General features: G+C 43.7%; 52 protein-coding genes, 7 tRNA genes, 1 rRNA gene and 2 riboswitches (1 of these 62 running past the window's edge). Of the genes, 20 read left to right on the top strand and 40 right to left on the bottom strand.

Translation table 11 applies throughout. The features are described 5' to 3' along the window. Window positions 1-632, top strand: the 3' portion of a protein-coding gene (locus tag C9J12_RS06465; RefSeq protein ID WP_107241973.1) for an AbgT family transporter. The gene continues 967 nt to the left of window position 1, outside the view; 632 of the gene's 1,599 nt are visible here — the last part of the coding sequence; its start codon lies beyond the left edge, outside the window; its stop codon occupies window positions 630-632. A gap of 6 nt (window positions 633-638) precedes the next feature. Here the strand turns inward: C9J12_RS06465 and C9J12_RS30625 are convergent, their stop codons facing one another. Continuing rightward, window positions 639-806, bottom strand: coding sequence for a hypothetical protein (locus tag C9J12_RS30625; RefSeq protein ID WP_170111729.1), 168 nt, complete (start codon window positions 804-806; stop codon window positions 639-641). 16 nt (window positions 807-822) lie between these two features. On the opposite strand from C9J12_RS30625, the gene C9J12_RS06460 reads away from it, so the two are divergent. After that, window positions 823-1,704, top strand: a complete 882-nt coding sequence (locus C9J12_RS06460; protein WP_107241972.1) for a LysR family transcriptional regulator — start codon at window positions 823-825, stop codon at window positions 1,702-1,704. Between the two features lie 98 nt (window positions 1,705-1,802). Then, a complete protein-coding gene (locus tag C9J12_RS06455; RefSeq protein WP_107241971.1) occupies window positions 1,803-2,687 on the top strand; it encodes a patatin-like phospholipase family protein in 885 nt (294 codons plus the stop codon). 10 nt (window positions 2,688-2,697) lie between these two features. On the opposite strand, the gene C9J12_RS06450 is transcribed toward C9J12_RS06455, so the two are convergent. Both C9J12_RS06450 and rhtB read right to left on the bottom strand, forming a co-directional pair. Then, window positions 2,698-3,912: an EAL and HDOD domain-containing protein gene (locus tag C9J12_RS06450; RefSeq protein ID WP_107241970.1), complete on the bottom strand. Its 1,215-nt coding sequence runs from the start codon at window positions 3,910-3,912 to the stop codon at window positions 2,698-2,700. Between the two features lie 41 nt (window positions 3,913-3,953). Then, window positions 3,954-4,571 (bottom strand): homoserine/homoserine lactone efflux protein, encoded by a 618-nt coding sequence (gene rhtB / locus C9J12_RS06445; protein WP_107241969.1) that lies wholly within the window; start codon window positions 4,569-4,571, stop codon window positions 3,954-3,956. Window positions 4,572-4,842: 271 nt separating this feature from the next. Between rhtB and C9J12_RS06440 the strand changes: the two genes are divergently transcribed. Together C9J12_RS06440 and C9J12_RS06435 are read left to right on the top strand one after the other, a co-directional pair. Beyond that, on the top strand, window positions 4,843-5,847 hold the full coding sequence (locus C9J12_RS06440) for an alpha/beta fold hydrolase (protein WP_107241968.1): 1,005 nt from the start codon (window positions 4,843-4,845) through the stop codon (window positions 5,845-5,847). A gap of 136 nt (window positions 5,848-5,983) precedes the next feature. Further along, entirely contained in the window at window positions 5,984-6,781 is a 798-nt protein-coding gene (locus C9J12_RS06435; RefSeq protein ID WP_107241967.1) for a Cof-type HAD-IIB family hydrolase, read from the top strand. A gap of 81 nt (window positions 6,782-6,862) precedes the next feature. Here C9J12_RS06435 and C9J12_RS06430 read toward each other — a convergent pair whose 3' ends face one another. After that, a complete protein-coding gene (locus C9J12_RS06430; RefSeq protein WP_107242150.1) occupies window positions 6,863-7,321 on the bottom strand; it encodes an EVE domain-containing protein in 459 nt (152 codons plus the stop codon). Between the two features lie 104 nt (window positions 7,322-7,425). Here C9J12_RS06430 and C9J12_RS06425 point away from each other — a divergent pair, with 104 nt between their 5' ends. The 4 genes from C9J12_RS06425 to C9J12_RS06410 all read left to right on the top strand — a co-directional run bounded on the left by C9J12_RS06425 (window position 7,426) and on the right by C9J12_RS06410 (window position 11,420). Then, window positions 7,426-8,520, top strand: a complete 1,095-nt coding sequence (locus C9J12_RS06425) for a COG3650 family protein (RefSeq protein ID WP_107241966.1) — start codon at window positions 7,426-7,428, stop codon at window positions 8,518-8,520. A 110-nt stretch (window positions 8,521-8,630) separates the two neighbouring features. Further along, window positions 8,631-9,212, top strand: coding sequence for a tRNA-uridine aminocarboxypropyltransferase (locus C9J12_RS06420; RefSeq protein WP_107241965.1), 582 nt, complete (start codon window positions 8,631-8,633; stop codon window positions 9,210-9,212). 153 nt (window positions 9,213-9,365) lie between these two features. Further along, the gene (locus C9J12_RS06415; protein ID WP_107241964.1) at window positions 9,366-10,799 is read left to right on the top strand and encodes a coniferyl aldehyde dehydrogenase; all 1,434 of its coding nucleotides are present in this window, start codon (window positions 9,366-9,368) and stop codon (window positions 10,797-10,799) included. A gap of 21 nt (window positions 10,800-10,820) precedes the next feature. Then, on the top strand, window positions 10,821-11,420 hold the full coding sequence (locus C9J12_RS06410; RefSeq protein ID WP_107241963.1) for a TetR/AcrR family transcriptional regulator: 600 nt from the start codon (window positions 10,821-10,823) through the stop codon (window positions 11,418-11,420). A gap of 90 nt (window positions 11,421-11,510) precedes the next feature. Here the strand turns inward: C9J12_RS06410 and C9J12_RS06405 are convergent, their stop codons facing one another. The 5 genes from C9J12_RS06405 to ftnA form a co-directional block, all read right to left on the bottom strand. Next, window positions 11,511-12,050, bottom strand: a complete 540-nt coding sequence (locus C9J12_RS06405; protein WP_107241962.1) for a DUF3332 domain-containing protein — start codon at window positions 12,048-12,050, stop codon at window positions 11,511-11,513. A 263-nt stretch (window positions 12,051-12,313) separates the two neighbouring features. Next, window positions 12,314-13,501, bottom strand: coding sequence for a BaiN/RdsA family NAD(P)/FAD-dependent oxidoreductase (locus tag C9J12_RS06400; RefSeq protein WP_107241961.1), 1,188 nt, complete (start codon window positions 13,499-13,501; stop codon window positions 12,314-12,316). 128 nt (window positions 13,502-13,629) lie between these two features. Then, a complete protein-coding gene (locus C9J12_RS06395; protein WP_107241960.1) occupies window positions 13,630-14,727 on the bottom strand; it encodes a mechanosensitive ion channel family protein in 1,098 nt (365 codons plus the stop codon). 113 nt (window positions 14,728-14,840) lie between these two features. After that, entirely contained in the window at window positions 14,841-15,182 is a 342-nt protein-coding gene (gene uspB / locus C9J12_RS06390) for a universal stress protein UspB (protein WP_172635962.1), read from the bottom strand. A gap of 73 nt (window positions 15,183-15,255) precedes the next feature. Next, complete coding sequence (ftnA, locus tag C9J12_RS06385) at window positions 15,256-15,783, bottom strand: non-heme ferritin (protein ID WP_107241959.1); 528 nt, start codon at window positions 15,781-15,783, stop codon at window positions 15,256-15,258. A 252-nt stretch (window positions 15,784-16,035) separates the two neighbouring features. On the opposite strand from ftnA, the gene C9J12_RS06380 reads away from it, so the two are divergent. Both C9J12_RS06380 and C9J12_RS06375 read left to right on the top strand, forming a co-directional pair. Continuing rightward, window positions 16,036-16,458, top strand: a complete 423-nt coding sequence (locus tag C9J12_RS06380; protein ID WP_006233235.1) for a universal stress protein — start codon at window positions 16,036-16,038, stop codon at window positions 16,456-16,458. A 188-nt stretch (window positions 16,459-16,646) separates the two neighbouring features. After that, window positions 16,647-17,522: a carboxylate/amino acid/amine transporter gene (locus C9J12_RS06375; RefSeq protein WP_011216941.1), complete on the top strand. Its 876-nt coding sequence runs from the start codon at window positions 16,647-16,649 to the stop codon at window positions 17,520-17,522. 95 nt (window positions 17,523-17,617) lie between these two features. On the opposite strand, the gene hemB is transcribed toward C9J12_RS06375, so the two are convergent. The 9 genes from hemB to rmuC all read right to left on the bottom strand — a co-directional run bounded on the left by hemB (window position 17,618) and on the right by rmuC (window position 25,763). Then, window positions 17,618-18,670, bottom strand: a complete 1,053-nt coding sequence (gene hemB / locus C9J12_RS06370) for a porphobilinogen synthase (RefSeq protein WP_107241958.1) — start codon at window positions 18,668-18,670, stop codon at window positions 17,618-17,620. Window positions 18,671-18,798: 128 nt separating this feature from the next. Then, on the bottom strand, window positions 18,799-19,596 hold the full coding sequence (tatD, locus tag C9J12_RS06365) for a 3'-5' ssDNA/RNA exonuclease TatD (RefSeq protein WP_107241957.1): 798 nt from the start codon (window positions 19,594-19,596) through the stop codon (window positions 18,799-18,801). An 88-nt stretch (window positions 19,597-19,684) separates the two neighbouring features. Next, a complete protein-coding gene (gene tatC / locus C9J12_RS06360) occupies window positions 19,685-20,440 on the bottom strand; it encodes a twin-arginine translocase subunit TatC (RefSeq protein WP_107241956.1) in 756 nt (251 codons plus the stop codon). 11 nt (window positions 20,441-20,451) lie between these two features. Next, on the bottom strand, window positions 20,452-20,790 hold the full coding sequence (tatB, locus tag C9J12_RS06355) for a Sec-independent protein translocase protein TatB (RefSeq protein WP_107241955.1): 339 nt from the start codon (window positions 20,788-20,790) through the stop codon (window positions 20,452-20,454). Window positions 20,791-20,793: 3 nt separating this feature from the next. Further along, the gene (gene tatA / locus C9J12_RS06350) at window positions 20,794-21,057 is read right to left on the bottom strand and encodes a Sec-independent protein translocase subunit TatA (protein ID WP_107241954.1); all 264 of its coding nucleotides are present in this window, start codon (window positions 21,055-21,057) and stop codon (window positions 20,794-20,796) included. Window positions 21,058-21,140: 83 nt separating this feature from the next. Continuing rightward, the gene (gene ubiB / locus C9J12_RS06345; RefSeq protein ID WP_193944646.1) at window positions 21,141-22,778 is read right to left on the bottom strand and encodes a ubiquinone biosynthesis regulatory protein kinase UbiB; all 1,638 of its coding nucleotides are present in this window, start codon (window positions 22,776-22,778) and stop codon (window positions 21,141-21,143) included. Then, on the bottom strand, window positions 22,775-23,386 hold the full coding sequence (locus C9J12_RS06340) for a ubiquinone biosynthesis accessory factor UbiJ (protein WP_107241953.1): 612 nt from the start codon (window positions 23,384-23,386) through the stop codon (window positions 22,775-22,777). The genes ubiB and C9J12_RS06340 overlap by 4 nt, the downstream gene beginning before the upstream one ends. 7 nt (window positions 23,387-23,393) lie before the next feature. Then, on the bottom strand, window positions 23,394-24,149 hold the full coding sequence (gene ubiE, locus C9J12_RS06335) for a bifunctional demethylmenaquinone methyltransferase/2-methoxy-6-polyprenyl-1,4-benzoquinol methylase UbiE (protein WP_107241952.1): 756 nt from the start codon (window positions 24,147-24,149) through the stop codon (window positions 23,394-23,396). 75 nt (window positions 24,150-24,224) lie between these two features. After that, entirely contained in the window at window positions 24,225-25,763 is a 1,539-nt protein-coding gene (rmuC, locus tag C9J12_RS06330) for a DNA recombination protein RmuC (protein ID WP_107241951.1), read from the bottom strand. A gap of 223 nt (window positions 25,764-25,986) precedes the next feature. On the opposite strand from rmuC, the gene C9J12_RS06325 reads away from it, so the two are divergent. After that, a complete protein-coding gene (locus C9J12_RS06325; RefSeq protein WP_107241950.1) occupies window positions 25,987-26,889 on the top strand; it encodes a DMT family transporter in 903 nt (300 codons plus the stop codon). 119 nt (window positions 26,890-27,008) lie between these two features. On the opposite strand, the gene C9J12_RS06320 is transcribed toward C9J12_RS06325, so the two are convergent. Then, on the bottom strand, window positions 27,009-28,229 hold the full coding sequence (locus C9J12_RS06320; RefSeq protein WP_107241949.1) for a multidrug effflux MFS transporter: 1,221 nt from the start codon (window positions 28,227-28,229) through the stop codon (window positions 27,009-27,011). Between the two features lie 116 nt (window positions 28,230-28,345). On the opposite strand from C9J12_RS06320, the gene C9J12_RS06315 reads away from it, so the two are divergent. After that, window positions 28,346-29,302: a LysR substrate-binding domain-containing protein gene (locus C9J12_RS06315; RefSeq protein ID WP_107241948.1), complete on the top strand. Its 957-nt coding sequence runs from the start codon at window positions 28,346-28,348 to the stop codon at window positions 29,300-29,302. Between the two features lie 197 nt (window positions 29,303-29,499). Further along, entirely contained in the window at window positions 29,500-31,287 is a 1,788-nt protein-coding gene (locus tag C9J12_RS06310) for an aminopeptidase P family protein (RefSeq protein WP_107241947.1), read from the top strand. 137 nt (window positions 31,288-31,424) lie between these two features. Here the strand turns inward: C9J12_RS06310 and thiH are convergent, their stop codons facing one another. From thiH to C9J12_RS06225, 17 genes are all read right to left on the bottom strand, one after another. Further along, complete coding sequence (gene thiH, locus C9J12_RS06305) at window positions 31,425-32,537, bottom strand: 2-iminoacetate synthase ThiH (protein WP_107241946.1); 1,113 nt, start codon at window positions 32,535-32,537, stop codon at window positions 31,425-31,427. 9 nt (window positions 32,538-32,546) lie between these two features. Then, window positions 32,547-33,317 carry a thiazole synthase gene (locus C9J12_RS06300; protein WP_107241945.1) on the bottom strand — a complete coding sequence of 257 codons (771 nt, stop codon included), beginning with the start codon at window positions 33,315-33,317 and terminating at the stop codon, window positions 32,547-32,549. A 1-nt stretch (window position 33,318) separates the two neighbouring features. Next, window positions 33,319-33,555 (bottom strand): sulfur carrier protein ThiS, encoded by a 237-nt coding sequence (gene thiS / locus C9J12_RS06295; protein ID WP_107241944.1) that lies wholly within the window; start codon window positions 33,553-33,555, stop codon window positions 33,319-33,321. A gap of 7 nt (window positions 33,556-33,562) precedes the next feature. After that, complete coding sequence (locus C9J12_RS06290) at window positions 33,563-34,336, bottom strand: HesA/MoeB/ThiF family protein (RefSeq protein WP_107241943.1); 774 nt, start codon at window positions 34,334-34,336, stop codon at window positions 33,563-33,565. Beyond that, window positions 34,326-35,597 carry a thiamine phosphate synthase gene (locus C9J12_RS06285; protein WP_107241942.1) on the bottom strand — a complete coding sequence of 424 codons (1,272 nt, stop codon included), beginning with the start codon at window positions 35,595-35,597 and terminating at the stop codon, window positions 34,326-34,328. The genes C9J12_RS06290 and C9J12_RS06285 overlap by 11 nt, the downstream gene beginning before the upstream one ends. Further along, the gene (thiC, locus tag C9J12_RS06280; RefSeq protein ID WP_107241941.1) at window positions 35,597-37,519 is read right to left on the bottom strand and encodes a phosphomethylpyrimidine synthase ThiC; all 1,923 of its coding nucleotides are present in this window, start codon (window positions 37,517-37,519) and stop codon (window positions 35,597-35,599) included. The genes C9J12_RS06285 and thiC overlap by 1 nt, the downstream gene beginning before the upstream one ends. Window positions 37,520-37,659: 140 nt before the next feature. Further along, a riboswitch (TPP riboswitch) is annotated at window positions 37,660-37,757 on the bottom strand. Window positions 37,758-37,860: 103 nt separating this feature from the next. Further along, entirely contained in the window at window positions 37,861-39,231 is a 1,371-nt protein-coding gene (locus C9J12_RS06275) for a voltage-gated chloride channel family protein (RefSeq protein WP_107241940.1), read from the bottom strand. An 83-nt stretch (window positions 39,232-39,314) separates the two neighbouring features. Next, a riboswitch (Fluoride riboswitch) is annotated at window positions 39,315-39,378 on the bottom strand. Window positions 39,379-39,560: 182 nt separating this feature from the next. After that, window positions 39,561-39,637: transfer RNA gene (locus C9J12_RS06270), tRNA-Trp, on the bottom strand. Window positions 39,638-39,832: 195 nt separating this feature from the next. Beyond that, entirely contained in the window at window positions 39,833-40,774 is a 942-nt protein-coding gene (locus C9J12_RS06265) for an ABC transporter permease (RefSeq protein WP_011216920.1), read from the bottom strand. 3 nt (window positions 40,775-40,777) lie between these two features. Then, entirely contained in the window at window positions 40,778-41,755 is a 978-nt protein-coding gene (locus tag C9J12_RS06260; protein ID WP_107241939.1) for an ABC transporter permease, read from the bottom strand. Between the two features lie 80 nt (window positions 41,756-41,835). Next, complete coding sequence (locus C9J12_RS06255; protein ID WP_107241938.1) at window positions 41,836-43,395, bottom strand: ABC transporter substrate-binding protein; 1,560 nt, start codon at window positions 43,393-43,395, stop codon at window positions 41,836-41,838. Between the two features lie 111 nt (window positions 43,396-43,506). Then, window positions 43,507-45,225 carry a dipeptide ABC transporter ATP-binding protein gene (locus C9J12_RS06250; RefSeq protein WP_107241937.1) on the bottom strand — a complete coding sequence of 573 codons (1,719 nt, stop codon included), beginning with the start codon at window positions 45,223-45,225 and terminating at the stop codon, window positions 43,507-43,509. A gap of 723 nt (window positions 45,226-45,948) precedes the next feature. Next, window positions 45,949-46,025 (bottom strand) — tRNA-Pro (locus C9J12_RS06245). Window positions 46,026-46,073: 48 nt separating this feature from the next. After that, a tRNA-His gene (locus tag C9J12_RS06240) sits at window positions 46,074-46,149 on the bottom strand. Between the two features lie 9 nt (window positions 46,150-46,158). Beyond that, a tRNA-Pro gene (locus C9J12_RS06235) sits at window positions 46,159-46,235 on the bottom strand. Between the two features lie 66 nt (window positions 46,236-46,301). Then, window positions 46,302-46,377 (bottom strand) — tRNA-His (locus C9J12_RS06230). A gap of 34 nt (window positions 46,378-46,411) precedes the next feature. Continuing rightward, a tRNA-Arg gene (locus C9J12_RS06225) sits at window positions 46,412-46,488 on the bottom strand. Between the two features lie 294 nt (window positions 46,489-46,782). Here C9J12_RS06225 and C9J12_RS06220 point away from each other — a divergent pair. Further along, window positions 46,783-47,193, top strand: a complete 411-nt coding sequence (locus tag C9J12_RS06220) for a c-type cytochrome (protein WP_107241936.1) — start codon at window positions 46,783-46,785, stop codon at window positions 47,191-47,193. Between the two features lie 94 nt (window positions 47,194-47,287). Here the strand turns inward: C9J12_RS06220 and rep are convergent, their stop codons facing one another. Then, on the bottom strand, window positions 47,288-49,309 hold the full coding sequence (gene rep / locus C9J12_RS06215) for a DNA helicase Rep (RefSeq protein ID WP_107241935.1): 2,022 nt from the start codon (window positions 49,307-49,309) through the stop codon (window positions 47,288-47,290). 199 nt (window positions 49,310-49,508) lie between these two features. Here rep and C9J12_RS06210 point away from each other — a divergent pair, with 199 nt between their 5' ends. From C9J12_RS06210 to ubiK, 4 genes are all read left to right on the top strand, one after another. Next, complete coding sequence (locus C9J12_RS06210; RefSeq protein WP_227876292.1) at window positions 49,509-50,075, top strand: TetR/AcrR family transcriptional regulator; 567 nt, start codon at window positions 49,509-49,511, stop codon at window positions 50,073-50,075. A 28-nt stretch (window positions 50,076-50,103) separates the two neighbouring features. Beyond that, a complete protein-coding gene (locus C9J12_RS06205) occupies window positions 50,104-51,210 on the top strand; it encodes an efflux RND transporter periplasmic adaptor subunit (protein ID WP_107241934.1) in 1,107 nt (368 codons plus the stop codon). A gap of 12 nt (window positions 51,211-51,222) precedes the next feature. After that, window positions 51,223-54,339, top strand: coding sequence for a multidrug efflux RND transporter permease subunit (locus C9J12_RS06200; RefSeq protein WP_107241933.1), 3,117 nt, complete (start codon window positions 51,223-51,225; stop codon window positions 54,337-54,339). 132 nt (window positions 54,340-54,471) lie between these two features. Continuing rightward, window positions 54,472-54,738, top strand: coding sequence for a ubiquinone biosynthesis accessory factor UbiK (gene ubiK, locus C9J12_RS06195; RefSeq protein WP_006233321.1), 267 nt, complete (start codon window positions 54,472-54,474; stop codon window positions 54,736-54,738). 98 nt (window positions 54,739-54,836) lie between these two features. Here the strand turns inward: ubiK and ilvC are convergent, their stop codons facing one another. Continuing rightward, window positions 54,837-56,321, bottom strand: coding sequence for a ketol-acid reductoisomerase (gene ilvC, locus C9J12_RS06190; protein ID WP_107241932.1), 1,485 nt, complete (start codon window positions 56,319-56,321; stop codon window positions 54,837-54,839). Between the two features lie 132 nt (window positions 56,322-56,453). On the opposite strand from ilvC, the gene ilvY reads away from it, so the two are divergent. Continuing rightward, window positions 56,454-57,323 (top strand): HTH-type transcriptional activator IlvY, encoded by an 870-nt coding sequence (gene ilvY, locus C9J12_RS06185; protein WP_107241931.1) that lies wholly within the window; start codon window positions 56,454-56,456, stop codon window positions 57,321-57,323. Window positions 57,324-57,405: 82 nt separating this feature from the next. Here ilvY and C9J12_RS06180 read toward each other — a convergent pair. Both C9J12_RS06180 and rrf read right to left on the bottom strand, forming a co-directional pair. Beyond that, window positions 57,406-57,482, bottom strand: a tRNA-Asp gene (locus tag C9J12_RS06180). Between the two features lie 96 nt (window positions 57,483-57,578). Continuing rightward, window positions 57,579-57,671 (bottom strand): 5S ribosomal RNA (gene rrf / locus C9J12_RS06175); the annotation flags it as partial.

Here is a 57,671-nt window from a genome sequence, read left to right as displayed (position 1 = left end):
GTATCGTTGCGTTCATTTTTGTATTCTTTGCTATCCCAGGTTTTGTTTACGGCAGAACAGTCGGCACAATGAAGAACGACCGCGATGTGATCAACGCGATGTCTAAATCAATGTCGACCATGGGCATGTACATTGTGTTGGTGTTCTTTGCTGCACAGTTTGTTGCTTTCTTCAAATGGACAAACTTCGGCCAAGTCTTCGCTGTTGGTGGTGCTGACTTCCTACAGTCTATCGGTCTAACGGGCCCGATGCTGTTCTTCGCCTTCATCTTGATGTGTGGTTTCATTAACCTGATGATCGGCTCTGCGTCTGCACAGTGGGCAGTAACTGCACCTATCTTTGTTCCGATGTTAATGCTAGTCGGTTACGCACCTGAAACCATTCAAGCGGCATACCGTATTGGTGATTCTGTCACCAACCTAATCACACCAATGATGAGCTACTTCGGGATGATTCTGGCTGTTGCTACGCGCTACCAGAAGAACCTAGGGTTAGGTACTTTGATTTCAATCATGCTGCCTTACTCAATGATATTTGTTATTGGCTGGAGCATCATGTTCTACGTATGGGTATTTGTTCTGGGTATCCCGGTAGGTCCAGGTTCAGCAACCTACTTTAATATCGCGGGTTAATCACTCTTAGATATAAAGCATCTTCAGGCCGAGATCGTTATCTCGGCTTTTTCTTACCTGCGGTTCAAGGATATCGGGTGAAACGCCGCGTGAAATGAGCGCCTTGCCTAGAGCCCAACAAATTCTCGCTGAAACGAGCATCTTGAGGTAACGTGGGTATAAATACTTTTTCATCGCTGGGCTACCTCTTATGGATCTGCGTCTACTTCGTTTCTTTGTTGCCGTTTATGAAGAAAAGAATATTACTTTTGCGGCTGAACGTTGTTTTGTTTCTCAGCCATCAATTTCCAATGCGATTAAGCAGTTAGAAGAAGAGCTCAGTACTCCATTATTTATACGCCATAAGAAAGGCGTAAATCTTACAGATGAAGCTCATTACCTATACCCATTAGCGATTCGGCTACTTAACGACATCAATCGTTTGCCACAATTATTTCAGCAACGAACAGAATGCTTACCGCTCACTTTGGGCAACTTCCCCGATCTGAGTCAAAGCCAACTGGCACGCTTCTTAGCCTTATTGACCCAACAAGTGCCCAATGTGCTGTTAGAGTTAGTCGATCACAGTGCTGAATCTGATGCGCGTATCACATTGGATATGTTCAAAGCTGATGGTGAGATTTTCTTACCCCTGTGGGATGAAGATTATGTGTTATGCATGCTACCCAGCCACCCACTCGCTGCACTGAATAAAGTAACGCCACAGCAACTACATCAGCATGACTTTATTGAGTGCCCACCGTGTGAAGCCCACCAGCAAACAATTGGCTTATTAGCCTGTGATGGTTTGGCGGTAAATTTAGTCGCCAAAGCCGAACATAAAACGCAGGTAATGCACCTTGTTCAAGCAGGATTAGGTATTTCATTTCTACCAACTGGCGTACTAGAAACAGCCAAAGAGCTGGTTACCGTCCCCCTTGATGGACCTCGTATGTTTCGCCGTTTGGGGTTATGTTACCCCGCCAATAAAACCCTCAACCCAGCGCTATCGGCTGCAGTAAAAGTACTCAGTCAATACGCACACAGCGATCTGGTCGGTACGGTGCTTACCGAGCAAAACACCGAGAGTTAAGTTTTATCTATCGCAACGATAAGTAAAATCGACTGTTTCAAATTACTGGTCAGATTTATGCTTGTGCTTCTATAGGATTTGAAGCACAGGTTTTGCCCATGAATAGCACCCCATCAAGAGCACTCGTCGTAGAAGGCGGCGCAATGCGCGGAATATTTGCCAGTGGCGTATTAGATGCTTTTCTTGAAAATGGCTATATGCCGTTTGATTTTGCAATGGGGGTATCTGCGGGCTCGACCAATCTATTAGGGTATTTAAGCGGCAATCATGGTCGTAGCCACCGGATCATTACTGATTACTCACGTCGCCCTGAATTCATCAACTTTTCTCGCTTTACCCATGGCGGACACTTAACCGACATCCGCTGGTTGTGGAATACAACGACCCGAGAATTACCGCTCAATTTATTTCAATTCGAACAACGCAACATTCCCTTTTTTGCAACGACCACAAACGTTGAGACTGGGCAGGCAGAATACACCGAGGTCACTCGCAACAATGTGGCAGAAGTCATGATGGCATCGTGTGCTTTACCGCTCGCTTATCGTGACTACCCAACCATAAATAAAACGCCCATGAGTGACGGCGGTATTGCTGATTCAATTCCGGTTATCGAGGCGTATCGACGTGGCGCACGCCAGATAACCGTCGTACTTTCTCAACCGTTAGGTTACCGAAAAAGTGATACCAAAGTGCCATGGCTATTACGATCGATGTTTCATCATCACCCACAATTAGCCGAAGCCTTATTACACCGCGCCAAGCGTTATAATGAAGCATTGGACTTTATTCAACATCCTCCCGCTGATTGTGAAATAACCATTATTGTACCCAATAAAACCTTTCAAGTGGGTCGTCTGACACGTCACCTGGGCAAACTGGAGCATGGGTATTTACTGGGGCAACAAGCGGGATATCGACTTTGCGGGGTAGTGCCTTGCCATGGTGAGCATTGCTTTGATGATACTGCGTTGATGGTTTAAGAGGTTAAGACTACGACAGATTTTCGTAGTTATTGGTCCAATCAAGCGCCTGCTGATGGCTACTGGCCACCAAGGTTTCTGGTATACCTAATTCAGTACAATATACACTGACCTTGCTCCAATCAGCCTGCTCATAAGCATCTAACAGTGCTAAGACTTGCCCGAGCTGACCTTGATGATGCAATAAGGCGGTTTGTACTTCATCTTGCAGGGGTAACAGCGCCAGCAGCTGATCGAGTGAGCTGTCTAATAATGCGTCCAATAATGAAAACATCCCAGTCAGAAATGCCTGTTCAGATTTTGCCTTTAAATTACTGTTCGCCACCAAGACTTCGCACATCCGTGCCCGCTGCAGCGACATTGAGTACAACTCTTTCGGTTTGTTTAATGCGGCATGTGCGGTTGCAACCACCCCCACAAACATGCGTACTTTGTCTTCGCCCAAATACACCAATGCTTGTTTAAATGAACTGATAGGCTCAACGGTGCGCGTTGTTGCGGTATTCACATAACGCAGCAATAAGTATGACAACGAGACATCACTGGCAATAATCTGCTCAACCATTTTAAAGTTAACTGGCTCACGGCAAATTTCTTGCAGTAAGCGAACCGTTGTAAGTTTTTGGGGCTCAATTTGACGATTTTTCAGCAATTCTGGCTTACTGAAAAAATATCCCTGAAAAAAGTGAAAGCCCGCATCCAGTGATATTTGAAAATCTTGATGTGTTTCCACTTTTTCAGCTAAAAACTTTATTTTCCGGTGCTTATTTTCAGCCACAAATGCACACGACTTTTCGAGACCTAACTTGATCAAATCAAGTTTAATAATATGTACATAAGGTAGAAAACGCTGCCATTCAGCCGAAGCTTCAAAATCATCTAATGCAATCACGTAACCATTACGGTGTAAGTGCTTAATCGCAATAAATAACTCGTCATTAGGAATGCAAGTTTCAAGCACTTCAATCACCACTCGCCTTTTGGGCAGCAGTAGTGGTAATAAACGAATTAAGCTTTCATGAGGAAAATTAATAAAAGTACGTTGGCCAGCTGTTGCCAGGTTATCGCCCACTGCCATATAGTTTTCAACCAACAAACGACAGGTCGCTTTATTGGCTTCAATTAATGGAAAGGCATTACTTTCACCGTCGCGGAATAATAACTCGTAGCCGACGGTACGTTGCTGACGATTTAAGATGGGCTGGCGTGCAACGTATGAATACATGACGACTAAAGTATCCTGTTATCCGTAAATGAAAATTAGCATTAAGCACGTGCTGATGCGAGCAATGCACCACAACCAATAAACATCGAGCCAAACACACGGTTCAACGTGTTCATCACACGAGAAGATCGTATATACCCTGTCAGTTTAGAAGCTAGTGATACATAACACAGCATAACGCTGGTATCGACCAAGACTGTTGTCGCACCCAAAATAATAAGCTGCATCATTTGCGGTTCATTCGGATTAATAAACTGTGGAAATAAGGCCACCAGAAAAACAATCGTTTTAGGGTTGGTCATATTCACAAATACGGCTTGGCGGAATAATGATTGAGCAGACACATTGTCGGCGGGTGTATCGAGACTAATAACGGCTTTTTCTCGCCACTTTTGCACGCCTAACCAAACAAGATAAATCACCCCCACCCATTTGATGACGGAAAATGCCATCTCAGATTGAGCAACAATCGCCCCAAGGCCAACCCCAACCAGTATAATATGAAAGGCCAATCCCGCTTGTAGGCCGACTATCGACGCTAATGATTTACGAAAACCATAAACCATGCCGTTACTGATCGAGTTCACTGTGCCCGAGCCTGGTGCAACGCTAAATACCACTGCTGTCGCTAAATATGCCAACCAAACTTCAATATCCACAACCACACCTCATAGTGAATTTGTTTAAGTTAAAACTATCAATACTACCCATGATCCAAGCAAGTTAACCGTAGAATGTCAGTGAAAGCAACCTGTGGATCATTATTCTGCCGTATCACTTTACGATATACTCTATTATCAAAGAGATTAGTAATATATAGGCGACCTATCTATGATTTAACTGTAATCATTAATTAAAATTAATGACTCTATAATCAAATGGCTTTCATTTTTATTATTCATTTCCTATTTCGTCAGGCCGAGAGAAAACATGACAGCTCAACCTTTACATTATTTTGATTTTTCACAAGAAGACAGATACGCCGAGACAATGTCTGGGCCAGTAGCTGAAATGTGGAAACAACGCCAGGAAGGCACATTCAAAGGTGTCGATGATCTCAATATTGGTTGGGTAAGCCTGACGGGTTACAACCATGATAAAGCGATTATTGTGGTGAATGGTCGTATCGAAAGCTATTGGAAATACCAAGAACTTTTCTACGATTTAGTCAAACAAGGGTACGATGTATATGCCATTGACCATCGCGGTCAGGGTATCTCCGATCGTTTAGCCAAAGATAACGAATTAGGGCACGTTGAAGAGTTTGATGATTACGTTACCGATCTAAAAACCTTCTTTGATACCGTGGTAACCCCTAAAAAGTATAAACAACACTTTCTGCTTGGTCATTCAATGGGGGGAACCATCTCAACCCTATTCTTGGCAAAATACCCATCATTGATTAAACGTGCGGTACTAAGTGCACCGATGCATGGTATTCAATTGTCTAATTGGATGAAGCCAATCGCTTCCCCTTTTGCACGTGTCGTTGAGCAATTACAACGCCAACCTAATTATGCACCAGGGCAAGTACCTTATTATCCCAAGCCTTTTCTCAATAATAAATTGTGCCAAAGCCAGATACGTTATCAATGGTTTCGCGACTTATATGAAAACAAACCAGCATTAAAAATTGGCGGACCCAGTGCTCGCTGGGTATGGCAAGGTATGGCGGCCGCGAATCGCTGCATTACACAAGCAGCGAACATAGCTACCCCTATACTGCTCATTCAGGGTAGCGATGATAATATTGTTGATAACCAAGCACACCATCGTTTTTGCCAAGCCATGAACCAAGCCAATCGCTCGTGTGAATTAAAAACCATTAATGGCGCACGTCACGAATTATTGTTCGAAAAAGATGCTTATCGTAATACCGTGTTGGCCGCGACTTTTTCTCATCTGAACCAAGACAACAGCACGCCATCAACATAAGTAAGTAAAAGCGGAAATTATGAAATCACACATTAGCCTCTTTTTTCTGACGTAAACTGGTTTAGAATTCATCATACCAATCAGGTACAGAGGTTATTGTGTGTATCTGACCCCAGCTTTCATTGCGAGAATATTCATGTACAAGATTGTTGCTTCAGATCTAGACGGTACACTACTTACTCCTGACCACAAAATTGCGCCATTCACTAAAGACGTCTTAAACCGCTTACACCAGCAAGGTAAAGATTTTGTGTTCGCCACAGGCCGCCACCATATTGATGTTGCAGGTATGCGTGAACATATCGGTATTCCTGCGTACATGATCACCTCTAATGGTGCACGTGTGCATAATTGTAAAGGCGAGTTGATCTTCCAACAAAATGTTCAAGCAGAAGTCATCGCAGGCGTGATTGCATTAACCAAAACGGATCCAGCACTCAAAATCCATATCTATCGCAACGACGATTGGCTATTAAATATGGAAGATAAATCGCTAAGCGAATTTCATGATACGTTTAGTTACCAACTTTTTGATGTCGAAAATCCTCCATTAGAAGGTGTGGCTAAAATATTTCTCACTCGTGATGACCACGATCATGACAAGCTGGTTGAATGGGAAGATCGCCTTAATGAACATTTTGGCAGCCGTGCTAATATCGCATTCTCGACCCCTTGGTGCTTAGAAGTGATGGATGCTGGCGTATCAAAAGGTCATGCGCTAGAAGCGGTTGCGAAAGAAAAAGGCTATGCATTGCAAGACTGCCTCGCATTTGGTGACGGCATGAATGATGCTGAAATGCTGTCAATGGCAGGTAAAGGGTTAGTGATGGAAACCTCTCACGACAAAGTAAAAAAAGCCTTACCGAACAATGAAGTTATCGGCTCTTGTGCTGATGAAGCTGTGGCACATTACTTAGCAGAGAACCTGTTATAAGCATAAATTCGCGATAAATCACGTGATATAAAGGCTGCCAACACAGCCTTTTTTGATCATTGTCGTTTAGTAAATCGATAGTTAGAGCTGCCCTGTCATCTGTAATATTGCCTGCCACTGCGCTTCAGTCACCGGCATAATGCTCAATCGATTACCCCGTTTCACCAAAGGCATCTCTTCTAACAACGGATTGGCTTTCATTCGCTTTAGTGAAACAAGCCGTAAATGACGCTGATATCCCACATCGACCATTACCCAACGAGGATTTTCAGGATCAGATTTAGGGTCAAAATACGGGCAGGTCGGATCGAATTGAAAATGATCGGGATAGGCTTCTTTCACAACGGTCGCAATACCAGCCACCCCCACATTTTTACACGATGAATGATAAATAAAGATCTGATCGCCTAATTTAACCTGATCACGCATCATATTCCGCGCCTGATAGTTACGAACCCCTTCCCAACACGAAACTTTTTGCTGCTTTAAAGTGTCTATGGAAAAGGTCTCTGGTTCTGTTTTAAATAACCAATAGCCCACAATCATTCTCGTTGAATACCATTCTGGATAAGTAATCAGGTACTTGTCTAGATTGGTATAATATAAAGTACTTTCACTTAAGCCTAACATGAAGAGGGATTTGCATGACACATCCACGGATGCGAACAGCGTTACCTATTGCCGCTCTTATTGCCTTAACAGGCTGCTCTACATCTACCCCTTCGTCATCCACATCGGGCATGATCGATCTCACCCCCCCTAAAGAGCCAACGCAACTCGGTAGCAGTTCAACGACGACTGCAAATACAGAGACAGTTAATACAAGCATTCAGACAAGTGGAAAAGTGCAAGCCTTTATGATGCGAGGCATGGTGACGCTCGGTCATGAAAGTAATAGCATTCAACCTTGCGGTAGCACGCAACAATATTGGCTAACAACAGCAATATCTGACCGTTCTGCGCTTGAAAAAATCACCCCAAACGGCTACCAAGTGATGTATGGTGAAATGATTGGTTTCTTAGAACCCGCTCCCGAAGAAGGCTTTGCCGCTAACTACGATGGTCGCTTTACAGTAAAACAAATCAACATGATTTCTGCTGAAATGAGTGGCGGCTGTAAACAACAACCGCACACGACACGTGCCTTTGGCAACGAACCCGGTTGGGCTGCTGAAATCAAAAATAAGCAAGTCACCTTAATTCAAATGGGGAAAGAGCGCCAAAACCAAGCAATTACCTCAACATCATCCATCTCGGGTAAACAACAATATACGGGGAAAGATTTCAGCCTAACCCTAACCAAAGCGCAATGTAACGACACCATGAGCGATGCGTTATTTGGTTGGCAATCCACATTAGAGTGGCAAGGTAAACAATTCAAAGGTTGCGCGACCATTGGCGCTACCGATGTCACTTTGAATTGGATTGGCGAGTATCAAAGTGGCACTCAAACCACCCAGAATACGGGTTTAACCACCACGTTAGTACTTAAGCCAGATCATTCAGCAACCACAACGTACGCCTATACGAATGGTGATAATAGCCTTGTTGAAACAGGATTCTGGCAACAAGCCAATCAAAACACTGTGCAAGTTATGATGACCCGCCATCAAGGTCGTCGTTTAAATGGCGAACGTTTATTTACATTAAACGGCAAAACGCTAATCACCACAGAAGAAGTGGTTAACGGTCATGCTTATAGCCTTGGTCGTGACGGTTTACGGCTCGAGAAACAATAAAGCTGGATTCAAGCAATACATGTGTGGCTTGATATAATATTGCGGTTACCTTTGGGAAGTGGAGCCGCTTCCCGTTTACGTTATGTCATTTTTATTTAAAGAGAACATTTATGCCTTGCCCGCGCTGTGGTTTCCAACACAACTGTATTTGCCATGCAGAACCCCAATCTCTCACCAGTGCTGCGCATTTTGTATTACTGACTCACCCCAAAGAACTGAACAAAGACACCAATACCGGAGTCTTAATGGAACGTACCCTGCCTCATTGCCGCCGCGTCATCTGGGATCGAGTAACGCCGCCAAGCGAACTCATCCAACAATTAACGGACCCTCAATTTTCCCCTTGGTTATTATTTCCTAGTGATGAAACGCACCCAGCCAGTGATTTTCAGCCAACGGATCAGAAAATACCGCTGTTTGTCATTCTTGATGCGACCTGGCAAGAAGCACGAAAAATGGTACGTAAAAGCCCATGGTTAGCCGCGCTGCCACGCATAAGCCTAACGCCAAACTCCATGTCTGAATATCAGCTACGCCGTAATCAGCAGGCTGGCAATTTGTGTACTTGTGAAGCAGGCATAGCATTACTTTCATTGATCAACCAACCACAACAAGCAGCCAAGCTAGAACAATACTTCAGTACCTTTATTGAAGTATTTAATGCAGAGAAAAGTGGTCATACTAAACACTGAGTTACTACAATCACGACGATTATTGTACAAATTTGCATCGCACGTTAAATGCACTATACTAAAACCGACTAATCAGTCGGTGACGGATATTATTTCGACACGGCATCGAACTGTTCAGGATCTTTGTGACCAATCACTCATGAGGCAATATCAATGACAGTAGCAGAAAACGTCGTCACCAAATTAGACATCTCGGCAATGCAAAATACATTACACGAACAACGTGCGAGTTATTCTGCTCACCCAATGCCAGACTATGCTGAACGAATCACCCAGCTAAAGGCGCTTAAAAAAGCCTTGTTAGCCAACAAAACAGCACTATGTGAGGCACTGAATCAAGATTACGGACAACGTAGCCAACAAGACAGTCTAATGGCTGATGTACTGCCCTGCGTCATGAATATTAGCTACACCATTAAACACTTAAAAAAGTGGATGAAACCCTCGAAGCGCCATGCCGGCTTATTGTTAGCGCCAGCCAAAGTGGAAGTGGTATATCAACCGCTCGGGGTGATCGGGGTTGTAGTACCGTGGAATTTCCCAGTAATGCTCAGCCTTGGGCCATTAATCACCGCCTTAGCGGCGGGTAACCGCGCCATGATTAAGCTCAGTGAATTCACCCCAGCAACCAACATCGTACTGCGTGAATTGCTGGCATCGGCATTTGATAACAAACACGTGGCGGTTTTTGAAGGTGAAGCCGATATCGCAGCAGCCTTTACCGCATTACCGTTTGATCACCTGATTTTCACCGGTTCAACGACCGTTGGGCGCCATGTTATGCGCGCAGCAGCTGATAACCTCACTCCAGTCACACTCGAGCTAGGTGGCAAATCACCCACCATTATTGCCCCCGATATACCATTGAATGTCGCGGTTGAGCGGATGATTTACGGCAAAAGCCTCAATGGCGGGCAGATTTGTGTCGCCCCTGATTACGCATTAGTTCCTGAAGATAAAGTGGACAATTTTGTTGCAGAGTACAAAAAGCAATTCAATAAGATGTACCCAAAGGGTACGAATAACAAAGACTTTACGTCGGTAATTAATCAGCGCCAATATCAACGCCTAACCGCTTGGCTTGAAGATGCAAAAAGCAAAGGCGCGACGGTGATCCCTTGCCATGAAAATAGTCGTGATGATCAGCAACATCGTATGGTCACCCATATCTTGTTGAATACCAATGATGATATGACCGTCATGCAAGATGAAATATTTGGTCCAATATTGCCAATCGTGCCCTATAAAACAATTGATCAGGCAATCGACTATATTCAGCAACGTCCTCGTCCGCTGGCGTTATACCTAATGAGTTTTGATCAACAGCTGCAACAACGCATTAAAACCACCACCCATTCTGGCGGAATGTGTATTAACGAGTCAGTCTTCCACGTTGCTGCCGATGATGCACCATTTGGTGGTATCGGTCCTTCCGGTATGGGGCATTATCACGGTAAAGAAGGGTTCTTAACGTTCTCGAAAGCGAAAACAATTTTGAGTCGCGGTAAAATAAATACCGCTAAATTAGTGACCCCACCTTATGGTGGCTGGATACAAAAGCTGATGTTAGCTTTCTTCCTTCGATAAATTTGGGAATTTAATCTGTTTATGGTTACAGAAAAGAAACAGAAAATTTTGGATACCGCCCTTTTGCTCTTTGTCGAACAGGGAATTCAAGCAACAGCAACAGCCAAAATTGCCAAGCAAGCAAACGTGGCAACGGGTACGCTATTCCATCATTTTTCAAATAAACAAGAATTGGTGGTGACGCTATACCGTTCGATCAAAGATGAATTGAGTCAGTCCATTAGCCAAAATACTGCTGATAACGTTGGTTCATTGGACAATCAAGCGGATGCTTTAAAATCCACTATTGAAAGCTATTGGCATCAAGCAATTGAATGGGCAATGAGTCACCCACTAAAATGGCAGTTTCTGCAGCAATTTGCCAACGACCCACAATTTAAAATTAGCCAACAACAAGATGTTATGACGTCATCAATGGCGTTTTTAGTTGAAGCGATTAAGCAAGGACAGCAGCAAGGCGTATTGGCATGCTTGCCAATACCTTTAGTACTTAATTATTGCCATTATCACTATTTAGCGGTGACAACCTTATTTATTGAACAACCAGAGCTATTCCAACAGCAAAGTTATCAAGACGGTGCTTTCCAGATGTTTTGGCAAGGCTTAGTCGCTAAACCATGATTTAAAAGTGGCTAATTAAAAAGCAGAACGGGAGCCTAAGCTCCCGTTTTTGATTCATTGTATAATACGGTTTTCACCACATCGTAATGATTAAGCTTGTACGTCAGCGTATTGGTTTAACTCTGCAATACTTACTGTCGTAATGAACTCACCGTCTAAGTAGAAGTTCACGTTATCGCCAGCTTTCTCGCCACGTAGTCGCGCGGTTTCACCATTTTGGTAAGACACGTTCATTTCTAGGGTAGAATCGTCAAGCTGACGGAATGTAGCCGCTTCAATATTGCTGTTCTGCACGCTTGCTAGCGGCACCGTCGTCATTGATTTATCTAATTTACTGTTGATCTTAAAGATAGCATCAACAGGCATATCAGCCACTGCGGGTGATTTACCTGTAATAGGGTTTTTACCGGTCCAGAATTCAATTGAGTTGAAGATAAATAAATCGGCTGCTGCAGCAATACCATATACCGGGCTTAACAGAACAAATAGACCCGCACGACCATAACGGTTATCGACAGCTGATAAGTTTGCTTTGGTCACCATTTGTGAGGTGCCCATCTGACCAATACAACCGGTTAAAGAGGTTGCCAATACAGCCATCGCCACAGCTTTCAGTGCGATCTTTTTCATTTGTACGTTACTCCGCGTTAAAATTAAAATGGATAAAAAGTCGGCGGATTATAAGCACTTTTGTGGATATTACGAGTCAATTTTTTGTGAATAGTTCTGAAATCAAAACAATGTAGGCTTTAAGCTAAATCAAGGTAAAAAAACGGTGATTTACTATCAAACCGTAATAAGACAAACACCTGATTAATTAATAATAAATATATAAAAAGCGGCTAAATAGCCGCTTTTAGGTTTACTTTTGTAACTTGCCACTTTTAATGCATTTAAGCGTATTGACCAGCAACATAACCTGAACTCCATGCCCATTGGAAGTTGTAGCCTCCCAACCAACCGCTCACATCCATCACTTCGCCAGCAAAGTACAAACCAGGAACCTGTTTCGCTTCCATCGTTTTTGATGACAGTTCATCAGTATCTACGCCACCTAATGTAACTTCAGCAGTGCGGTAGCCTTCCGTGCCATTTGGAGCAATAGACCACGAGTGGAAATACGCATCGAGGCTTGCAACCTCTTTCTCATTATATTGCTTCAATGGCTTATCGGTAATGTCACCACGCTCGATAAGCACTTCAATTAAGCGCTTAGGCAATAAACGCGACAGCGCTATTTTTAGACTTTGGTTCGGATTACTTTCACGCATCGCACGCAAGGTATCGCTCAACGATACGTCAGGCAGCAAGTTAATTGTCACTTTCTGACCCGGTGTCCAGTACGATGAAATCTGTAAAATAACCGGACCAGACAGCCCACGGTGAGTAAACAGTAAACTTTCTTTGAAATAAGTACCGTCTTCCGCTTCAATCGTCACTGGAACCGCAATACCAGACAATTCAGCAAACGCTTCTTTTTCTTCTTTATGCAAGGTGAAAGGCACTAAACCCGCAGTGGTTGGTACCATTTTCAACCCAAATTGCTCTGCAACCTGATAACCAAAAGGCGTTGCACCCAGCTTAGGCATGGATAAGCCCCCCGTCGCAATCACTAAAGACTCACATTCAACCGTATCGGTATTCAGCTTTAAGCGAAAGCCAGAGTCAGTTTTAGTGATGTCATGCACATCACAACGGTAACGCTGTTCAACCGTTGGTAAATCACATTCAGCCAATAACATTTGCACAATTTCTTTGGCTGAATCTTCACAGAATAGCTGCCCGTGCGAGCGCTCTTCGTAAGCAATATTATGTTTCGCAATCATCGCGATAAAATCCCACTGGGTATATTGCGATAAGGCTGATTTTGCAAAATGTGGATTACGACAAACAAAATTACTGGCTGTCACATCATAGTTAGTAAAGTTACAGCGACCGCCACCAGAGATCAGGATTTTACGCCCTGGCTTCTTTGCGTGATCAACCACCAGCACAGAACGACCTCGTTTGCCTGCTTCTGCCGCACACATTAACCCTGCAGCACCTGCACCAATAATTACAACATCAAACTTGTTAGCCATTTCTGTACCTAAACTCTGGATCATCACGGAATGAAAAAGGGATGCAATACCATAGCGGTTAGCATCCCTTTGTGTTCTGCGCGCATTTTACGCGGCTATGGCGTGAATACCAAACCTAATCTCCTATTCTAGGCTAAATTAGGCTGGCTGCTATTCATTGTAATATCGGCATCGTGCATGTGTAACGTTGTGGTTGGAAACGCAAAGTCAGCACCGTTACGATGCACAATATCCACGATTTTCAGCATCACATCTTGCTGTACTTCTTGATATTCAACCCAATTAACGGTTTTGGTAAAGGTGTACACCAATATATTCAATGACGATGCACCATACGTATCAAAACAAACGATCATGGTTTGGTTACTATCAATATCGGCATGATTTAATAGCATGGCTTTTATATCAGACGCCACTTTGCCCACGACAGCCGCATCTTCATAACGTAACCCGACACTTTGTTTAATTCGACGGTTCGTCATACGTGAAGGGTTTTCAACCACGATAGAGCTAAAGACAGAATTAGGCACATACAGCGGTCGCTTATCAAATGTGCGAATAACCGTCATTCTAAAGCCGATGCGCTCAACCGTACCTTCAATTTGACGATCTGGGCTGCGCACCCAATCACCCACTTTGAAAGGGCGATCCAGATACAACATCATGGCACCGAAGAAGTTAGCCAACATATCTTTTGCGGCCATACCGACAATTAAACCACCCACGCCACCGAAGGTCAGCACACCCGACAAACTCAAGCCAAGGTTCTGCATCATCACTAAGCCACCAATGACCATTACGATCAAACGCAGTATCTTAGAAATAGCATTAATGGTGGTGGTATCTTTCGCTTTAGGTAATATACCAGCTTCGACATTACTGACCAGGCGTAACAGTATCCAGACGAAGGTCCAAACTACGATTAAATGTCGAACAACAGCAAGAAAGGTGGTGGGGTAGCTTGTGGTGTTATCAATCACAATGCCAAGCGATAATACGGCAGGCCATAACCATATCAGCCAACAGACAGGACGACGAACCGCACTTACCAGTGCATCATCCCAAATTAAGCGGGTGTTTTCGGCAATCAAAGAAAGACGGCGGGTAACAAGTAGCCATCCACCCCATAAAATTGCACTTAACGCGAGTAACAAACCCACATTGTACATCCAGTCGTGATTCACACCTTGTTCAAGGGATGACCACCATTGAATAAATCTTGTCATAAAAACCGTTAGCCAATATGTCGATAAAATAAACTAGGCATAAAGCTAAGCGGTTCAATTTCAATAAGCAATCAATAAAGTCCGTTGAACAAATATAACGACACAATTTGCCATTAGATACCAAGAAACGCGACGGCAAAGATCGAGATAAAGAAAACCATGACAAACGTACTCGCAAGGATGAAAAGCTTGCGAACTTTCACACATTTAGTCATGAATAACGGATCATGATGATTCTGATATTGCTGACTACGAATGTAGTGAAAAAGACGGACTTGCTTACTGACATTCCCTTGAGAAGAGAAAAAACCGCGACCATCAACTTGCTGATAAAGTAATGGGTCACAATCTCGCATTACCCGAAGCAATGTACGCAAGGTACTCACATATCGAGACACATTCACAACCATGATCAAAAAGAGTGCAAGTAGAAATGCATCACCACTAATATTCATCATAAAACCCCCAAACAACATCAGTTACAGGCTGGGGAAGAGAGGGCGCCGTTTAATTGCGCCCCTAAAACACTTAACCAACCGTTGTATCCATTACAGATGTCGAGCCAGCCTTCGCCATTGCTGCAAGATCTTTATCAATAAAGAATAAAGCTTTGCCATCTTCGCCAACTAACTCAATCTTATCCAAAATGCCTTTAAACAACTTTTCTTCTTCATGCTGCTCTGAGACATACCACTGCAAGAAATTAAAGGTAGAGTAGTCTTGAGTCGTAAATGCAACATGAGCTAACTTATTAATTTGTCTAGTAATTAATTGTTCATGTTCATATGTTTCACGAAATACCGCGCCCAAAGATTCAAACTCGTGCTTTGGTGCTGCAATTGCACCCAACATTGGCATAGAGCCCGTTTCACTCACATAAGTGAACAAACGCTGCATGTGTTCCATTTCTTCAACTGCATGTGAACGTAAAAACTCAGCAGCCCCCTCGAAGCCCTTATCTTCACACCATGCGCTCATTTGCAGGTATAGGTTTGAAGAAAAGAACTCCAAATTAATTTGCTCGTTCAGCTTTGCAACCATCTCTTGAGCTAACATTACACAACTCCTATCTATTAAAGTGTAATCAACACATTGCCACTGTGCACAATTGAGTTTGCAACTCATGCCCACAATTGCCGTGAAATTATCAATCAGTATCCCATAACATACGGGTAAGATTAAAAAAAAGACTACTTTTGTAATAATTAATTAACGCACTATCTTCCTATAAAGGATGCGATCTAACCGATATTTTTCAATCATACTCAATGCTAGCATGATTAAAACCACGATAAAGGAGTGCAAGTTATGGCTTATAAACACATTCTAGTTGCAATCGACCTCTCCGATGACAGCTTCATCCTCGTCAATAAAGCAGCTACACTCGCCAAAGAGCTAGAGGCCAAATTGTCTTTGATCCATATTGATGTCAATTATGCCGAACTTTATACTGGTCTTATTGATATCAATCTCTCTGATACCCAATTCAAAATGTTTGATGATGCACAAAAGCAGCTCCAAGCACTGGCAGAAAAAGCAAACTACCCTGTTTCTCATACCCTAGTGGGCAGCGGTGATTTTAGTGATGAAATTTGCCAAGCCATCAATAACCTCGATATCGAGTTAGTGGTATGTGGCCATCACCAAGATTTTTGGAGTAAGATCCTTTCTTCAACCAAGCAATTAATGAATGCGACCCCCGTCGATTTATTGATGGTGCCTTTAAAATAAAGCCTACCCTATCGATCGGTTTTCCTGAATATTTCAACAACGGCGCTTGATACGATCAACGCCGTTGCTCATTGATTGTTTGACCATAAAACCGTGGCTTTTGGCTATTCCCCTACCTTTTATCCATATTTCAACTGAATCATTTCGGTTAGACTATCGCCCTCTATGGATAATAAATTAAATAAAAAATGGGATATTTATCAGCAATCACCCTGTTATGGGCATTTTCATTTAGCTTGATCGGTGTGTATTTGGCCGGTCAGGTTGATGCATGGTTCTCTGTACTCACACGTGTCGCCCTTGCCGGCTTGGTTTTTCTTCCCTTTTTAAGAAAGAAAAATTTACACGCTAAACTCGCCATTAAGCTAATGATTGTCGGGGCTTTTCAGCTCGGCATCATGTACTGCTTCTATTACCAATCTTTCTTATATTTAACCGTGCCGGAAGTACTACTGTTTACTATTTTCACCCCAATTTACGTCACCCTGATTTACGATCTACTGCATAAGCAATTTTCAGTGTGGTATCTACTGACCGCTGTTATCGCGGTAGTTGGGGCTGCAGTTATTAAGTTTGAAGGGATCAACGAGAACTTTATTATTGGGTTCTTTATCGTACAGGGAGCAAATTTATGCTTCGCTATCGGGCAAGTTGGCTATAAGCACATCATGGAACAAGAGCAGGCAGATCTACCGCAACATACAGTATTTGGTTTGTTTTATTTAGGGGCTATTTGTGTCGCATTACCGATGTTTTTATTATTCGGCAATATCGAGAAATTACCGACAACCAATACCCAATGGGGCATTTTAGTTTACTTAGGTACGATTGCTTCTGGTCTGGGTTATTTCATCTGGAATAAGGGGGCTACCATGGTGAATGCTGGCGCGTTAGCCATTATGAATAATGCTCTGGTGCCTGCGGGCTTGATCGTAAACCTAGTGATTTGGAATCGTGATGTCGATTACTCTCGTTTAATTATCGGTGGTGTTATTATTCTATTTTCATTGTGGTTCAATGAAACGTGGGTGAAGCGTAAAGTCGAGCAGACCAGAACCGCATAAGCTAATAAGCCAAATCACACATAAAAAAGAGGCGAGATACTCGTTAACATTGAGTATCTCGCCTCTTTTCGAAGTTCAGCTATCGCAAGTATCCGTTATTTCTGAGAACAGCTATCAGCATCGGCTTTACGTGCTACAGCATCTTCTGCTAACCATTCAGCAACCGATTTAGCAAAGTACGTTAGTACACCATCAGCCCCTGCGCGCTTAAAGCACATCAGTGATTCCATCACGGTTTCACGCTCTTTCAGCCAACCATTTTGAATTGCAGCCATGTGCATCGCGTATTCACCCGAGACTTGATAAGCAAACGTCGGTACTTTCAGCTCCGTTTTCACGCGACGAACAACATCAAGGTACGGCATACCTGGTTTCACCATTACCATATCAGCACCTTCATTCACATCCATTGCGACTTCATGCAGGGCTTCATCAGAATTAGCGGGATCCATCTGGTACGTTTTCTTGTCACCGCCTTTAAGGTTGCTCGACGAGCCGACGGCGTCACGGAAAGGGCCATAATAGTTAGACGCATATTTCGCAGAATACGCCATGATCTGGGTATGAATGTAACCCGCTTCTTCCAATGCCTCACGGATTGCGCCAATACGACCATCCATCATGTCTGACGGTGCTATCACATCAGCACCCGCTTCAGCATGTGACAAGGCTTGCTTGATCAGTACTTCTGTTGTCACGTCGTTAATTACGTAACCGTCTTCATCAATAATGCCGTCTTGACCGTGTGTGGTAAATGGGTCAAGGGCAACATCAGTGATCACGCCCATTTGAGGCACATGTTCTTTTAGCAAGCGCACCGCACGCTGTACTAAGCCTTCAGGGTTGTGAGCTTCTGCGGCACAAATGCTCTTAAAATCTTGAGAAACAACCGGGAATAACGCAATTGCTGGCACACCTAATTTCGCAAGGTATTCAGCTTCTTGTAACATAAGGTCGATAGACAGTCGTTCGATGCCCGGCATTGACTCTACCGTTTCACGACGATCTTTACCCATCAGAATGAACATAGGGTAAATCAAATCGTTAACAGAAATTTGGTTTTCAGCCATTAAACGACGGCTAAAGTCATGCTTACGCATACGACGCATACGGCGTGCCGGGAAAGCGCCTTGAATAGATACTGACACTGCATATTCCTTGTATGGTTGATTCACTACTGTTTGTTAATACCATTCTGGATGAATGTCTAGACTGGTATAAGCTTATAATAATGCGAATGTCGTGGCATTATTATCTTAATTCGATAATACCACCCTCATAAAGTTTCGGGAGGTCCGATCACAAAAAATGCCTGCGTTGTCGCACGTGAATTACACACTACTTCGGCAGCCTCTTGCTGACGACACTGCGCTATAACACTGGCAATATGGGGCAAATATTGCGGTTCATTACGGCTAGATTTTGGCTTTGGCCGATAATCGCGCGGTAGCAGGTACGGGCAATCCGTTTCAATCATCAAACGATCATCGGGTATCAGATGCACAATATCACGCAATTCCGTACCACGACGCTCGTCGCACACCCAGCCTGTAATGCCGATATGCAAATCAAGATCTAAACACTCTTTTAGCTCTGTTTCGCTGCCTGTAAAGCAATGCAAGACGGCTGCTGGTAATTTCGTGCGCCATGGCCTTAGTATGTCGATAAAGCGCTCGTGAGCATCACGACAATGCATAAAAACAGGCAGGTTCAATTCTGCCGCTAACGCTAACTGAGCTTCAAATACCGCTTCTTGTTGCGGTCTAGGAGAAAAGTCACGATTAAAGTCGAGCCCACACTCTCCAATCGCCACCACTTCAGGTGTTGCTGCTAAAGCACGAATGTGAGGAAGCGTTAAGTCTTCAACAGACTTGGCATCATGCGGGTGAACACCTGCTGTGCTGTAACAATATTGCGGCCACTGCTGCGCCATTTTTTGGGCTTGCTGGCTTTCTTCAATACTGGTGCCAGTTAAGATTAAGCCAGTTACGCCCGCTTCTTTAGCACGCGTAATAACATCGTCACGATCTTTATCAAAACGACTGTTCGTTAGGTTAACGCCAATATCAATCATTTTAAAACCTAATAAATCCAATAAACCTAATCAATACAAACAAAAAAACCGGCTCATCACCGGTTTTTATTATCACAACAGATTACTGTTATTCGCTTTGCTCAATATCGTCATCTTCTTCTTGGTCTCGCACATAGAAACGCGAGAAGAATAAGCCGACTTCAAACAATATACACATTGGTATCGCGAGTAATGTCTGAGAAATAATATCTGGCGGAGTCAGCATCATTCCCACGACAAATGCAGCCACTACAATATATGGTCGCTTTGTCTTTAAGCTTTGTGGGTCTGTTGCCCCCGTCCAGCATAAAAGAATGATGGCTACAGGTATCTCGAATGCAATCCCAAACGCCATAAATAGCGCCAAGACAAAATCAAGATAACTGGCTATATCGGTTGCAACCTGCACCCCTTCCGGCGCAATTCCCGTAAAGAAACTGAACACTAAAGGGAACACAACGAAATACGCAAATGATACGCCACCGTAAAACAGCAAAGAGCTGGAGAACAATAACGGCATGATTAGCTTACGCTCATGCTTATACAGACCTGGCGCAACAAAGCCCCATACCTGATATAAAATCATAGGTACAGCAACAAATACTGAGGTAACCAATGTGAGTTTTATTGGCGTAAAGAATGGCGAAGCAACATCTGTTGCGATCATCGTAGCCCCTTCAGGTAAACGTTCTACCAAAGGTGCAGCCATGAAAGCATAGATGTCGTTTGCAAACCAAACGAGACCAAGAAAAACCACCAAGACACTCAAGATAGAACGCAATAGGCGATTACGTAGCTCAACTAAATGGCTAAATAATGGCTGCGTTTCTTCTACTGTCGACATAGTGATGTAATTTATTCCTGCTTTTGAGAAGTCGTTGTTGAGGTTGGCTCGCTTTTCTCAGCATAGGGACGTTGAACATCTGAAGCGGCTTGCTTCAATTCTTCAACCGATTCACGCAATTCTGGCGATAAATCTTTCATTCCCATTTGTTCGGCTTTTTTAAGATTCTCTTGCAGTTCCTGAATTTTCAGTTCTTGCGACAGTTCATCTTTCACCGAATTTGCCATATTACGAGCGGCGCCAACCCAACGCGAAACACTACGAATCGCGACAGGTAGACGCTCTGGCCCCAGTACTACCAATCCCACCACAGAGATCAGTATTAACTCCCAGAACCCGATATCAAACACGCGTTAAACCTGCTCTTTGTCTTTTTGGTTCTTTTGAACCTGATCTTCACTTTGCTGTTCTTCTTTAGACAGAGTTTTCTGTTCGAAGTCAGCGTCAGCCTCAGTGTTGTCTTTTTTCACGGTTGGCTCTTCATCACCAATCGCTTTTTTGAAGCCTTTTACGGCCGATCCAAGATCACCACCAAGAGAACGTAATTTCTTTGTTCCAAATAAAAGAACAATGATCAGTGCAATAATTAGCAACTGCCAGATACTGATACCACCCATGCTTGTTTTACCTCAGCTCTTTGTGGTTAATGACTAATGTTATGTTGAAACTTTTAATGTGTATATTGTCGCTTACTTTACCGCTATTTGCGGCAAGCTCGCCAACCAAGTAACCAAAACGTGACGCCCATTGCAGCAGACGCTACAGGAATCGTTTCAACATGGTTACTAAAAAGTATGGCAGAACATACCACCAGAGTCGCGCCGATACCAAAATAGAATCGGGCAAGCCCTTGATAGCGCCGACTCTCCATGAAATTGTCATAGAGTTTATCGATTCGCTGATTCATTACCTTGCCTTGGCGCAAACTGTCGTAAAGTAATTCTGGCAATTCTGGTAGCTTTTCAGCCCAGAAAGGTGCTTTGCTTTTGACTGCCTCAACAATGGCCTGCGGCCCCACTTGACGAGACATCCAATCTTCAAGGAAAGGCTTTGCTGTGGTCCATAAATCTAATTGTGGATACAGCTGACGTCCAAGCCCTTCAACATATAATAACGTTTTCTGTAATAACATTAACTGCGGTTGCACTTCCATATCAAAGCGACGCGCAGTGTTAAACAGATTCAATAGCACATGACCAAATGAGATGTCGCATAACGGCTTCTCAAAGATAGGCTCACATACGGTACGAATCGCAAACTCAAATTCGTCAATATTGGTGTCTTGTGGCACCCAGCCCGAATCCACATGCAATTCAGCGACCTTACGGTAATCACGGTGGAAAAACGCCAACAGATTCTCTGCTAAATAACGCTTGTCGTCACGGTTTAACGTACCCACAATACCGCAATCTAATGCAATCCACTGTGGTGTTTCTGGATTTTCATAGGAAACAAAAATATTCCCAGGGTGCATGTCTGCATGAAAGAAGCTATCACGAAAGACTTGAGTAAAGAAGATATTAACCGCATTTTCGGATAACAACTTCATGTTGGTGCCATTTGCAATCAATGCATCAATATCTGAAACTTGAATACCGTAGATGCGTTCCATCACCAATAAATTAGTACTGCTGTAGTCAATGAACATCTCTGGTACATACAGAGTATCGCTGTCTTCAAAGTTACGGCGCAGCTGGATGCTATTCGCCGCTTCACGCATCATATTCAGTTCATCAAGCAACGTTTTTTCATACTCACGCACCACTTCAACTGGGCGTAATAAACGGGCTTCTGGCAATAAACGGGCAACGATATGTGCCATACGATACATCAGTTTGATGTCAGCTTGTATGACAGGAAGAATGTCAGGGCGAATAACTTTTAACACCACTTCGCGCCCATTCTCTTTCAAGATCGCAGTATGGACTTGAGCAATGGAAGCTGAAGCTAAGGGTGTTTCATCAAAATCATCAAACCAGGTTTCTATTGGGCCACCTAAAGATAGCTCCATGTGTTCTTTGGCCAACTTACCATCAAACGGTTCAACCTGATCTTGTAACAAAGCCAGTTGATCGGCGATATGCGGAGGAAAAAGATCACGGCGGGTCGACATCATTTGCCCGAACTTGATCCATACTGGGCCAAGTTCTTGTAAGGCTAAACGTAGACGTTCACCGAGCGATTTTTCTGGGTGCTGATTCTTAATCCAAAATAATGACTTACGCGCCATTTTCGGCATTTTCGTTCGCGGATCGTCAGGTAAAAAGTCATCGAGCCCATAACGTAACTGGACTTCAATGATTTTATAAAGACGCTTGAATTCAGATGGCGTAATCATGATGGATGACGCTCTAACAACTGATTAAATCGCGCTTCAAGGCGTGAAAAATCTGACTTTAAATCATCCACTTTATCGGCAAAACAGGCAATTTCTAAGGCTTGTGGTGCTAGCTTCCACTCTTCAGTAATCACTTCCGCTAAGTCACGCTGACGACGTTCCACACTGCGCTGAATAAAGCGTGCACTGTTTTTCAATCCGCTTACAACGGTGTGTGCAACGATATCACCGGTATATTGAGAAAGTTTCTCTTCAACATCAGGTTTTAGACCATTAAGCAGCGCAGAAAATTGCTGGGCTAACTGAATATCACCCTCTAATGAAAGCTTATCGGCTTTAATCAGTTGGGTCAGATTCGCCTGCTGACGCAGTTCAGAAAGCACACTTAGGTTAAGCGCTAATTGACAATCAACATCACCGTCATAAACCGCCAACACATCAATTTGCTGACTAAATATGAAAATCAGTTGTTTACCAAATTCGTTAATCGTTACGCTAATAATTTTTCCGCGTAAACGCGCTAAACGACGCTGACTGTCAGCATCGTCTTTTAATAACGTATTAAGCGAAGTTTCTACCGCGCCAGTGACCAAAGCATCAAATGACATACTGTCCTCAGAACTTAAAACCACGATGCAGCGCAACAATACCACCGGTTAGGTTGTAATAGTTGGTTTGCTCAAAACCTGCATCATCCATCATACCTTTTAAGGTTTCTTGATTCGGATGCATACGGATAGATTCAGCGAGGTAACGATAGCTTTCGGCATCGTTAGCAATCAATTCACCCATTTTAGGCAGTAAATGGAAAGAATACGCATCGTAAACTTTAGATAACGACTCAACAACCGGCTTAGAAAACTCTAACACTAATAAACGACCACCGGGCTTCAGTACACGATACATCGAGCGTAATGCTTTCTCTTTATCGGTCACATTACGTAAGCAGAAGCTGATCGTAATGCAATCGAAGTAGTCATCAGGGAAAGGCAGTTCTTCTGCATTCGCTTGTACGTAACCGACGTTACCGACAATACCGGAATCACGCAATTTACTGCGTCCCACCTTCAGCATTGAATTGTTGATATCAGCCAAGATAACTTGACCCTCATCCCCAACAATACGTGAGAATTTAGCGGTTAAATCACCCGTACCACCGCCTAAATCCAATACGCGATTACCACGGCGCACACCACTACAATCAATAGTAAAACGCTTCCATACTCTGTGAATACCCAGCGACATCATATCATTCATAATGTCGTATTTAGCTGCAACGGAATGGAATACATCCGCGACTAAATTCACTTTGTCGTCCTTGGCTACGGTTCGATAACCGAAATGAGTCGTATCTTGTGTGGTGTCCGTCATGCTACATCCGTTATGCTTATAATTTGTGTAAATAACCAGCGTAGTGTACTTGATGGTTGAGCTTTGCTCAAAGCACTACGACAAATCATTTACTTCTGAACGCTCTGAATTACCCCTTTCGGGTAGTTCATTCAAGGTAGATTGCGCTTTTTCTACCAGAATTGGGTTTATATCACGCTTAACTTCAACCCCAAGCTGCTTAAATCCTTCCGCTTGGCGAATCACATTGCCTCGGCCTAAGGTCAATTTATTCATTGCCCCTTGATAACTTTGGCTCGCCTTATCAAGTGATACGCCTACTGTTTCCATATCGGTCACAAACAAACGTAATTTGTCGTATAACTTACTGGCACGTTCAGCAATTTGTTTGGCATTTTGATTTTGACGGTCATTGCGCCATAAGTTGTTTATCGTACGTAGCGCCACCAGCAATGTTGTCGGGCTCACCAGCATAATGTTCAAATCCATGGCATCGCGGATCAAGCTTGGGTCAGTCTCGATAGCAGCTTGGAACGCAGGCTCTACTGGTATAAACATCAAGACATAATCGAGGCTATGTAGCCCATGAAGCTGATGATAATCTTTACGGCTTAATCCGCGCATGTGCGCTCGTAACGAAGCAGCATGCTCACTTAACGCCAACTCGCGTTCAGCGATAGTGTCGGCATTAAAGAAGCGTTCGTACGCGACCAGTGACATTTTAGCATCTACCACCACATCTTTATCTTGCGGTAAATGCACCACAACATCGGGCTGGTAGCGTTTTCCTTCTTCATTTTCTAAGCTGACTTGCGTTTGGTATTCGTGCCCTTCACGTAAACCGGATTCACTCAGCACCCGTGCCAGTACTACCTCACCCCAATTACCCTGCGCTTTATTGTCCCCTTTTAACGCTTGAGTCAGGTTAACGGCTTCTTGTGCCATCTGTTCATTCAAGTGTTTAAGGTTATTAATTTCATGCACTAAAGTATGGCGTTCACGTGATTCTTGGCTGAAATTATCATTCACTTGTTTCTTAAAGCCTTCAAGCTGTGCTTTTAATGGGCTAAGAATCGATTCCATGCTGAGTTTATTTTGCTCATCAACCGTTCGGGTTTTCTGTTCAAACAGTCGGTTGGCTAAACTTTCAAATTGCACCCGTAAACGCTCTTCTGCATTAACGAGCAATGCAATTTTTTCTTCCGCGGCTTTTTGTTCTTCAAAATGACGCGCTTCTTGTTCTCTTAAGTCCCCTTCAAGCCCGGCATTGGCTGCTCGTGCATTTTCCAGTTGTTCAGAAAAGTATTGTTTTTCATTTTTCAACGCTTCGAAATGACGCATCTTTTCTAATGCACCAGCAAGACGACCGTGCATTTGGCGTAATTCGTTGGTCAAGCGATCGCGCTCGACATCCAGTTCGTCTAATTCATCATTTCGTTCAGTTAATTGCGCTTGAATTTGCTGTTCACGGCTTTGTGCCAACTGTACGCCTGCATCAATCTGCTGTTGGAACAATTGCGCCTGTTGTTGCAAGCGCCCTTTCATCCAGATTGCGGTTAACACACTCGCAATAGTTGCACCGGACATTGCAGCCAATACCGCCAGTACACCACCGTTAAGCCATTCAGCCATCATCATTTAAACCTGAAAAAAGAGAAATATCAGACATAAAGGCTAAGTGGATACTGGATAAATGTCCAGCAGTTATCCGTTAGTGAAAACCAAGTGAAAAATAGTGACAAAAATTACGCGGAGACAATCACAGCGTTGAAAGATGTGATCTAGTTGTTAGAAAAACAATCGCATAGACTAGCGCACTGATCCCCCGTCTTATTATTAACCGAATCGTAGGAAAAAAATGAACGAACGTCATGCGCTCGGATATGGCTTAGCGGCTGTATTACTCTGGTCTACCGTCGCAACCGCCTTTAAGATCACCCTTGAATATTTCACCCCGATTCAAATGATGGTCGCAGCCAGTATTGTTTCAGCTATCGCGCTGACGGCAATTGCACTCTATCAAGGCAAGCTGCACTTATTAGGCCGAACGTTTACCGCCCGTCCTTTTTATTACCTTACGCTTGGTTTGATCAACCCTTTTGCTTATTACCTCATCTTATTTAAATCGTATGAATTGCTGCCTGCTTCTCAAGCTCAACCGCTCAACTATAGCTGGGCAATTACCCTGACATTAATGGCTGCGGTATTCCTCGGTCAGAAAATTCGAAAACAAGATTGGGCTGCTTGTGCACTGGGTTATTTCGGTGTGATAGTGATCGCCACCAAAGGCAATATTACCGCGTTGCAGTTTGATAGCCCATTAGGTGTCGGACTGGCATTATTTTCAACCATTCTATGGGCGATGTATTGGATCTTAAATGCCAAAAATAAAGCCGACCCAGTGCTCGGGGTATTATTGGGATTTTTGGTATCGTTACCTTTCTCGATTGGCTTAAGTGTGTATTTGGGCGGGTGGAAACCAGTGCCATGGCAAGGTTGGGTAGCCGTGAGTTACGTCGGCCTATTTGAAATGGGAATCACCTTCGTCTTGTGGATAAACGCATTACGCTTAACCAACAATACGGCGCGGATCAGTAACTTGATTTTCATCTCACCGTTTATTTCACTGCTGTTGTTAGCAACGATTATTGGCGAAGAAATTCACCCATCAACTTTGGTCGGTTTGGTGCTGATAGTCTGCGGTCTCTTGATCCAACAGTGGAAAGGCAAGAAAGCCCCTGCAGCAAACACGTCGAGCTAATGCATCGAACGAATAACAAGACAAAAAAAAGCCTGTCACAAAGACAGGCTAACGTTTTACAGGGTTGTCGAGACCCAGCGCCTCTAGAAGAGCAAAGGCGTCTAGTTATAAATATTTACTTAATTTGCTGCTACCGTGTGCCATTTACGACCCACTTTAGACCACAGAATCAATAAGCCAGGAATCACTAGCCACATTTGAAAAGTCAGTAGCATCGGTGGTGTAAAGTCTAAACGTTGCGTCAAACTCACCATCAAACCCGCGCCACTCATTTGGAATAAACCAAGTAATGCCGCAGCGGTTCCTGCACGGTCACCAAATGGTGCAAGTGCTTTACCTGCCGATGAACCTAGAACAAATGCAAAGCCAAATGAACAGATAAAAATAGGCAGCATAAATGCCCATGCTTGCGCGATGTTGCTCAATACCAGCATTGCCGCACCAGCACCAATTAATAAGATCAGCCCTGTTTTAAGTGTACGACGAGTACCAAAGCGATCCATGTATTTGGGTGCGACCATACACGCTAAAATATTGAGTGCGGCATTAATACCAAACCAAATCGTGAATTGCCCCATATCCTGACCGAGCTCCATCATCAACCAAACCGGTGCTGATGTAACGTAAGCCAGAATCACTGCCATCGCTAACATACATAGCGTCGCATGGAATAAGAAAACCGGTTCGCGCAATACTGACATATAACGTTCGAAGCTAATCATCGAACCTTCAATATTGGTATCCGCTGGGCGTGTTTCTTTAAAGCTAATAGCAATAAAGCTACCCGCTACAATCGCAAAACCCGCCATAAAACTAAAGTTAGAACGCCAACCAAATTCATGGGTTAACCATGAACCAAGAATCGGCGCTAAAGCTGGAATGAAGCAGATTGCCCCGTTTAAATAGCTGATCATACGACCGCTACGTTCAGGACCAAAACTATCACGCACTGCCGCAAAAGCCGCAACCGATGTCGCACAAGCGCCGAAGCCTTGTAATAAACGCGCCACCAGCAATAAATCTAATGTTTGTGCCCAATACGCCATTGCAGCACTCAATGCGTAAATGGTGATACCACCCAACGCAATAGGGCGACGGCCAAAGCGATCAGCTAATGGACCCGCCAATAGTTGACCAAGACCTAAACTAAACATGAACCATGTAACGGTATCTTGCACACGTGTTGTATCTACCGCAAATTCCTTTGCCATTGCTGGCAAGGCAGGTAAATAAATATCGATCGCAAGAGGACTAAATAAAACAAGTACCACCATTAAGGTGATTAATCTTGTTGCTGATACGGCTGTTGATTGACTTGCCGTTGCTGTTTCTGGCTGCATGTTACTTTCCTATTTAATGACAGCGGCAGTCTAAGGCTTTAGTGATATGAATAGAAATGGTTTATATTCAAACCAGAATTTCCATTTTGGAATATCACTTTTTGCAGGGGTGCACTGTGTCATTCGAAAAGCTTGCTCGACTTGATCTTAATCTCTTAGTTTGTCTGCATGTATTACTTGAAGAGTGCAGCGTGACTCATGCTGCAAAACGCCTTAACCTCAGTCAATCGGCGGTGAGTAAAACCTTAACGCGCTTACGTGACCAATTTAATGACCCTTTGTTTACCCGTTCTGCTCACGGTATCAAGCCCACCCCTCGTGCGTTGGCGCTAGTCCCATTATTAGAACAATTATTACGAGATGTCGAAAATCTTACCGCTCCCGCCATCTTTGAGCCAAAGAGTAGTGATCGTCATTTCAAAATGGCACTGGTAGAAAGTGCCTATCCTTTATTTTTACCGCAATTTCTTGGTGATATCTTTTCTGAAGGCCCCAATATAATTCTCGATACCCGCGCGTGGGAGCGTAATGCTTTTGATAAATTGCAACGCGGAGAAATCGATTTCGGGATCACTGGTAAAGATCTTAACCCCAAAGATGCAATGCTAACGTTGATGCCACCTAAAGGCATCATTTCTCAAGAATTATGCCGTGACACTCAATGCTGCCTCGTACGCAAAGCACACCCTATTTTTGGCTCTGACAGCCCTGAATGGGATCAAGACTACTACCTTAAACAGCGCCATATTCAGGTGCGTTGCGGGCAAGATGACCGCTGGTTATTGGATTATAAATTAGCAGAACAAGGTCTGACACGTGATATTGCAATGTATGTGCCCGACTTCAACAGCGCGGCTAGCCTATGTACCCACACAGATTTAGTGTTTACCGCACCGAGCCATTTCGCGAATTACATTGCCGCGCAATTAGATTTGGTCGTACTCCCCTTGCCATCAGAGCTTCCTGCTATGGCGTACACGTTATTTTGGCATCAACATCAAGAAAAAGACCTTGGGCATAGTTGGTTACGTCAAATTATCATCAGTCGTTGTCGTGATTTATCTTCCGTCTAATTGCAGCCAGTTAATAAAAGCGATAACGTAATACGACATGCCAGATCAACTGAGTGCGATAAACGAGATATAAAAAAGTGCATCTCATTGTTCAATAATTAATGTTCTGTAGTTAACGTTAAGTAATCAACACTTAATTATTCCGCTGGCAACTTTCCGTCACACGGATGGTGACATACAACAAGGAACCTCAAAACATGCAAGCAGTTATTTCACAACGTATTGAGCAGATCCGCCAATGGTTGGTTAACAATCAACTCGACGCTTTGCTTATTCCTCATGAAGATGAATACCTCGGCGAATACATTCCCGCGCATAATGAACGTTTACTTTGGGCGACAGGCTTCACTGGCTCTGCAGGTATGGCAGTGATCACTCGTGATAAAGCCGCCGTTTTCGTTGATGGTCGTTACGTGGTTCAAGTACGCAAGCAAGTACCTGGCGATGTGTTTGAATACCGCCATCTTATTGAAGAACCACCAGTACAGTGGGCGCAAGATAACCTTGCTGCTGGTAGTAAAGTCGCTATTGATGCTCGCCTTCACAGTGGTGCTTGGTTAACGCGAACGACAGAAAGCCTTGCCGGTGCATTAGAGCTTGTATGTATTGAGCAAAACCCTATCGAAATGCTATGGCATGATCGTCCTGCAGCAACATTGTCTAACGCCAAGTTAATGGGGCTAGATTTTGTTGGCCAAAGCAGTGCTGACAAGCGCAGTGAAATTGCAGCAAAACTTACGAACCTAAAAGCTGAAGCAGCGTTATTAACACAAGTCGATAGTATTGCGTGGTTATTAAACGTACGTGGTAGCGATGTGCCAAGCCTACCGGTTTTGTTATCAACAGCCATCATTCATGCTGACGCAAGCGTCGATTTCTACATTGACCCAGCTCGCTTACCGGAAGAGTTTGCCTCACACGTTGGTGATGGTGTTCGTATTCATCAACCTGACGCACTGGAAACAGGTTTACAGGCATTAAGCGGCAAGCAAGTATTGATTGATCCGGCAACAAGCAATGCATGGGCAGGTCAAACATTACATGCTGCAGGTGCCAATCTTATTGAAGCCGCTGATCCTTGTTTACTGCCAAAGGCACAAAAAAATTCAACTGAAATGGCAGGCATGAAAGCCTGTCATATTCGTGATGGTGTTGCAGTCTCTAAATATCTAGCATGGGTAGATGCACAGGTTGCCGCGGGTAATCTACTCGATGAAGGCACGCTATCTGATAAGCTATGGCAGTTCCGTATTCAAGATACCAGCTGTACTGATGTAAGCTTTGATACGATTTCAGCTGCTGGCAGCAACGCTGCAATGTGTCACTACAATCACTTAAACCAACCAGAACCTAGCGTACTGGAAATGGATAATGTGTACCTTGTCGATTCAGGCGGTCAGTACCCAGATGGCACAACCGATATCACTCGTACCATTGCGATTGGTCAGCCAGGCGATGAGGTTAAGCACACCTTTACCTTGGTATTAAAAGGTCATATCGCTTTAGCATCAGCTCGCTTTCCAAAGGGCACGACAGGCTCTCAGCTTGATGCACTAGCCCGTCAGCACCTATGGGCAAATGGCTTCGACTACGACCACGGTACTGGGCATGGTGTGGGCCACTTCCTTAGTGTGCATGAAGGACCGCAACGTATTGCGAAGAACTACAACCCAACAGCCTTGCTTCCGGGCATGGTGTTATCGAATGAGCCGGGGTACTACCGCGCAGATGCTTTTGGAATTCGTATTGAAAACCTAGAGTTGATTGTTGAAGTAGAAACCCAAGGTGACATGACCGTTATGGGCTTTGAATCGTTAACGCGTGCACCGATTGATCGCCGTTTAATTGATTTAAGCTTGCTGAATGACGTTGAATTAGCTTGGCTAAACAATTACCACCACACGGTATTTACCGTGATCAGCCCATCTCTTGAAGGCGATGATCTCGCATGGCTTGCACAAGCAACAGCCCCACTGAAGCGCTAAATCATTCGTTGATTCATATTCAGTAAATAGAACAAACTAAAACGCCCGTATACATGTTTAGCGAAGATTCGCTGAAGTATACGGGCGTTTTTTATTGCGCTAAACATGACGCTAAAAAATACTAATTCTAGCTGGCATTAGCCGGAGTAAGCATGGTGCCAATCTTTCCATACCACTTCAAAACCATTCTGCTTAACGGCAGCTGCCACATCAGCAACCGAACGATCATCACTAATCGAGAATTGCTCCAGTTCTGGTTCATCGTTAGCATAACCACCCGGTTGAGTTTTCGATCCTGCCGACATACTCGTTACGCCAAGTGGTAATACATTATCGCGAAACTCGGGTGATTCTCGGGTCGACAGCGATAGCTCCACTTGCGGGTTAAACATCCGATAGGCACAGATCAACTGAACTAATTGGCGATCACTCATTATAGATTTAGGCTGCAACCCCCCTTCACACGGGCGTAACCGCGGGAATGAAATAGAATATCGGGTTTGCCAATACGTGCGTTCAAGGTAATCAAGGTGGGTCGCCGCAAAGAAGCAATCAGTCCGCCACTCTTCAAGCCCAATCAGCGCACCAATCCCGATTTTATCTATCCCAGCTTTAGCCAAGCGATCGGGCGTGGCGAGGCGATATTCAAAGTCCATTTTATTGCCACGCAAATGGTGCTCGGCATAAGTCGGCGCACTATAGGTTTCTTGATACACCATCACGGCATCCAACCCTAAGGTTTTCAGTTCAGCATATTCTTCTTGCTCTAACGGCTGTACTTCCATAGCCAGATAGCTAAATTGCTGTTTGATCGCAGGCACACTTTCGCGAAAATACTCCATGCCCACTTTGCGTTCATGCTCACCCGTCACCAATAATATGCTATCAAAGTTCATAGCTTTGATAGCTTGGCATTCTTGGTTAATTTCTTCCAAGGTAAGCGTACGGCGCTTAATCCGGTTTTCCATTGAAAAACCACAATAAGTACATGCATTCGCACAAAGATTAGAAAGATACAAAGGCACATAAAACGACATGGTATGTCCAAATCGTTTACGGGTTAATACCGCAGACTGCTGTGCCATTTGTTCTAGATACGGTTCAGCGGCTGGAGAGATCAACGCTTTGAAATCTTCCAAATCACGCTTCGGTTTACGTAATGCACGCTCTACATCTGTCGCTGTTTTACTATAGATTGATAGACGTACATCATCCCAATTCAGCTGCTTCCAAACATCAACGTAACTCATGCACAACCCTTATGCGGTTTGATCTAAGAAAGCCGTTAATGGGCTTGACGCAATGGCATGGTTTACCGTGCCAGCCAAACCTGCTTCATACGCCATACGCCCACTTTCAACCGCAAGCTTGAATGCTCGTCCCATGGCAATAGGATCGGCTGCAGCGGCAATCGCCGTATTCACCAGCACAGCATCTGCCCCCATTTCCATGGCTTCTGCAGCATGAGATGGCGCGCCAATACCAGCATCAACGATAACTGGCACTCGCGCCTGATCGATAATAATTTCAAGGAAATCACGCGATGCCAGCCCTTTATTAGAACCAATTGGGGCACCTAACGGCATTACAGCAGCACAGCCGACTTCTTCTAAGCGCTTACATAACACGGGATCAGCATGGCAATACGGCAAGACGATAAAGCCCAGACGCACCAGCTCAGCGGCAGCAGCCAATGTTTCGATTGGATCGGGCATTAAGTATTTTGGGTCTGGGTGAATTTCTAACTTCAACCAATTAGTGCCCAAAGCTTCACGAGCCAGCTTCGCGGCAAAAATCGCTTCTTTCGCATTTTTCGCACCCGAAGTATTAGGGAGTAAGTTCACTCCAGCTTTGATCAATGGAGCCAGGATGTCGTCGTCACGGTTATCAATATCAACGCGTTTTAACGCCATCGTCACCAGCTCAGATCCAGACGCAATAATGGATGTCGCCATCACTTGGCTATTGGCATATTTACCGGTTCCGGTAAAAAGACGAGAAGAGAACGTTTTATCTGCAATAGTTAACATTTTAGCCTCCAGCTATAGCTTGAAATAAAGCAATACGATCACCAGCACTCAATATCGTGCTACCCCATTGGCTACGCGCAACAATATCGTCATTAAGCGCAACGGCTGTTGCTTGTAAGGGCATTTCTAATTCAGTAAGTAGCGCTTCAAGGTTTAAGTCTAATGAACACTCGACAGGTTTCTCATTGACCAAAACTTGGATCATTACATCGGTTGAATTATCGGTATGGGTTGTCATTAGCGACTTACTCTCCGTTGTCATTGTGCTGGCGGCACACTGGACACTGTGGATCTGCGGCAATATTAAATCGCTGCCAAGCCATGGTTAATCCATCAAATTGTTGCAGAGCTGCAAAGGCCACACTGCCTGCACTGGTGATACATTTAATCGTTTCTAAAGCTTGCATCGTCCCCATCATGCCAACCACTGGGCCAGCAATGCCTGAGTTACTGCAATTTTGAGGCTCTTGCACTGCATCTGGCTGATTCGGGAACAAACAGTGATAACACGGCCCTGCTCCAGAACGATTATCAAATGCCATTAACTGACCTTGCCAGCGAATAGCAGCCCCTGATATCAAGGGCTTTTTCGCTTTAACACACGCTTGATTAACCGCGTGACGCGTTGGTAAATTATCAGAGCAATCCAACACAATATCTGCCAGTGCAACTTCAATGGCTAACCGCTGATCAGCCAATCGCGCCTGAACCGCTCTGACTTTGATATAAGGGTTTAGGGCCTGAAGGTGCGCAGCTGCCATCTTGGCTTTGCTTTTACCTTGGTCGGCATCACGGTAAATAACCTGACGCTGTAAGTTTGAGCTATCCACCTCGTCATCATCGGCAATCACCATATTACCGACCCCTGCCCCCGCAAGATAAAGCGCGGCCGCAGAGCCTAATCCACCAGCACCGACAAGCAATACGTGTGCTTGAGATAAGGCTTGTTGCCCAAGCTCTCCGATTTCTGGCAGCATAACTTGGCGGTTATAGCGTAAAAATTCTTGATCAGTCAGCATCAATACGATCCGTTATTTTCTCGTTAATCGCGTCAGGAAATTCAGGACGTACTAATAACTGATTAAATGCATCAACCGCCATAGCAGGATCACTCGCCTCGGTAATTGCACGTACCACAGCAACACTACTAACCCCTGTACGCCACACTTTTTCAGCTCGAGGTAAATCAATCCCGCCAATTGCAACGGTTGGAAATGTATCGCCAATTAACTTTTGGTATAACGCCAAACGGTTCAACCCTTGCGGTTTTGATGGCATTTCTTTAGTCGTGGTAGGGAAGATATGACCCAGTGCGATATAACTTGGTGAAAATTCAACGGCACGCAAGATTTCGTAATAACCATGCGTCGACAAGCCAATTCGCAAACCTGCTTGCTGAATCGCCACTAAATCTGCCGTTTCAAGATCTTCCTGCCCAAGGTGAACACCGTATGCTTGGTGCTTGATCGCCAGTTGCCAATAATCGTTCACAAAAACTTGTGCTTGGTACTGGTTACCGGCTGCAATAATTTGCTGCACCTGAGTTTCAAGCAGTGGATCTTGCGGGTTTTTAATTCGTAATTGCGTGGTTTTTACCCCAAGTTCAAGTAGACGCTCGACCCACTCAGCCGTATCAACCACCGGATACAACGCCAATTGCAGTGAATCAGTGGCAGAAAACGGTTCAACTGCCACTTCTTTACTTTGCCAACCTAGCGTATCCACTTCTGGATGATTCGCCGTTAACGGACGTGGAAACAACTCACGAGATACTGGCCAGCTAACTGCACCGTGACCATCTTGGTGGGAGCTTTGATATCCACGCGCATGAGCACGTGCTAATGTCACGGCATCTTCCAAAGGGTAATCTAAGGCTAATGCACAAAGTAACATTGCACGTTGCGGCTCTCCTGCTCCAGCATGATGGCAGTAAACCGCACGAGCTTCGCCATTGTGATGCCAAATATCAACACAGCCTTTTTCAGTAGGAAGGCCACATACAATCACGCGACTGTCTTGCTCTACCTTTACTTGCATCTCCCTAACGCTGGGGTACGGGGCATACCATTGATCCAGTATTTTGAATCCGGTGAAATCAGCCTCAGCCTGATTAAAAATCAGGCTGAGCTGACGCTCTTCAATCTTAATGTCTACAACACCCGATTCACTCACGCTAACACTAACGGTGTTGCCAAGCTGATATTGGTCAGCATTGGCAAGCAGTGGTTCAACATGCATCAGTAGTGGCGTTAAGTGATCAGGTAAACATAAAGAGCTCATTAGATTTCCTCTTGAACAGGGTGATATAGCTCACTGCCTCGAGAACGGAATTCATCGGATTTTTGTTGCATGCCTTCTAACGGGTTATCAAGCAATTTAACTGCTATATCACCGTTTTCTTCTAACCCTTTGGCATAATCTCGCACTTCTTGAGAGATTTTCATCGAGCAGAATTTAGGCCCACACATCGAACAAAAATGCGCGACTTTTCCTGATTCTTGCGGCAAGGTTTCATCATGATAGGCACGTGCCGTATCAGGGTCTAAGCCGAGATTAAATTGGTCTTCCCAGCGGAATTCAAAACGGGCTTTTGATAATGCATTGTCTCGAACTTGCGCACCCGGGTGACCTTTAGCTAAGTCTGCCGCATGAGCACATAGCTTGTAGGTGATCAATCCGACTTTTACATCATCTTTATTGGGTAAACCGAGGTGTTCTTTTGGAGTGACATAGCACAGCATGGCGCAGCCGTACCAACCAATGATTGCGGCACCAATACCCGACGTTATATGATCATACCCCGGTGCAATATCTGTCGTCAGAGGACCTAAGGTATAAAAAGGGGCTTCATGGCAGTGCTTAAGCTGCTCGTCCATGTTCTCTTTGATCATGTGCATCGGCACATGACCAGGGCCTTCAATCATTACTTGAACATCGTATTCCCACGCGACTTTAGTCAACTCGCCTAACGTACGTAATTCACTAAATTGTGCTTCATCATTGGCATCTGCGACTGATCCCGGACGTAAACCGTCACCAAGAGAAAGTGAGATATCGTACTGAGCACAAATTTCACAAATTTCACGAAAGTGCATATACAGAAAACTTTCTTCATGATGAGCCAGGCACCACTTCGCCATAATAGAACCACCACGAGAAACGATGCCCGTCACGCGCTTGGCGGTCATCGGTACATAACGCAGTAATACGCCAGCATGGATCGTAAAATAATCGACCCCCTGCTCTGCCTGCTCTAAAAGCGTATCGCGGAAGACATCCCAATTCAGATTTTCGGCAACCCCGTTGACCTTTTCCAATGCTTGATACATTGGCACAGTACCAATAGGCACCGGGCTATTTCGAATAATCCATTCGCGGGTTTCGTGAATATTACGCCCAGTAGAAAGATCCATGACGGTATCGCCTCCCCAGCGGGTTGACCACACCAATTTCTCGACCTCTTCTTCAATAGAAGAACTTACTGCCGAGTTACCAATATTGGCATTCACTTTTACCAAAAAATTACGACCAATGATCATTGGCTCTGATTCTGGGTGATTGATATTAGCAGGGATAATCGCACGACCTTCGGCGACTTCCTTACGCACGAACTCGGGGGTAATTTCAGGGGGGAGATTGGCGCCAAAGTTAATGCCTGGATGCTGCTGGTTAAGCACTTCATCAGCATATTTGGCACGACCCATATTTTCACGGATCGCAATATATTCCATTTCAGGTGTCACAATGCCTTTGCGTGCATAGTGCAGCTGAGTAACACAGTGCCCTTCTACCGCTTGGCGGGCTTGAATTCGCGCATCAAAGCGCAACTCATCAAGGGTTTCATCCGATAAACGTTCTTTGGTATAGACCGAATTTGATTGCTCCAGTAATACGGTGTCGCCACGTTCTTCAATCCAACCTGAACGTACTTTTTCTAGACCATCATAAATATTAACGGGTTGATTCGGATCGGTATAGAAGCCAGACGTATCATAAACCCGGATCGGTTCATTCGATTCTAAAATGGGATCTTTTTTACTACCGCCGACTAAGCTATCAGCCAATGAAATTTCACGCATCGGTACTTGGATGTCTGCTCGACTACCTTGAACGTACACTTTTTGTGAATTAGGGAAAGGTTGTACAGTCAGTGAATCTATAAATTGTTTAGCTTCCAATCTCGCTTGTTTGCGAATCGACATAGCAAATTCCTCTGTATCCATGTAGGGAAAGTTGCTTGACGGGTTGGTGCATAAACAAGAGGCGTACACAGAGTATGTGCAGCGTTATCTGATGCGCTAACTAAGTATAAATAATGTTTTTTATACGAATACAGTTAGGCAGAAGATTTTCTCTTGTTCCCTTCGCAGGTATTAGCCTGATCAGGTTCAACGGATCCCGTAATACGGTCTCAGCCATGTGGCACTCCGACAAGTTGAATAGAGAGTATATGCAAGCAAATTAGAAGCAGCAAGTGCTATCCGCAGAAAACGATACCTGACCTAAAAAACGATTCAGGCCACACTGACGTGTAGCCTGAATATTATTTAGTGTATTTTTTCACTAAGCTTTTCAGTAGCGAGGAATGTGTATCGCGTAGTTCACCCAATTTATGGGGAATTTTAGGTGCCCCCTCTAGATCGAATAACTTCGGCACGGCCACTCTCTGTGATGAGTAAATACCAGTATGGCCACTGAAGTAATACGCGGTATAGCAGGCAATCGCAAAATACAACATGTGATCGGCACCGAACAACTCAACCCCCATAATGGTACAAGCGAGTGGAGTATTGGTCGCCGCAGCAAACACAGCCAAAAAACCTAAGGCAGCAAAGAGATCAACTGGCGCACCCAACACCCAAGCAAGGGTATTGCCCAGCGTTGCGCCGACAAAAAATAAAGGTGTTACTTCACCACCTTTGTAACCAGCTGCCAATGTGACGGCGGTTAGCAGCAGCTTTAACAGCCAGCTATACCATTCTGCACCACCTTCCGTGAAGGCACTGAGAATACTCACTCCACCTTCTCGGCTCGAGTACACGCCAAGGCCGATATAGTCATAGTTGCCGATAAGCTGAACAGCAGCAATAACTATCAGCCCACCAACTACCACGATTAGGTAAGGGTTTTTCAGCGTCGCCTTAAAGATATCTTTAAATGCATGGGTCAGCTCGCCAAACAGATAGCCAGCCAAGCCAAAGACGATTGAGGCCACCACAACCTTCACTACCATCATAATGTCTATTTTGACGGCATGCTCAAACAATGTGATGGTTTCAAGGAAGTCGATCCGGTAATGCGTATGATGGGCCCCCCAGGCGCTGCAGACCACATCAGCAAGTATTGCCGCAAATAATGCAGGAATGATTGCATCATAACGAAGGCGTCCAATAGCCAGTACTTCAAGAGCAAATATAGCGCCTGTAAGCGGAGTACCAAAGACTGAACCAAATCCAGCTGCTACACCTGCAATAAGGATCAAACGAGTATCAGCTTTATTGAGCTTAAAGACTCGGGCTAACCAATGCGTCGTTGCCCCGCCAATTTGTACCGCTGTTCCTTCTCGTCCAGCAGAACCACCGAATAAGTGAGTGATCACTGTCGTGAATAAAACTAATGGTCCCATCCGGATAGGAATGCCAGCTCCTGGCTCATGAATTTCATCCATGATCAGGTTATTTCCCCCTTCAGAGTTTTTACCTAAATTTCGGTAAGAATAAACGATGACAATACCGGCCAACGGCAATAAATAAATTAACCACGGACTATCAATACGCGTAATCGTAGCGAGGTTTAAAATCCACAGAAAGAAAGCATTGAGAGAGCCGACAATTACGGCAACAGGAATAATCAGAAGTGTCCATCTCAAAATATGGACAAAGGTTTTAGGGTTAGTGCTTAATGGATGTGCCATACCAGTATCTATCTTAATCAGAGTTATATTCAGGATAGGCGCTATGGCTAATGACCGGGCCCCACCATAGACGGATCTATCCTACTACAGCAGGAGTCATTATCTCAGTCGAGCGGTTAAAGGTGGAACTCCATCACCCGTAATGAACCCAAAAGCTCATTACTAGAATAGAATTCTAGCGAGAAATGGCTTTCGCAACAAGTCCTGAGCATAATTTTGAGCAATCGAGAGTACTTTGATTAATTTAAGGCAGTAAACGAAGAGGAGAGAAGGTAATTTACCAATACCTAGATAGAACAAAGCCTCGTCCGAAGACGAGGCTTAAAATCTGGCAGGGGTGGAGAGACTCGAACTCCCAACACGCGGATTTGGAATCCGCTGCTCTGCCAATTGGAGCTACACCCCTAGATGTGCTGGTTATTGTATACCGCTGGCAGAGAATTGCTAGTGGCAATAACGCAAAGTTTTCAACTTCTTGTTCAAGTGTTTATTTTACGAACAAAATAATTCTATTAACAACCACTTACTGCTTAAAGAACCAGCTTCAAGTCATAAAAAAGGTGACCCGAAGATCACCTTTTTTGTTCAGTAACGTCAGACGTTAGCCTTTATACAGTTTCGGGTTAAATACATCACGTAGCCAGTCACCCAGTAAGTTAATCACCAATACCAGCGAGATCAAAACGATGCCAGGGAATGCTGTGATCCACCAAGAACCAGAGAAGATGTAATTAAAACCAATACTGATCAAAGAGCCCAATGACGGTTGATCAACCGGTAAGCCTAAACCTAAGAAGGATAATGCCGCTTCTGACATAATCGCATTCGCGACTTGTACTGTTGAAATAACCAAGATAGGTGACAAACAGTTAGGTAAAATATGGCGGAACATGATACGTAGCGAACGGAACCCCATTACACGCGCAGCTTCAACATACTCTTTCTTCTTCTCGGCCAATACTGATGCACGCACAGTACGTGCATACTGCGGCCATTCAGCCACACCGATAATCACCACCAGCATGATCACCGCATATTGGCTGAACAATTCAGCACCTAATGCCGTTCGGAAAATCGCCGACACAATAATGGCAACCATCATGGTTGAGAACGAAAGCTGCACATCAGCAAAACGCATCAAAAAGCTATCGATGCGACCACCAAAGTAACCCGCACTTAAACCAATAGTCACACCCAGAAGTAACTGAAGGCCAACAGCTAATAGACCAATGGTTAGCGATAAGCGAGAACCATAAAGAATGGTAGAAAAAATATCTCGCCCCTGATCATCCGTACCTAACAGAAAGCGGCTATCACCCTCTTCCATCCAAGACGGTGGTAGCTCAGAATCCATGATGTCAATCGCCGACAAATCATAAGGGTCGGTTGGCGAGATCAACGGTGCGAATACTGAAGCAGTCACAAAAGTAAGGAAAATAGCAAAGCTGAACATCGCGACTTTATCTTTTAAGAAGTAGTACACGATATCTGAATTTTTAAAACGCTCCCAACGGCTTGGAGTGGCGACTGTTGTTGTATTCATAACTTACTCCCCTTTGCCTGTTAGATTAATGGTCGGGTTAACCAAGCCATATAGCAGGTCAACAATGGTATTGGTTACCACAAAAATTAAACCCACAAAAATGACGTATGCTGTAATTAGCGGGGTATCAACCCGGTTAATCGCATCAAGGAACAATAAGCCCGTACCCGGCCACTGGAATACGGTTTCGGTCAAAATGGTGTAGGCCACCATAGTACCAATTTGAACCCCACCCACAGTCAGTACTGGCAGCATGGTATTTTTCAATGCGTGTTGATAATAAATCTTACGGCTGGATAAACCTTTTGCGCGGGCAAACTTAATGTATTCAGAGCTTAACGCTTCTAGCATTTCTGAACGCACCAAGCGAATAAAAAGCGGCAACATAATAGAAGCAAGCGCGACACAAGGCAGCACTAAGTGCTTAAGACCATCGATAGTGAAATAGCCCGACTCCCAGCCTAATAGGTTATAGGTTTCACCACGGCCAAATGAGGGTAGCCAACCCAACTCAATGGAAAAGACATACATCAACATGATCGCGGTTAAAAAGACGGGCACCGAAATACCGACACTGCTTAAAGTCATCACAATTTTAGTAAATGTGCTATTGGGGTGGATAGCGGAATAAACCCCCAGAGGTATCGACACCACAATAATGATGAGCGTGGCGCCGAACACCAGCTCAAGCGTTGCCACTAGCTTGTCCAGAATCACTTCTGCAGCTGGGCGCTTAAAGAAATACGATGTGCCTAAATCACCTTGAACCGCGTTAACAATAAAACGGCTATATTTAGTCGCAAACGGGTCATTAAGACCAAGTTCATCGCGTAATTGTTGACGTTCAGCTTCTGATACAGACTGCCCTACCAGCTCTCGCAGTGGGTCGCCAAGGTTATCCTGAATGGCAAAAGCCACCAGACTGATCACAAACATCACTATCAGTGCCTGAAACAGGCGCTTGACCAGAAACGAAAACATTCCCTGCCCCTTCTATCATCCTTAAAAAGTGCCGAAGTGAATACTTCGGCACTGGTACACATATTACTATTTATCGAAATTTACTTTTCATCAACCACGAGATCGCCAAAGTATGGGTAATCCATCGCGTTCACAATCGGTTTAATATGAACGTTAGATTTAGCACCCCATGCTAGGTTTTGCCAGTGAAGAGGCACAAATGCCGCATCGTTGTATAACGTGGCTTCTACGGTTTGCAGCATTTTACTGCGTTTAGCCGGATCCGTTTCTACGTTAGATGCATTAACCAATTTATCCACCTCTGGGTTTGAGTAATAACCACAGTTGTATTGGCCTTTCCCAGTTTTCTCATCACGTGTCATGGTTAAGAATTCAGAAAAGTTTGCTGAATCTTCAGTATCTGAGTGCCAACCAATCATCATCATATCTGCTGAACACAGATCGAACTCAGGCCAGTATTGCGCTTTAGGCAATGTTTTCAGATCCACTTTAATACCGATTTTAGATAACATTGCCGCTGCCGCTTGGGCAACTTTTGCATCGTTAACATAACGGTTGTTTGGTGCCATCATTGAGAGGTTAAAGCCGTTCTCGTAGCCTGCTTCCTTCATAAGCTCTTTGGCTTTTTTCAGATCGTAACGAGGAACAAGATCTGCCTCATAACCCGAATACCCAGCAGGACCTTGCTGACCCGCCGCTGTAGCAAAGCCTTTCATTATTTTCTTCACGATGCCTTCGTTATTGATTGCATGAACAATCGCCTGACGAACGCGTACATCTTTTAGTGCTTCATTGCTGGTTTGGTTCATCTGGAACGTGATAATACGTGTGCCTGGCAGCGTAACAAGATCGATACCGTCAGCTTTTTCTACACGCTTATGATCGTTAGGTGCAACGGGGGCAATCATATCAACACCACCCGACAACAACGCTGCCACGCGAGTTGCATCTTCTTTGATTGGAATTAACGTTAGCTTATCAACATTACCTTTCGATTCGGTATCCCAGTAATCTTTAAAGCGTTCAAAAACAACCTGCACCCCTTGTTCACGCGAGGTCACAATAAAAGGACCAGTACCCGAAATATGGGTCGATGCAAAAGAGTTACCGTGCTTCACAAGCAGTGATTTATCTTGGCCATCTGCAGTTTTGCCCGAGTAGAACTTGCTATCCATAGGGAAGATGTAAGTTGCCGTTTGAAGCACTAGCGGGTAAGGACCTTTTGAAATCAGTTCAACCGTATAGTCATCCACTTTTTTCATTGCGGTATACGGTTCGAAGATTGCTTTGAAATCGGGTGATGATTTAAGACGGTTAAATGTCCAAACCACGTCATCAGCAGTTAACGTATTACCAGAGTGGAATTTCACCCCTTTACGCAGTGTAAAGCGGAACGTATTGTCATCAATACGCTTCCAGCTTTCAGCTAGACGAGGCTCAAACTCCAAATCTTGAGTAAAACGCACAAGAGGGTCAAAAACCATATGAGACATTTGCAGCGTACCACCAGATAGCTGCTCATGGGGATCCATCGAAACCGGATCAGCGGCGTAACCCACTTTAATCTCAGCGGCGGCGACATTGAAACTTAAGCCTGCGGCAATTAACGCAATTGCTAATTTACTCTTGAGTGTTTTCATTGCATAACTCCTTTATGCGGGGAGCGAACTCCCTTGCTGTTGTGTTTGCTTCTTATTAGTTTTACTAAACCCAGCCAAGGCAATTGCAATAGCCATAACCGGTACAGATGGTTAAGCTAATTTCAATCCTTCCTGACTCATCCCTTTAAATTCAGGCATTAATGAAATCAGGTGTTTGCTGTACTCATGCTGAGGTGCAGTAAACAGTTGCTCGGTAGGCGAGACTTCCAACAGTGTTCCTTGCCGCATTACACCAATACGGTCACACATTTGTCGTATAACGGGTAAATCATGGCTAATGAATAGCATGGTAAGGTTTAACTCATCCTGCAGATCTTTCAGCAGGTTAAGGATCTGTGCCTGTACCGATACATCCAATGCAGATGTCGGCTCATCACAAATTAATAAACGAGGGCGAGTAGCAAGCGCACGAGCGATAGAAATGCGCTGACGCTGACCACCAGAAAATTCATGGGGGAATTTCACACTTGCTGCACGACCTAAACCAACATGATCCAATAAGTCATGCACAATTTGACGCGTTTGCGCTTCATTATCAGACAGTTTATGGAAACGGATAGGTTCGGCAATAATATCGAATATTTTCATCCGTGGGTTCATTGAAGAATACGGATTCTGGAACACCATCTGCATCTGACGACGCATTGGGCGGCGTTGTTTTTCACTTTTAAGTGCCGTAAGGTCTATTCCTTCAAACGTCACCTTGCCTGAATTAGGCGGGTATAGCCCAGCAATGACACGTGCAATCGTTGATTTACCTGAACCAGATTCACCCACTAAACCAAATGTCTCACCTTCATAAATTTCAAAGCTAACATTATTAGAGGCTTGCACATATTCACGGCGACTTTCAAAAAATGAATCTTTCGTCGTAAAGCGTAAATTCACGTTTTCAACCTGAAGCAAAGCACCTGTGTAATTGCGCTGGTCTTCACTTTGACCTAACCAATGCGTTTTTACATCAAGTTTGGTTAATTCATGCGCTTCTTCGATATAGCTAACTAACGGGAAACGACTAAGCTTCACATCAGAACGAGGGACCGCAGAAATTAAACTTTTAGTATACGGGTGGTTAGGGCGACTCAATACTTGTTCAGTCGTACCGATCTCAACCAAATCACCACGATACATTACCGCAACCCGATCGGTTACATTCGATACAACGCCCATATCGTGAGTGACCAGCATACAGCCGACATTCTTCTCGATACAAAGGTTACGAATAAGAGTAAGGATTTGATCTTGAATTGATACATCGAGTGCGGTTGTTGGCTCATCGGCAATGATCAGATCAGGCTCACCTGATAGTGCTATCGCAATCACCACACGTTGACGCATACCACCAGAAAACTGGTGCGGATATTGTTTTATACGAAGTTCTGGTTCAGGAATACCAACCTGCTCCATTAAACTGATAGCACGCGTATAGGCTTCAGCCTTCGTCACCTCTAAATTCGTTAAGATAGTTTCTGTTATCTGTTGCTCAACCGTAAAGAGCGGGTTTAACGACGTCATCGGATCTTGGAAAATAAATCCAATCTTTGAGCCTCGAATCTTTCTCATCTCTTCTGATGATAAACCTGAGATTTTATCGCCATCCAGATAAACGTCACCACTTGCGACCTTTCCTGGTGGGCTCAATAAATCAATCACAGCATTACCTACTGTCGACTTACCGGCTCCTGACTCACCCACTACACCGACTATCTCACCGCGTTCAATAGAGAACGAGAGTGATTTAACAGCGGCATGTACCCCATGACGAGAGGGATATTCTATACGGAGATTTTTTACTTCTAATAATGACATTACCAGACCTCAACTGCTTGGCAGCTTTCTGCCCTGTCTGAAAAATTGAATCCTTTCACTTCCAGTACGAATAGCTGGACATAAGTACGTCCAATAATCTGTCAAAAATTTCACAGAAAAGCAACAAAACAAGCTGAAAAACTGAAAAATAGCGTAAAGAACGAATAAATACTCAATTCAAACCATACGAAAAGCGATTATCCAGAGGTTGTGAAACACCATCAAGGTGCTGCTATACAAGGTTGAATTAAGAATTTTCATCTAGAAAAAGCCCTATATCTTATAACTTAAAATAAAATCACTATGAATAAAAAACCAAAAAAACTCACGCAAAATTTAACACTATATAAACATACCCCAACAATACAGGCCAAAGCAGCCATTTAAACCACACAAAAAGATAATATCGATATATATGTTCAAATGATAAGTGCCAATGCAGTGAATACCACCAATGCATGTATAGGTTTGTTTTTTTACTCGCCTCAAAGCCACATGAAAATAAAATGCAAATATATCAGTAACTTGAAATAATAACTAAGGTGATTGGAAGGAAAAGTACATCACTATATGGATTAAACGTCAGCAATCAATGAAAAAGAAAAATCACGAATAATTTAGAGGGAAATGATAACAAGCGGCGATTTTTAATAATCGGAGGAGGTAATAAGAGGATTTAAAAGATAAAAAAAAGCCTCGTCTTTCGACGAGGCTTTCTAATGGTGGTCGGTGAAGAGGGATTCGAACCCCCGACCCTCTGGTCCCAAACCAGATGCGCTACCAAGCTGCGCTATTCACCGACAATCGTTTTAGGCTTAAAGCCAAGGGAGTGAAACACTACCTAAATATGGGGTGGCTAACGGGGCTTGAACCCGCGACAACCGGAATCACAATCCGGGACTCTACCAACTGAGCTATAGCCACCATTGTTAGTGGTCGGTGAAGAGGGATTCGAACCCCCGACCCTCTGGTCCCAAACCAGATGCGCTACCAAGCTGCGCTATTCACCGACTAAATCTTGCTTTTTAAAGGCTATCGCCTGAGAACACTGATTTAACAATCAATCTTCTAAAATATGGGGTGGCTAACGGGGCTTGAACCCGCGACAACCGGAATCACAATCCGGGACTCTACCAACTGAGCTATAGCCACCATTGTTTCTATTTTACCAATTTTTTATACCGGATGGTGCGCCTGAAAGGATTCGAACCTTCGACCTTTGGCTCCGGAGGCCAACGCTCTATCCAGCTGAGCTACAGGCGCCTTGCCCTGTCGGCGGAGGTGAATATTACGGATCAGGGGAGTATTCGTCTAGTCTTTTTTTTGTTTTTTTTACTGTATGCTTCAATTTTAAACAATTAAGTATTGATTAGCTTCATACAAATACAGCCACTCTGTTTATCACTTTAAATTTAACAGATATAATAACTTGGTTTTTACATTTTAAACATTTTGTAAATAATCACTGCCTAGTCTCAACAGTTCGATTAAAAACAATTCATTATATACGGCTGCGGCAATAGCACATAAATAATTTGGAAGTGTAAGGTGAGCTCAATGGAATTATCTCTTCGACAGTTAATCGTCGCGACAGTAGCAGCATTAACGTTTGCTGGTTCAGTTGCTGCGGCTGATATGTCAGACGACGCTATCGCAGAACGAATTAAACCTGTTGGTTCGGTTTATTTAGAAGGTGATGCCCCTATAGATACAGCTGCAACATCAGGCCCTCGTTCAGGTGATGCCGTTTATGGCACCTTCTGTATCGCCTGTCATGGCTCTGGGGTTTTAAGTGCACCAAAGCTAGGGGATGCGGGCGATTGGAGCCCACGTTTAGCCAAAGGGATGGACGTATTAACAGATCATGCTCTTAACGGCTTTAACGCAATGCCAGCTAAGGGCTCATGTATGGATTGTAGTGACGATGAGATCGTCGCAGCAATCAATCATATGATTGAAGGCTTATAACCCGCGCATTTAAGCTGTTCAAAGATAAACGACACAAACTAAAAAGGTTAGCCTCTCGGCTAACCTTTTTTAATGCATGTATATTATTATTAACTTAATTCTTCTTAAACATAGCAGCCCGCAAGTTCGCAATATGTGATTGCCCTTTTTGCATTCGCTCTTGTTGGGTGACAGGGCGCTTTTCAACATCCCAATGCAGATCATCCTGTGGTAGCTCATACAAGAAACGGCTCGGTTCCGGTTTTATCAACTCACCGTATTGCCGGCGTTCTTTACACAAGGTAAACGTTAACTCTTTTTGAGCCCGCGTAATGCCAACATAAGCTAAACGACGCTCTTCCTCTACGTTACCTTCATCAACACTGGTTTGGTGAGGCAAAATCCCCTCCTCTGCGCCAACAAGGTACACATAGGGGAACTCTAAACCTTTAGATGCATGGAGCGTCATTAATTGTACTTGATCGGCTTCATCATCATCTTCACCACGCTCCATCATGTCTCGTAGCGTTAAACGCTGAACGATCTCTTTTAACGTCTTAACTTCATTGTCATAGTTATCGCCCTCTAAATCCGCGGTCACCCAGCTATACAACTGAGACACGTTTTTCATTCGCATCTCTGCCGCTTTGGGGCTTGGGGAGCTTTCATACAACCAATCTTCATAATGAATATCACGCACTAATTCACGAAGAGCTGCGACAGAATCACCCCGTTCAATATTCTCTGACATTTCAACAATCCAGCGAGTAAAACGCTGCAAGTTCTCTAATCCGCGCCCCGTCAAGTGCTGCTCTAACCCAAGTTCAAAACTAGAAGCAAATAAACTTTTGCCACGCATATTGGCGTAAGTACCCAGCTTTTCTAACGTTACTGGACCGATTTCACGGCGTGGCGTATTCACGATACGTAAGAAAGCATTATCATCATCAAGATTGGTTAACAGGCGAAGGTACGCCATGATATCTTTAATTTCAGAACGAGAGAAAAATGAGGTGCCGCCGGAAATTTTATACGGAATTCGGTTTTGCATTAATGACTTTTCGAACAAGCGCGACTGATGGTTACCACGGTATAAAATCGAATAATCTTTATATCCCGTGTTGTTCAAGAAGCGGTGCGCAATCAATTCGCCGACAACCTTTTCGGCCTCATGATCTTCATTTTTTGCCGTGATCACTTTCAGCATTTCGCCGTCGGGTATTTCAGAAAAAAGTGCTTTTTCAAATAAGTGCGGATTGTTAGCAATCAATATATTGGCAGTACGTAAAATACGGCTGGTTGAGCGGTAATTTTGTTCGAGTTTTATCACACGCAAACTAGGAAAGTCTTTCTGCAATAATCCCAAGTTCTCTGGCTGAGCGCCACGCCATGAATACACCGACTGATCATCATCACCGACCACAGTAAAACGAGAACGCTCACCGACTAACAGTTTCACAAATAAATACTGGCTGGTATTGGTATCTTGATATTCGTCGACCAGTAAGTAACGAATTTTATTTTGCCAACGCTGACGCATTTCTTGATCGTCACGTAGCAGCAATACTGGTAATAAAATTAAATCATCAAAATCTAATGCGTTATACGCTTTCATTTGTCGCTGATACAGCTCATAGCAATGAGCAAATAACTGATCACGCTCTGATTGGGCATAAGCTTGTGCTTCTGCAGCCGACAACATCTCATTTTTCCAATTGGAAATCGCTGACTGTAATAGCTTTAACAGATCTTTATCGCCATCAAGCTCTGCTTCTGTTAATTCTTTTAACAAAGCCATTTGGTCTTGATCATCAAATAACGAAAAATTGGCTTTCAGACCAAGAGCTTTATATTCACGACGAATAATATTTAAGCCCAAAGTGTGAAATGTCGATACCATCAAACCTTTGGCTTCTTTCTTACCCAAAGTTTTCCCAACACGCTCTTTCATTTCACGTGCGGCTTTATTGGTAAAGGTTAAAGCAGCAATGTTGCGAGCTTTATAGTCACAATGCTGAACTAAGTACGCAATTTTATTAGTGATTACACGAGTTTTACCTGATCCAGCGCCAGCCAGAACAAGACATGGCCCAGATATGTATTTCACTGCTTCTGTTTGCCTTGAGTTCAGTTTCATCTGCTTATCCTGTTTCGAATTTTTATCGTGTTAACACCAACAGGCGCATTGTAGCGGGTTCTTACAACTTGTCTATTAAGCCCTCATTGAAGCATTCACGAAACTAAAGGGGGATAAGAAAACACTTGCACAAAATTTTATGCCATTTAAAATAATGAATGAACATTCATTCATTATTTTATTTAACATTGAATACCCCATGAGTAATAAAAAAGAACGTATCTTACTAGCAACAGAAAAACTGCTCGCCGAGTACGGATTTCATGGGCTTTCCATGCAAATGGTTGCCAAAGAAGCTGGGGTCGCTGCGGGGACGATTTATCGTTATTTTGAAGATAAAGATGATCTACTCTACCAACTCCATGATCATATTTTAGGTTATGTTGCGAACAAACTGACACTTAATGTGTCTGATGAAATGCCGTTGAAACAACGATTTCGCACCATGTGGCTAAATATATGGAATATGGCAACACGCGATGATGCACCATTGATCAATCGAGGCCAGTTTGAAAACTTACCTCGCCGCAATAATCACGAACAACGTTTATTAGAAAAAAAAATGTTTGCACAAGTTGATCGCCTCTTTGATGAGGGGAAAGCATGCGGTCAATTTAAAGATCTCGATAATGAAATACTAAGTGTTTTAAGCCTTGAGCCTAGCAGTTGCCTGGCTCGTAAACATATGAAAGGCCTTGTAACTGTCACCGATGAAGCTATCGACGCTACCATCGATGCCTGTTGGGATGCCATAACTAAGCATTAATATTAGCAATTCCGGAGCACACCCTAAAATGAAAAAATGGATAGTGATGCTACTTGTCGCGCTACTGCTGTTCGGCAGTGTGATAGGTTTTAATCTGATTAAGCAGCGAGAAATAGCAAAATACATGGCAAGTATGCCTGAACCTGATTTTCCAGTAACAGTCATAGACGCCAAAGCAGGAAGTTGGGTTCCTGTGATTGACGCTATTGGCTTTATCGAACCCAATCAAGGTGTAATGATATCAACAGAGGCATCTGGTGTTATCGATGATATCGACTTTGAATCTGGCGCAATTGTAAAAGCGGGTCAAAAGCTGATCGCACTTGATTCTGATGTTGAAAATGCCAACTTACAAAGTAGCCAAGCACGCCTTCCTGCTGCAAAAGCAAAGTACATTCGTTATCAAGGTCTTTATAAGAAAGGGTCTATCTCGAAAGAATCTTATGATGATGCTGAAGCGTCTTACTTTTCGCTGGTTGCTGATATAAAAAGCCTAAAAGCAACGATTGATCGTCGTACTATTAAAGCGCCTTTCGATGGTGTTGTTGGCTTACGTAATATTTTCCTTGGTCAATATATTCAGCCAGGAACTGACGTTGTACGTCTAGAAGATACAACCTTAATGAAGTTGCGCTTCACTGTGCCACAAACCGACATATCTGAAATCTATCTTGGTCAAGAAGTCGATATATTTGTTGACGCTTACCCTGAAACACCATTCAGAGGAAAAATCAGTGCCATTGAACCTGCCGTTAACTACCAAAGCGGTCTAGTTCAAATTCAAGCTGATATTCCAAACAACGATGGTCAGTTACGTTCAGGTATGTTTGCTCGCGCTAGTATTATTCTGCCAACGATAGAAAATCAAATCATCCTACCGCAAACAGCCATTACCTTTACGTTATATGGCGATAATGTTTACGTGGTAAATAAAGATGAAAATGGCGACTTACGCGCGCGCCAATCTGTTGTAGAAACAGGTGAACGTGACGGCGCCGTTGTGCACATTTTAAAAGGTGTGAAGGTTGACGATACCATTGTGACTTCAGGTCAGGTTCGTCTAAGTAATGACGCTAAAGTGCATGTTGTTGAAAGCAACGCACTAGAAGCGCCAGCTGAAATACCAATGCTATAATCCGGAGGATTAATGCGCTTTACAGATGTTTTTATTAAGCGTCCTGTTCTGGCGGTATCAATCAGCTTTTTGATTGCTTTGCTTGGCCTGCAAGCTATTTTTAAGATGCAGGTTCGAGAATACCCCGACATGACCAATACCGTAGTAACGGTAACAACCAGTTACTACGGTGCAAGTGCCAATCTTATTCAAGGCTTTATTACTCAGCCTTTAGAACAAGCGATAGCACAAGCCGATAATATCGACTACATGACATCATCCTCAGTGTTAGGTTCTTCAACCATCACTGTCACGATGAAGTTAAACACCGATCCAAATGGTGCACTGGCTGATATTCTAGCGAAAACTAACTCAGTACGATCTCAGCTACCGAAAGAATCTGAAGATCCCACTGTTACCATGTCAACCGGCTCTACAACTGCGGTTATGTACATCGGTTTCACCAGTGATGAGTTAGTATCAAGCCAGATTACCGATTACTTAGAGCGCGTGGTTAATCCACAGCTATTTACAGTAAATGGTGTATCGAAAGTCGACCTATATGGCGGTCTAAAATATGCGCTACGTGTATGGCTAGATCCACCTAAAATGGCCGCTTACAACCTAACAGCCACTGATGTAATGAGCGTATTAAATGCGAACAACTATCAGTCTGCTACGGGTCAAGCGGTTGGCGAATTCGTTCTGTATAACGGTACTGCCGATACACAGGTATCAAATACTGATGAGCTGGCTAAGTTAGTTGTTTCAACGAAAGATGGCCAAGTTATTCGCCTAGGCGATATCGCAAAAGTATCATTAGAAAAAAGCCACGATATTTATCGAGCTTCTGCTAATGGTGAAGAAGCGGTTGTTGCTGCAATAAACGCAGCTCCGAGTGCTAACCCGATCAATATCGCAGCAGATGTACTAACATTATTGCCTGAATTAGAGCGCAATATGCCAAGTAACATCAAAATGAATGTGATGTATGACTCAACCATTGCGATTAACGAATCAATTCAAGAAGTAATCAAAACTATCGCTGAAGCGGCATTGATCGTATTAGTGGTTATTACCTTATTCTTGGGTTCATTCCGTGCTGTTTTAATCCCAATTATTACTATTCCACTATCACTGATTGGTGTTGCTTTGGTGATGCAGATGTTTGGGTTCTCATGGAACCTAATGACATTGCTGGCAATGGTATTAGCAATCGGACTGGTAGTAGATGATGCGATCGTTGTTCTCGAAAACGTCGACCGTCACATTAAGCTAGGTGAGTCACCATTCCGAGCAGCAATCATTGGTACGCGTGAAATCGCAGTTCCGGTTATTGCCATGACGCTGACCTTGGGTGCGGTATATGCTCCTATTGCAATGATGGGTGGTATCACTGGTTCATTGTTTAAAGAGTTTGCTTTAACACTGGCTGGGGCTGTATTTGTCTCAGGTATTATCGCACTAACATTATCGCCGATGATGTGTTCGAAAATGCTAAAAGCAAATGAAAAGCCAAGTAAATTCGAATCAACTGTCCATAGCTTCTTGGACCGCATGACTAACCGCTATGAGAAAATGCTTGGCGGCGTAATGACAATGCGTCCTGTCGTTATCGTATTTGCAGCGATTGTATTAGTAAGTCTACCGTTCCTATTTAAATTCATCCCAAGTGAGCTTGCACCTTCTGAAGATAAAGGTGTATTGATGATGATGGGTACCGCTCCATCAAACGCAAACTTGGATTACATTGAAAATACCATGCAAGAAGTTAACAAAATGCTGAGTGATCAGCCTGAAGTTGCTTATGCCCAAGTATTTTCTGGTGTACCAAGTTCAAACCAAGCCTTTGGTATTGCATCAATGGTACCGTGGAGTGAACGAGAAGCGAGCCAAGCAGAAGTTGTTAAGCGCGTTACTGATTTGGTGAAAGACGTTCCTGAAATGGCAGTAACAGCCTTCCAAATGCCTGAACTACCAGGTGCTGGTTCTGGCTTACCGATTCAGTTCGTAATCACAACACCAAACCAGTTTGAAAGTTTATTCCAAGTAACAACTGATATTTTAACTGCAGTTAAAAACAATCCAATGTTCGTGTATTCGGATTTGGATTTGAACTATGACTCTGCAACCATGAAAATCAGTATTGATAAAGACAAGGCCGGTGCTTACGGCGTCACCATGCAAGATATTGGTATGACGTTAAGTACAATGATGGCAGACGGTTATGTAAACCGTATTGACCTGAATGGTCGTTCTTATGAGGTTATCCCTCAGGTGGAACGTAAATATCGCCTAAACCCTGAGTCAATCAAAGGCTATTACGTCCGTGCTGCGGATGGAAAAGCGATTCCTCTTGGTAGCTTAATTACGATTGATGTTGTGGCTGAACCTCGTGCACTGCCTCACTTCAATCAGCTTAACTCTGCCACTATTGGTGCTGTACCTGCACCAGGAACGGCAATGGGTGATGCGATTAACTGGTTCCAAACAGAAGCTGTAGATAAATTACCATCAGGCTATCAGTATGACTTTATGGGTGAAGCGCGTCAGTATGTAACTGAAGGTAGTGCTTTATACATGACGTTTGCACTGGCACTCGCCATTATCTACTTAGTGCTGGCGATTCAATTCGAATCTTTGCGTGATCCACTCGTTATTCTGGTATCGGTACCACTTGCGATTTGTGGCGCATTGATCGCCCTTTCGTGGGGGGCTGCATCAATGAATATCTACTCTCAGGTAGGGTTAATCACACTCATAGGTTTGATTACCAAGCACGGTATTCTTATCTGTGAAGTTGCCAAAGAAGAGCAGTTACTGCATCAGAAAAATCGCATGGAAGCAGTTATGGAAGCAGCGAAGGTTCGTCTTCGTCCAATCCTAATGACAACTGCAGCGATGATCGCAGGTCTTATCCCGCTGCTTTATGCTTCGGGAGCTGGTGCTGCGCAACGCTTTAGTATTGGTATCGTAATTGTTTCAGGTCTAGCAATCGGTACAATATTTACCTTATTCGTATTACCCGTGATTTATACTTACTTAGCAAGTATTCACAAACCTTTACCTACCTTTATGGAGGATAAGGATTTGGAAAAGTTAAAGCGGGCTGACGAAGCAAGAAATGCTTTGAAAGCTCGTGATTGCTAACTAAATAAATATCGATTCAGAGGCCGCCATTGTGCGGCCTCTTTTATTTTCACGATTCAACGACGACAATTGCGCTACGATTGAATAAAATAAGCACAACAAACTCTAACCCGTGACGGAGCTACTAAAGCTATGTTTGATCCAAAAAAGCTTGAGCAAGTTGCTAAGCAGATCCAAGAATCAATGCCTCAGCCAGTAAAAGAATTAGGCGTTGATATAGAACAAAAAGTTCGCCAGGTAATTCAAGCACAACTTGGTAAATTAGATGTGGTTAACCGTGAAGAATTTGATGTGCAAACTCAAGTTTTATTACGTACTCGCCAAAAGCTCACTGAGTTAGAAAAGAAAATGGCAGAACTTGAAGAAAAACTTACAACCAAATCTAAAAGCGAAGATTAATAATCACGGTTTATAGAATGGTTGATGGTCAATAAACAAATAAAAAGCCCAGCACGGTTATGTGCTGGGCTTCTTTTTGTCTGTGTACTTATCGGAGATTAATCACCAACAGCAATACGCTTCATGTCTGTCATGTAACCACGTAATTCTTGGCCAACCCACTCAACAGGGTGGCTACGTAATGTCTCATTCACAACAATCAGTGTTTCATTACTAACTTGGTTGCTCACGTTACCCAAACCACGGCCGATAACATCGGTATCAACATCTGCCATGAACTTCTCACGAAGTAGTGGGGTTGCTACGTTAGCAAATAGGTAGTTACCATATTCAGCAGTATCTGAAATTACTACGTTCATTTCATACAGGCGCTTACGTGCCACTGTATTTGCAATCAATGGTAGCTCGTGTAGTGACTCGTAGTAAGCAGACTCTTCAACGATACCTGATGCCGTCATTGCTTCAAATGCAAGTTCAACACCAGCACGAACCATAGCAACCATCAAAATACCGTTATCGAAATACTCTTGCTCTGGAATTTCAACATCAGTTACAGGATAATTTTCGAATGCAGTCTCACCCGTCTCTTCACGCCAGCCCAGTAGGTTAACATCATCGTTAGCCCAATCAGCCATCATAGTGCTAGAAAAGTGCCCTGTAATGATGTCATCCATGTGTTTGTTATACAGTGGACGCATTAGATCTTTAAGTTCTTCAGAAAGCTCAAACGCTTTCACTTTTGCAGGGTTTGATAAGCGATCCATCATGTGTGTAATACCACCAAACTTCAGTGCTTCAGTGATCGTTTCCCAACCATACTGTAGAAGCTTACCGGCGTAACCTGCATCGATACCATCAGCAATCATTTTCTCGTAACAAACGATTGAACCTGCTTGTAGCATGCCACACAAAATTGTTTGCTCACCCATAAGGTCAGATTTAACTTCGGCAACAAATGATGATTCTAATACGCCAGCACGGTGACCACCAGTTGCAGCAGCCCAAGCTTTAGCTATTTCTTGACCATCACCTTTTGGATCATTCTCTGGGTGAACGGCAATAAGCGTTGGAACACCAAAGCCACGCTTATATTCTTCACGTACTTCAGTACCTGGACACTTGGGTGCAACCATTACAACAGTGATATCTTTACGAATCTGCATGCCTTCTTCAACAATGTTGAAGCCATGCGAATAACCAAGGGCAGATCCTTCTTTCATCAGTGGCATTACCGTTTCAACCACATTCGAGTGCTGCTTATCAGGCGTTAGGTTAACCACTAAGTCTGCAATTGGGATTAACTGTTCGTAGCTACCTACATCAAAGCCATTTTCTTTCGCATTCTTGTACGACTGACGTTGCTCATCAATCGCCGCTTGACGTAACGCATAAGAAACATCAAGACCAGAATCTCGCATATTTAGGCCCTGATTTAGGCCCTGCGCACCACAACCAACAATAACTACTTTTTTGCCTTTCAGGTAGTCAGCCTCTGTTGCAAACTCATTACGATCCATAAAACGACAACGACCTAGTTGTTCTAACTGCTGACGTAAGTTTAAGGTATTGAAATAATTAGCCATGGTGACACTCTCCGTGAATTCTGCTCTTTAGGTCGACACTCTCTTGTCGAATAACCTGATAGTAGATCAGGTGTTTCATTGCGCAAAGTGATATATTCACAATAAGTAATTGCAAAAAATGCAACGAGACTAATGAACATAAAAAACTTACAGTTATTCCTCCATTTGTGTGATTCAAAAAGCTTTAGTAAAACCGCACAGAAGATGCATATAAGCCCTTCAGCGCTAAGCCGAATCATTCAACGATTAGAAGATGACATTAACCAAACTTTATTTGTACGCGATAACCGAAGTGTAGAATTAACATCAGCAGGAAGAAAACTATTACCTGTAGCATCTTCAATCGTGACTAGCTGGATAGAATTAAAAGCAGAATTAAAAGACGAGACCCATTTACTTCAAGGTAAGTTAAAAATGTTTTGTTCTGTCACTGCAAGCTATAGCCATTTACCAGGTATTCTCAACGAATTTCGTCTTACCTACCCACAAATAGAAATTCAATTACGCACTGGTGATCCGGCTGAAGCGATAGATAAAGTCATCTCTGGTGAAGTTGATATTGCCATTGCAGCAAAACCAGAGATTATGCCATCAAAGCTAACTTATATAGAGCTTGACCAAGTACAGATGTCAGTCATAAGTCCACTTATAGCACCACCTGCAATTCAAAAATACCTAACAGGCGATCCTGATTGGCAATCACTCCCTTTTATCTTACCGGAATCAGGGCCCGCTCGATCTCGTGCAGATAAATGGTTTAAAACAAAAAAAATTCAACCATCTATCTATGCGCAAATATCAGGGCATGAAGCAATTGTCAGCATGGTTGCGCTTGGATGTGGGATAGGTATTGCACCAGACGTCGTCATCAACAACAGTCCAATGAGCAATAAAGTACAAAGGCTAACCCATGAATCAATTGAGCCTTTAAGCTTAGGCTTGTGCTGTAAACAGTCACGAGAAAAAGAGCCTTTACTACATGCTCTATTACAGCTTTTTTAGAATCATCGTGGCGAATTTAACTTCAATACTTTTCTACAGACGAAAAAAAGCCCTAATCTTTCGATTAGGGCTTCTTCAATAATGGCGGAGTGGACGGGACTCGAACCCGCGACCCCCGGCGTGACAGGCCGGTATTCTAACCAACTGAACTACCACTCCGCAGTGTCTATTCAGCATAATGCTATTACTTAACATAAAACGAGTTACCGTGTTATGTTTGCCTTCATCTTTTAAAAAGAAGAAAACGAATTGGGCGCCTGGCGATGCCCTACTCTCACATGGGGAGACCCCACACTACCATCGGCGCAACTGCGTTTCACTTCTGAGTTCGGCATGGGATCAGGTGGA

The organism is Photobacterium frigidiphilum, assembly GCF_003025615.1.
GTDB classification, from domain to species: Bacteria; Pseudomonadota; Gammaproteobacteria; order Enterobacterales; family Vibrionaceae; genus Photobacterium; species Photobacterium frigidiphilum.
Note: the sequence above shows the minus strand (reverse complement) of the source record. Positions and strands in the feature narration are given on the sequence as shown.

Bases quoted from the DNA above. Each gene is read 5' to 3' on its own strand.
- C9J12_RS30625 (WP_170111729.1), bottom strand. From the start codon at position 806: ATGAAAAAGTATTTATACCCACGTTACCTCAAGATGCTCGTTTCAGCG.
- C9J12_RS06460 (WP_107241972.1), top strand. From the start codon at position 823: ATGGATCTGCGTCTACTTCGTTTCTTTGTTGCCGTTTATGAAGAAAAG.
- C9J12_RS06455 (WP_107241971.1), top strand. From the start codon at position 1,803: ATGAATAGCACCCCATCAAGAGCACTCGTCGTAGAAGGCGGCGCAATG.
- C9J12_RS06450 (WP_107241970.1), bottom strand. From the start codon at position 3,912: ATGTATTCATACGTTGCACGCCAGCCCATCTTAAATCGTCAGCAACGT.
- C9J12_RS06440 (WP_107241968.1), top strand. From the start codon at position 4,843: ATGACAGCTCAACCTTTACATTATTTTGATTTTTCACAAGAAGACAGA.
- C9J12_RS06435 (WP_107241967.1), top strand. From the start codon at position 5,984: ATGTACAAGATTGTTGCTTCAGATCTAGACGGTACACTACTTACTCCT.
- C9J12_RS06425 (WP_107241966.1), top strand. From the start codon at position 7,426: ATGACACATCCACGGATGCGAACAGCGTTACCTATTGCCGCTCTTATT.
- C9J12_RS06420 (WP_107241965.1), top strand. From the start codon at position 8,631: ATGCCTTGCCCGCGCTGTGGTTTCCAACACAACTGTATTTGCCATGCA.
- C9J12_RS06415 (WP_107241964.1), top strand. From the start codon at position 9,366: ATGACAGTAGCAGAAAACGTCGTCACCAAATTAGACATCTCGGCAATG.
- C9J12_RS06410 (WP_107241963.1), top strand. From the start codon at position 10,821: ATGGTTACAGAAAAGAAACAGAAAATTTTGGATACCGCCCTTTTGCTC.
- C9J12_RS06405 (WP_107241962.1), bottom strand. From the start codon at position 12,050: ATGAAAAAGATCGCACTGAAAGCTGTGGCGATGGCTGTATTGGCAACC.
- C9J12_RS06400 (WP_107241961.1), bottom strand. From the start codon at position 13,501: ATGGCTAACAAGTTTGATGTTGTAATTATTGGTGCAGGTGCTGCAGGG.
- C9J12_RS06395 (WP_107241960.1), bottom strand. From the start codon at position 14,727: ATGACAAGATTTATTCAATGGTGGTCATCCCTTGAACAAGGTGTGAAT.
- uspB (WP_172635962.1), bottom strand. From the start codon at position 15,182: ATGAATATTAGTGGTGATGCATTTCTACTTGCACTCTTTTTGATCATG.
- ftnA (WP_107241959.1), bottom strand. From the start codon at position 15,783: ATGTTAGCTCAAGAGATGGTTGCAAAGCTGAACGAGCAAATTAATTTG.
- C9J12_RS06380 (WP_006233235.1), top strand. From the start codon at position 16,036: ATGGCTTATAAACACATTCTAGTTGCAATCGACCTCTCCGATGACAGC.
- C9J12_RS06375 (WP_011216941.1), top strand. From the start codon at position 16,647: ATGGGATATTTATCAGCAATCACCCTGTTATGGGCATTTTCATTTAGC.
- tatD (WP_107241957.1), bottom strand. From the start codon at position 19,596: ATGATTGATATTGGCGTTAACCTAACGAACAGTCGTTTTGATAAAGAT.
- tatC (WP_107241956.1), bottom strand. From the start codon at position 20,440: ATGTCGACAGTAGAAGAAACGCAGCCATTATTTAGCCATTTAGTTGAG.
- tatA (WP_107241954.1), bottom strand. From the start codon at position 21,057: ATGGGTGGTATCAGTATCTGGCAGTTGCTAATTATTGCACTGATCATT.
- ubiB (WP_193944646.1), bottom strand. From the start codon at position 22,778: ATGATTACGCCATCTGAATTCAAGCGTCTTTATAAAATCATTGAAGTC.
- C9J12_RS06340 (WP_107241953.1), bottom strand. From the start codon at position 23,386: ATGTCATTTGATGCTTTGGTCACTGGCGCGGTAGAAACTTCGCTTAAT.
- ubiE (WP_107241952.1), bottom strand. From the start codon at position 24,149: ATGACGGACACCACACAAGATACGACTCATTTCGGTTATCGAACCGTA.
- rmuC (WP_107241951.1), bottom strand. From the start codon at position 25,763: ATGATGGCTGAATGGCTTAACGGTGGTGTACTGGCGGTATTGGCTGCA.
- C9J12_RS06325 (WP_107241950.1), top strand. From the start codon at position 25,987: ATGAACGAACGTCATGCGCTCGGATATGGCTTAGCGGCTGTATTACTC.
- C9J12_RS06320 (WP_107241949.1), bottom strand. From the start codon at position 28,229: ATGCAGCCAGAAACAGCAACGGCAAGTCAATCAACAGCCGTATCAGCA.
- C9J12_RS06310 (WP_107241947.1), top strand. From the start codon at position 29,500: ATGCAAGCAGTTATTTCACAACGTATTGAGCAGATCCGCCAATGGTTG.
- thiH (WP_107241946.1), bottom strand. From the start codon at position 32,537: ATGAGTTACGTTGATGTTTGGAAGCAGCTGAATTGGGATGATGTACGT.
- C9J12_RS06300 (WP_107241945.1), bottom strand. From the start codon at position 33,317: ATGTTAACTATTGCAGATAAAACGTTCTCTTCTCGTCTTTTTACCGGA.
- thiS (WP_107241944.1), bottom strand. From the start codon at position 33,555: ATGACAACCCATACCGATAATTCAACCGATGTAATGATCCAAGTTTTG.
- C9J12_RS06290 (WP_107241943.1), bottom strand. From the start codon at position 34,336: ATGCTGACTGATCAAGAATTTTTACGCTATAACCGCCAAGTTATGCTG.
- C9J12_RS06285 (WP_107241942.1), bottom strand. From the start codon at position 35,597: ATGAGCTCTTTATGTTTACCTGATCACTTAACGCCACTACTGATGCAT.
- thiC (WP_107241941.1), bottom strand. From the start codon at position 37,519: ATGTCGATTCGCAAACAAGCGAGATTGGAAGCTAAACAATTTATAGAT.
- C9J12_RS06275 (WP_107241940.1), bottom strand. From the start codon at position 39,231: ATGGCACATCCATTAAGCACTAACCCTAAAACCTTTGTCCATATTTTG.
- C9J12_RS06265 (WP_011216920.1), bottom strand. From the start codon at position 40,774: ATGAATACAACAACAGTCGCCACTCCAAGCCGTTGGGAGCGTTTTAAA.
- C9J12_RS06260 (WP_107241939.1), bottom strand. From the start codon at position 41,755: ATGTTTTCGTTTCTGGTCAAGCGCCTGTTTCAGGCACTGATAGTGATG.
- C9J12_RS06255 (WP_107241938.1), bottom strand. From the start codon at position 43,395: ATGAAAACACTCAAGAGTAAATTAGCAATTGCGTTAATTGCCGCAGGC.
- C9J12_RS06250 (WP_107241937.1), bottom strand. From the start codon at position 45,225: ATGTCATTATTAGAAGTAAAAAATCTCCGTATAGAATATCCCTCTCGT.
- C9J12_RS06220 (WP_107241936.1), top strand. From the start codon at position 46,783: ATGGAATTATCTCTTCGACAGTTAATCGTCGCGACAGTAGCAGCATTA.
- rep (WP_107241935.1), bottom strand. From the start codon at position 49,309: ATGAAACTGAACTCAAGGCAAACAGAAGCAGTGAAATACATATCTGGG.
- C9J12_RS06210 (WP_227876292.1), top strand. From the start codon at position 49,509: ATGAGTAATAAAAAAGAACGTATCTTACTAGCAACAGAAAAACTGCTC.
- C9J12_RS06205 (WP_107241934.1), top strand. From the start codon at position 50,104: ATGAAAAAATGGATAGTGATGCTACTTGTCGCGCTACTGCTGTTCGGC.
- C9J12_RS06200 (WP_107241933.1), top strand. From the start codon at position 51,223: ATGCGCTTTACAGATGTTTTTATTAAGCGTCCTGTTCTGGCGGTATCA.
- ubiK (WP_006233321.1), top strand. From the start codon at position 54,472: ATGTTTGATCCAAAAAAGCTTGAGCAAGTTGCTAAGCAGATCCAAGAA.
- ilvC (WP_107241932.1), bottom strand. From the start codon at position 56,321: ATGGCTAATTATTTCAATACCTTAAACTTACGTCAGCAGTTAGAACAA.
- ilvY (WP_107241931.1), top strand. From the start codon at position 56,454: ATGAACATAAAAAACTTACAGTTATTCCTCCATTTGTGTGATTCAAAA.